This is a genomic window from Aeromonas sp. 6P (genome assembly GCF_051919525.1).
Taxonomy (GTDB): Bacteria; Pseudomonadota; Gammaproteobacteria; order Enterobacterales; family Aeromonadaceae; genus Aeromonas; species Aeromonas veronii.
In genome coordinates this window covers 1,276,176-1,333,846 of the sequence record NZ_JBQBEO010000002.1, presented here as the reverse complement: position 1 = coordinate 1,333,846, position 57,671 = coordinate 1,276,176, and the positions used below count along the sequence as shown (strand labels likewise).

Annotated in this window: 46 protein-coding genes and 5 pseudogenes (2 of these 51 cut by a window edge); 26 read left to right on the top strand and 25 right to left on the bottom strand. The window is 53.6% G+C overall.

The window, feature by feature from the left end:
• The 4 genes and pseudogenes from ACTG2J_RS06420 to ACTG2J_RS06405 all read left to right on the top strand — a co-directional run.
• Nucleotides 1-244 (top strand): annotated as a pseudogene (locus ACTG2J_RS06420) (IS5 family transposase); it begins 722 nt to the left of the window's first position.
• Nucleotides 245-648: 404 nt separating this feature from the next.
• Nucleotides 649-2,526 (top strand): methyl-accepting chemotaxis protein, encoded by a 1,878-nt coding sequence (locus tag ACTG2J_RS06415; protein ID WP_042083552.1) that lies wholly within the window; start codon nucleotides 649-651, stop codon nucleotides 2,524-2,526.
• 287 nt (nucleotides 2,527-2,813) lie between these two features.
• Entirely contained in the window at nucleotides 2,814-4,319 is a 1,506-nt protein-coding gene (locus ACTG2J_RS06410) for a histidine-type phosphatase (RefSeq protein ID WP_042083550.1), read from the top strand.
• Nucleotides 4,320-4,563: 244 nt separating this feature from the next.
• Nucleotides 4,564-5,523, top strand: a complete 960-nt coding sequence (locus tag ACTG2J_RS06405) for a sensor domain-containing diguanylate cyclase (RefSeq protein ID WP_080768679.1) — start codon at nucleotides 4,564-4,566, stop codon at nucleotides 5,521-5,523.
• 115 nt (nucleotides 5,524-5,638) lie between these two features.
• On the opposite strand, the gene ACTG2J_RS06400 is transcribed toward ACTG2J_RS06405, so the two are convergent.
• Nucleotides 5,639-6,190, bottom strand: a complete 552-nt coding sequence (locus ACTG2J_RS06400; protein WP_439997299.1) for a response regulator — start codon at nucleotides 6,188-6,190, stop codon at nucleotides 5,639-5,641.
• A 439-nt stretch (nucleotides 6,191-6,629) separates the two neighbouring features.
• Here ACTG2J_RS06400 and ACTG2J_RS06395 point away from each other — a divergent pair.
• Nucleotides 6,630-7,591: pseudogene (locus ACTG2J_RS06395) on the top strand (IS1595 family transposase).
• Between the two features lie 330 nt (nucleotides 7,592-7,921).
• Here ACTG2J_RS06395 and ACTG2J_RS06390 read toward each other — a convergent pair.
• From ACTG2J_RS06390 to ACTG2J_RS06380, 3 genes and pseudogenes are all read right to left on the bottom strand, one after another.
• Complete coding sequence (locus ACTG2J_RS06390) at nucleotides 7,922-8,911, bottom strand: substrate-binding periplasmic protein (RefSeq protein WP_439997298.1); 990 nt, start codon at nucleotides 8,909-8,911, stop codon at nucleotides 7,922-7,924.
• Nucleotides 8,912-9,194: 283 nt separating this feature from the next.
• Nucleotides 9,195-10,379: pseudogene (locus ACTG2J_RS06385) on the bottom strand (SulP family inorganic anion transporter); the annotation flags it as partial.
• A 721-nt stretch (nucleotides 10,380-11,100) separates the two neighbouring features.
• Entirely contained in the window at nucleotides 11,101-11,553 is a 453-nt protein-coding gene (locus ACTG2J_RS06380) for an antitoxin Xre/MbcA/ParS toxin-binding domain-containing protein (RefSeq protein WP_042083553.1), read from the bottom strand.
• Nucleotides 11,554-11,664: 111 nt separating this feature from the next.
• On the opposite strand from ACTG2J_RS06380, the gene ACTG2J_RS06375 reads away from it, so the two are divergent.
• Complete coding sequence (locus ACTG2J_RS06375; protein ID WP_042083548.1) at nucleotides 11,665-11,856, top strand: hypothetical protein; 192 nt, start codon at nucleotides 11,665-11,667, stop codon at nucleotides 11,854-11,856.
• A gap of 595 nt (nucleotides 11,857-12,451) precedes the next feature.
• The gene (locus ACTG2J_RS06370; protein ID WP_042024860.1) at nucleotides 12,452-12,859 is read left to right on the top strand and encodes an H-NS family histone-like protein; all 408 of its coding nucleotides are present in this window, start codon (nucleotides 12,452-12,454) and stop codon (nucleotides 12,857-12,859) included.
• Nucleotides 12,860-13,256: 397 nt separating this feature from the next.
• Here the strand turns inward: ACTG2J_RS06370 and ACTG2J_RS06365 are convergent, their stop codons facing one another.
• From ACTG2J_RS06365 to ACTG2J_RS06355, 3 genes and pseudogenes are all read right to left on the bottom strand, one after another.
• Nucleotides 13,257-13,502 carry a hypothetical protein gene (locus ACTG2J_RS06365; protein WP_439997297.1) on the bottom strand — a complete coding sequence of 82 codons (246 nt, stop codon included), beginning with the start codon at nucleotides 13,500-13,502 and terminating at the stop codon, nucleotides 13,257-13,259.
• On the bottom strand, nucleotides 13,478-14,083 hold the full coding sequence (locus tag ACTG2J_RS06360) for a Fic family protein (protein WP_439997904.1): 606 nt from the start codon (nucleotides 14,081-14,083) through the stop codon (nucleotides 13,478-13,480). The genes ACTG2J_RS06365 and ACTG2J_RS06360 overlap by 25 nt, the downstream gene beginning before the upstream one ends.
• Before the next feature lie 114 nt (nucleotides 14,084-14,197).
• Nucleotides 14,198-14,383, bottom strand: a pseudogene (locus ACTG2J_RS06355) (DUF4172 domain-containing protein); the annotation flags it as partial.
• 445 nt (nucleotides 14,384-14,828) lie between these two features.
• Between ACTG2J_RS06355 and ACTG2J_RS06350 the strand changes: the two are divergent.
• Genes ACTG2J_RS06350 through ACTG2J_RS06335 form a run of 4 tightly spaced genes read left to right on the top strand, consistent with a single transcriptional unit; the run spans nucleotide 14,829 to nucleotide 19,402 of the window.
• The gene (locus ACTG2J_RS06350) at nucleotides 14,829-15,917 is read left to right on the top strand and encodes a CBASS cGAMP-activated phospholipase (protein WP_042024858.1); all 1,089 of its coding nucleotides are present in this window, start codon (nucleotides 14,829-14,831) and stop codon (nucleotides 15,915-15,917) included.
• Nucleotides 15,914-17,212, top strand: a complete 1,299-nt coding sequence (locus tag ACTG2J_RS06345) for a CBASS cGAMP synthase (protein WP_042024857.1) — start codon at nucleotides 15,914-15,916, stop codon at nucleotides 17,210-17,212. The genes ACTG2J_RS06350 and ACTG2J_RS06345 overlap by 4 nt, the downstream gene beginning before the upstream one ends.
• A 2-nt stretch (nucleotides 17,213-17,214) precedes the next feature.
• Nucleotides 17,215-18,936 (top strand): ThiF family adenylyltransferase, encoded by a 1,722-nt coding sequence (locus tag ACTG2J_RS06340; protein WP_164537386.1) that lies wholly within the window; start codon nucleotides 17,215-17,217, stop codon nucleotides 18,934-18,936.
• The gene (locus ACTG2J_RS06335) at nucleotides 18,923-19,402 is read left to right on the top strand and encodes a Mov34/MPN/PAD-1 family protein (protein ID WP_162517109.1); all 480 of its coding nucleotides are present in this window, start codon (nucleotides 18,923-18,925) and stop codon (nucleotides 19,400-19,402) included. Before ACTG2J_RS06340 ends, ACTG2J_RS06335 begins: the two co-directional genes overlap by 14 nt.
• Nucleotides 19,403-20,016: 614 nt before the next feature.
• On the opposite strand, the gene ACTG2J_RS06330 is transcribed toward ACTG2J_RS06335, so the two are convergent.
• The gene (locus ACTG2J_RS06330; protein WP_080768683.1) at nucleotides 20,017-21,837 is read right to left on the bottom strand and encodes a recombinase family protein; all 1,821 of its coding nucleotides are present in this window, start codon (nucleotides 21,835-21,837) and stop codon (nucleotides 20,017-20,019) included.
• A 1,483-nt stretch (nucleotides 21,838-23,320) separates the two neighbouring features.
• On the opposite strand from ACTG2J_RS06330, the gene rimO reads away from it, so the two are divergent.
• On the top strand, nucleotides 23,321-24,748 hold the full coding sequence (rimO, locus tag ACTG2J_RS06325; protein ID WP_439988883.1) for a 30S ribosomal protein S12 methylthiotransferase RimO: 1,428 nt from the start codon (nucleotides 23,321-23,323) through the stop codon (nucleotides 24,746-24,748).
• An 80-nt stretch (nucleotides 24,749-24,828) separates the two neighbouring features.
• Here the strand turns inward: rimO and ACTG2J_RS06320 are convergent, their stop codons facing one another.
• Both ACTG2J_RS06320 and ACTG2J_RS06315 read right to left on the bottom strand, forming a co-directional pair.
• Entirely contained in the window at nucleotides 24,829-25,410 is a 582-nt protein-coding gene (locus ACTG2J_RS06320; RefSeq protein WP_439988884.1) for a DUF1349 domain-containing protein, read from the bottom strand.
• A 224-nt stretch (nucleotides 25,411-25,634) separates the two neighbouring features.
• Entirely contained in the window at nucleotides 25,635-26,012 is a 378-nt protein-coding gene (locus ACTG2J_RS06315) for a hypothetical protein (protein WP_439988885.1), read from the bottom strand.
• A 501-nt stretch (nucleotides 26,013-26,513) separates the two neighbouring features.
• Here ACTG2J_RS06315 and ACTG2J_RS06310 point away from each other — a divergent pair.
• Together ACTG2J_RS06310 and ACTG2J_RS06305 are read left to right on the top strand one after the other, a co-directional pair.
• A complete protein-coding gene (locus ACTG2J_RS06310; protein ID WP_335847949.1) occupies nucleotides 26,514-27,200 on the top strand; it encodes a serine protease in 687 nt (228 codons plus the stop codon).
• On the top strand, nucleotides 27,200-27,637 hold the full coding sequence (locus ACTG2J_RS06305) for a hypothetical protein (RefSeq protein WP_439988886.1): 438 nt from the start codon (nucleotides 27,200-27,202) through the stop codon (nucleotides 27,635-27,637). Before ACTG2J_RS06310 ends, ACTG2J_RS06305 begins: the two co-directional genes overlap by 1 nt.
• A gap of 141 nt (nucleotides 27,638-27,778) precedes the next feature.
• On the opposite strand, the gene thrC is transcribed toward ACTG2J_RS06305, so the two are convergent.
• The 4 genes from thrC to ACTG2J_RS06285 form a co-directional block, all read right to left on the bottom strand.
• On the bottom strand, nucleotides 27,779-29,053 hold the full coding sequence (gene thrC, locus ACTG2J_RS06300; RefSeq protein ID WP_439988887.1) for a threonine synthase: 1,275 nt from the start codon (nucleotides 29,051-29,053) through the stop codon (nucleotides 27,779-27,781).
• The gene (thrB, locus tag ACTG2J_RS06295; RefSeq protein ID WP_439988888.1) at nucleotides 29,050-30,030 is read right to left on the bottom strand and encodes a homoserine kinase; all 981 of its coding nucleotides are present in this window, start codon (nucleotides 30,028-30,030) and stop codon (nucleotides 29,050-29,052) included. The genes thrC and thrB overlap by 4 nt, the downstream gene beginning before the upstream one ends.
• Nucleotides 30,031-30,032: 2 nt before the next feature.
• Nucleotides 30,033-32,492: a bifunctional aspartate kinase/homoserine dehydrogenase I gene (gene thrA / locus ACTG2J_RS06290; RefSeq protein WP_439988889.1), complete on the bottom strand. Its 2,460-nt coding sequence runs from the start codon at nucleotides 32,490-32,492 to the stop codon at nucleotides 30,033-30,035.
• A 250-nt stretch (nucleotides 32,493-32,742) separates the two neighbouring features.
• The gene (locus tag ACTG2J_RS06285; protein ID WP_201990846.1) at nucleotides 32,743-33,450 is read right to left on the bottom strand and encodes a tRNA/rRNA methyltransferase; all 708 of its coding nucleotides are present in this window, start codon (nucleotides 33,448-33,450) and stop codon (nucleotides 32,743-32,745) included.
• A 206-nt stretch (nucleotides 33,451-33,656) separates the two neighbouring features.
• On the opposite strand from ACTG2J_RS06285, the gene aceK reads away from it, so the two are divergent.
• Entirely contained in the window at nucleotides 33,657-35,384 is a 1,728-nt protein-coding gene (aceK, locus tag ACTG2J_RS06280; RefSeq protein ID WP_439997296.1) for a bifunctional isocitrate dehydrogenase kinase/phosphatase, read from the top strand.
• Nucleotides 35,385-35,462: 78 nt separating this feature from the next.
• Here aceK and tesB read toward each other — a convergent pair whose 3' ends face one another.
• The 6 genes from tesB to rnm form a co-directional block, all read right to left on the bottom strand.
• Nucleotides 35,463-36,329 carry an acyl-CoA thioesterase II gene (gene tesB, locus ACTG2J_RS06275; RefSeq protein ID WP_005338122.1) on the bottom strand — a complete coding sequence of 289 codons (867 nt, stop codon included), beginning with the start codon at nucleotides 36,327-36,329 and terminating at the stop codon, nucleotides 35,463-35,465.
• Between the two features lie 218 nt (nucleotides 36,330-36,547).
• Nucleotides 36,548-37,471, bottom strand: coding sequence for a 23S rRNA pseudouridine(2605) synthase RluB (gene rluB / locus ACTG2J_RS06270; RefSeq protein WP_005347347.1), 924 nt, complete (start codon nucleotides 37,469-37,471; stop codon nucleotides 36,548-36,550).
• A 134-nt stretch (nucleotides 37,472-37,605) separates the two neighbouring features.
• Entirely contained in the window at nucleotides 37,606-38,178 is a 573-nt protein-coding gene (gene scpB / locus ACTG2J_RS06265) for an SMC-Scp complex subunit ScpB (protein WP_374845677.1), read from the bottom strand.
• Nucleotides 38,162-39,031: a segregation and condensation protein A gene (locus ACTG2J_RS06260; RefSeq protein ID WP_421386080.1), complete on the bottom strand. Its 870-nt coding sequence runs from the start codon at nucleotides 39,029-39,031 to the stop codon at nucleotides 38,162-38,164. Before ACTG2J_RS06260 ends, scpB begins: the two co-directional genes overlap by 17 nt.
• Nucleotides 39,024-39,644 (bottom strand): L-threonylcarbamoyladenylate synthase, encoded by a 621-nt coding sequence (locus tag ACTG2J_RS06255; protein ID WP_021231208.1) that lies wholly within the window; start codon nucleotides 39,642-39,644, stop codon nucleotides 39,024-39,026. The genes ACTG2J_RS06260 and ACTG2J_RS06255 overlap by 8 nt, the downstream gene beginning before the upstream one ends.
• Before the next feature lie 107 nt (nucleotides 39,645-39,751).
• On the bottom strand, nucleotides 39,752-40,633 hold the full coding sequence (gene rnm, locus ACTG2J_RS06250) for an RNase RNM (protein WP_335833053.1): 882 nt from the start codon (nucleotides 40,631-40,633) through the stop codon (nucleotides 39,752-39,754).
• A gap of 436 nt (nucleotides 40,634-41,069) precedes the next feature.
• Between rnm and ACTG2J_RS06245 the strand changes: the two genes are divergently transcribed.
• The 9 genes from ACTG2J_RS06245 (at nucleotide 41,070) to ACTG2J_RS06205 (ending at nucleotide 50,410) form a co-directional block, all read left to right on the top strand.
• Complete coding sequence (locus tag ACTG2J_RS06245; protein WP_439997295.1) at nucleotides 41,070-42,701, top strand: anthranilate synthase component 1; 1,632 nt, start codon at nucleotides 41,070-41,072, stop codon at nucleotides 42,699-42,701.
• Complete coding sequence (locus tag ACTG2J_RS06240; RefSeq protein WP_013723977.1) at nucleotides 42,698-43,315, top strand: aminodeoxychorismate/anthranilate synthase component II; 618 nt, start codon at nucleotides 42,698-42,700, stop codon at nucleotides 43,313-43,315. Before ACTG2J_RS06245 ends, ACTG2J_RS06240 begins: the two co-directional genes overlap by 4 nt.
• 10 nt (nucleotides 43,316-43,325) lie before the next feature.
• A complete protein-coding gene (gene trpD, locus ACTG2J_RS06235; protein ID WP_421386078.1) occupies nucleotides 43,326-44,354 on the top strand; it encodes an anthranilate phosphoribosyltransferase in 1,029 nt (342 codons plus the stop codon).
• Nucleotides 44,354-45,850 (top strand): bifunctional indole-3-glycerol-phosphate synthase TrpC/phosphoribosylanthranilate isomerase TrpF, encoded by a 1,497-nt coding sequence (gene trpCF, locus ACTG2J_RS06230; protein ID WP_421386136.1) that lies wholly within the window; start codon nucleotides 44,354-44,356, stop codon nucleotides 45,848-45,850. The genes trpD and trpCF overlap by 1 nt, the downstream gene beginning before the upstream one ends.
• 47 nt (nucleotides 45,851-45,897) lie before the next feature.
• A complete protein-coding gene (trpB, locus tag ACTG2J_RS06225; protein WP_421386077.1) occupies nucleotides 45,898-47,091 on the top strand; it encodes a tryptophan synthase subunit beta in 1,194 nt (397 codons plus the stop codon).
• Nucleotides 47,088-47,894: a tryptophan synthase subunit alpha gene (gene trpA, locus ACTG2J_RS06220; RefSeq protein ID WP_421386076.1), complete on the top strand. Its 807-nt coding sequence runs from the start codon at nucleotides 47,088-47,090 to the stop codon at nucleotides 47,892-47,894. Before trpB ends, trpA begins: the two co-directional genes overlap by 4 nt.
• 497 nt (nucleotides 47,895-48,391) lie before the next feature.
• Entirely contained in the window at nucleotides 48,392-49,174 is a 783-nt protein-coding gene (locus tag ACTG2J_RS06215) for a hypothetical protein (RefSeq protein ID WP_290034983.1), read from the top strand.
• Nucleotides 49,175-49,276: 102 nt separating this feature from the next.
• Nucleotides 49,277-49,609 (top strand): hypothetical protein, encoded by a 333-nt coding sequence (locus ACTG2J_RS06210; RefSeq protein WP_439997294.1) that lies wholly within the window; start codon nucleotides 49,277-49,279, stop codon nucleotides 49,607-49,609.
• A 225-nt stretch (nucleotides 49,610-49,834) separates the two neighbouring features.
• A complete protein-coding gene (locus tag ACTG2J_RS06205) occupies nucleotides 49,835-50,410 on the top strand; it encodes a hypothetical protein (protein WP_439997293.1) in 576 nt (191 codons plus the stop codon).
• A gap of 21 nt (nucleotides 50,411-50,431) precedes the next feature.
• Here ACTG2J_RS06205 and ACTG2J_RS06200 read toward each other — a convergent pair whose 3' ends face one another.
• Entirely contained in the window at nucleotides 50,432-51,034 is a 603-nt protein-coding gene (locus tag ACTG2J_RS06200; protein ID WP_439997292.1) for a metal-dependent hydrolase, read from the bottom strand.
• Nucleotides 51,035-51,379: 345 nt separating this feature from the next.
• Here ACTG2J_RS06200 and ACTG2J_RS06195 point away from each other — a divergent pair, with 345 nt between their 5' ends.
• Entirely contained in the window at nucleotides 51,380-52,156 is a 777-nt protein-coding gene (locus tag ACTG2J_RS06195) for a BPL-N domain-containing protein (RefSeq protein ID WP_439997291.1), read from the top strand.
• Nucleotides 52,157-52,338: 182 nt separating this feature from the next.
• Here the strand turns inward: ACTG2J_RS06195 and ACTG2J_RS06190 are convergent, their stop codons facing one another.
• Entirely contained in the window at nucleotides 52,339-52,488 is a 150-nt protein-coding gene (locus tag ACTG2J_RS06190) for a hypothetical protein (RefSeq protein ID WP_005338159.1), read from the bottom strand.
• A 443-nt stretch (nucleotides 52,489-52,931) separates the two neighbouring features.
• On the opposite strand from ACTG2J_RS06190, the gene ACTG2J_RS06185 reads away from it, so the two are divergent.
• Nucleotides 52,932-55,031 (top strand): hypothetical protein, encoded by a 2,100-nt coding sequence (locus ACTG2J_RS06185; RefSeq protein ID WP_335843915.1) that lies wholly within the window; start codon nucleotides 52,932-52,934, stop codon nucleotides 55,029-55,031.
• A 77-nt stretch (nucleotides 55,032-55,108) separates the two neighbouring features.
• Here ACTG2J_RS06185 and ACTG2J_RS06180 read toward each other — a convergent pair.
• The 3 genes and pseudogenes from ACTG2J_RS06180 to arsB all read right to left on the bottom strand — a co-directional run.
• Nucleotides 55,109-56,316, bottom strand: a pseudogene (locus tag ACTG2J_RS06180) (NupC/NupG family nucleoside CNT transporter).
• A 358-nt stretch (nucleotides 56,317-56,674) separates the two neighbouring features.
• Nucleotides 56,675-57,100, bottom strand: coding sequence for a glutaredoxin-dependent arsenate reductase (gene arsC / locus ACTG2J_RS06175; RefSeq protein ID WP_080741219.1), 426 nt, complete (start codon nucleotides 57,098-57,100; stop codon nucleotides 56,675-56,677).
• Nucleotides 57,101-57,175: 75 nt separating this feature from the next.
• Nucleotides 57,176-57,671 carry the end of an ACR3 family arsenite efflux transporter gene (gene arsB, locus ACTG2J_RS06170; protein WP_019445633.1) on the bottom strand. 569 nt of this gene lie beyond the right edge of the window, so the window shows 496 of its 1,065 coding nt (coding positions 570-1,065); its start codon lies beyond the right edge, outside the window; its stop codon occupies nucleotides 57,176-57,178.

The following is a 57,671-nucleotide window of genomic DNA, read 5'->3' as shown; positions in this document are numbered from 1 at the left end:
CAAGGTAAGAACCTTGAAACAGCATCCACGCAAGAACAAAACGGCCATCAACATCGAATACATGAAAGCCAGCATCCGGGCCAAGGTGGAGCACCCGTTTCGCATCATCAAGCGACAGTTCGGCTTCGTGAAAGCCAGATACAAGGGGTTGCTGAAAAACGATAACCAACTGGCGATGTTATTCACGCTGGCCAACCTGTTTCGGGCGGACCAAATGATACGTCAGTGGGAGAGATCTCACTAAAAACTGGGAATAACGCCTTAAATGGCGAAGAAACGGTCTAAATAGGCTGATTCAAGGCATTTACGGGAGAAAAGATCGGCTCAAACTGAAAAAATGAAATGACTGAGTCAGCCGAGAAGAATTTCTCCGCTTATTCGCACCTTCCCTAAAGTAGCGTAAACAAGACACCGGTTTGAGGCCGGTGTCAGGTGATAACTAGATCTGTACAGCTCCGCTCAGTTCACTTGTCGCCTGACAGGGGATCTCCTGTTGGGACTTGCCCATCTGACTCTCTAGGTTGGTTGAGTCAGAGGATCAGCTCCCCGGATTCGCTGAAAATTTCGGATTTAGTCAATAACCCACTAAAATTCCACAATAATTAAATTTTTTCCTACACTCAGACTAACGCTCACAGGGATGTCACTATGAACTTATCCATTAAAAACAAGCTGGTCTTGGCTATCGGGATCATCATCCTGGTGATCACCGGCCTGCAAGTCTGGTACAACACCTCACAACTGCGCACTGAAACCCAGAGACTGGTCTGGAGCATCATTGACGAAAGCTCCATGGCCAACGTCAAGGGTATCTCCAACTGGGTCGATGCCCGCATCAGCATGGTCAGTACCACCAAGGAAGCATTCACCAAAGAAGATGAACCCATCAGCCATCTGGCCCAAGCCATGAATGCCGGTGGCTTTGAGGGGGTCTATGCCGGTACTGCTGACGGCAAGATGCTCGAGAGTACCCCCTCCGGCCTGCCAGCCGATTATGACCCCCGTCAACGCACCTGGTACAAGGATGCAGTTGCCGCCGGTAAACTGGTCATCACTGCGCCCTACGCCGATGTCTCTAACGGCAGTTTGATCGTCACCATCGCCGAGCCATTCCAGCGTGGCAACACCCAGGGGGTTATCGCCGGAGATGTCTCTATCAGCGCCCTTATCTCGGACATTCTGACGGTCACTACCGAGGGGACTTACGCCATTCTGGTCGACAGCAACGGCACCATCATCGCCCACCCCGATGCCTCCCTGAGTCTGAAACCCGCCACAACGCTAGCCCCCGAGTTGACCGCGTCTTACATCAATCAGATCGCTCATGACGGTACGATCAACGAGCTGGTGATCAGCGGTAAGAAAGAGGTCTTTGACTTTAACGCGATCCCCAACACCAATTGGTATTACGGCATGATGGTGGATGACGAAACCGCTTACCAGTCGGTACGCCGCATGGTCACCTCCTCACTTATTCAGGGGCTGATCACCATATTGATCGTGGCTGGCTTCTCCTATGTCGCCATCAACAGCTCGCTAGCGCCTCTGAAAACCCTGGGCGAGGCAATTGCCGATCTCTCCCGTGGCAACGGCGATTTGACCCGCCGCCTCAAGATCGAGCGTGAAGATGAGGTGGGCGCGGTTGCCAAACACGTCAATACCTTCATTGAGCGGCTCCATGCGATGGTGCAGGACATTTCCAACTCCTCCGGCCAACTCAACCAGCAGGCCAAGTCCTCCCACAGCATGGCGGAGAAGGCCAATGAGGGGCTGGCTCGCCAGCAAAACGAGATCACTCAGATCGCCACTGCGGTCCATGAGATGTCGGCAACTGCGGTCGATGTTGCCAGCAACGCCGAGCAAACTGCCGAAGCGGCCCGCAGCTCCTCCAGCAGTTGCGAGCATGGCAAACAGGTGATCGCCCGCAACCAGCGCTCCATCACCGATCTGGCCACCCAGGTGGAACAGGCCTCCAACATCATTCAGGAACTGGAGAAAAACGCTCAGGAGATCAACACCATCCTCTCCACCATTCAGGGCATCGCCGAGCAGACCAACCTGCTGGCGCTCAACGCCGCCATCGAAGCGGCGCGGGCCGGTGAACAGGGCCGTGGCTTTGCGGTAGTGGCCGACGAGGTGCGCGTTTTGTCACAACGTACCCACAGCTCGACTGTCGAGATCCGCAGCATGATCGAAACCCTGCAACGCAATACCCAGGGAGCGGTCAGCACCATGCATGAAGGCCAGCAACTGGCCCAGAACAGCGTGGATGACGCCAACAACGCCACCCATGCGCTGGAGCAGATCACCACTTCGATCAACCAGATCTCCGATATGGCGACCCAGATCTCCAGCGCAGCCGAAGAGCAACGGGCCGTCACCGACGAGGTAAGCCGCAACATTCAGGCGGTCAAAGATGTCTCGGACGAACTGGCAGTGGATGCAGACAGTTCGCGCCATCTCTCTGAACAACTTAAAAACATTTCGGGTGAACTGAGTAATCAGGTCGGCATGTTTCGCATATGAGTATCAATAAAGAGGACCGCCAGACACCAATGCCAGTAAATTAAGTATTCGTTTGTGTGACTAGATGTTCAAAATTCAGAATATCGAAGAACATTTCTACAATTAAAGGGTTCACTAGGCTCTAGCCCTGACCGGCAAGCAATAACAAGAGGGAGGCATCATGCCTCCCTCACTCTTTAGCACTGAACAATTAAAAAATATCCGCCTCACCAAAGTGACATCTAACTGTCATTAATGGCTCCTATGATATTTCACTTATTTTTTCATAACGATAGATAAGGATTATCATGACTTTCCCGCGCTCTTCTTATGTTGCTTTGGCCGTCTCGCTGGTCTTGCTTGGCGGCTGCCAGTCAGAGAACGAATCGTCTGCCGACAGCCAAGGCAAAACAGCCTACCAATACAGCACCAAAGCGGTCTACAGCCCGCAGCAGCAGGCAGAGAGCTACGAGCCAGCACCTCAAGGGTTCAGCCCGGTCTTTACCGAGATGGTGGCGCGCCACGGCTCACGTTCACTTTCCAGCCCGAAATATGACGTGCTGACCAAGCTGGTATGGGAAGAGGCGCAGCGTCAGGGGGCGCTCACCACCCTCGGGCTGGGGTTGGGAGGCAAGGTCGATCTGGTGACGGCCGCCAACCAGAAACTGGGCTATGGCCTACTCTCGGCGCTGGGCAAGGAGGAGCACGCCAATCTCGCTACCCGACTGGCGGTGCGGCTACCGACCCTGCTCAACAGCAGCGAGCCCCACTGCATCAAGGTGGTCACCTCGGGCAAGGACAGGGCCAACGAAAGCGCCTTCTACTTTATGGAGAGCCTCAAGCGCGACGTGAACTATGTCAGCGACTCGGCGCAGTGTTACCTCACGCAGGATGACCCCTCGAAGATCGACAAAAAGCTGGTCAACAAGTTCGAGCTCTACTTCCACAAGACTACGCCCGAGGGGGATTACGCCCACTACCTGCCCGCCTATGAGAGCTACCAGCGCTTTATCGGCGACGAGGATGCCGGGATAGCCCCGGCCCCCGAGCTGGCCAAGGCGCTGGATCAGCTTAAGAACCTGAGCAAGACCAAAGAGATGGCCCGCAGCATGCTGGAGCGTATCTACAGTAAGGACTTTGTCGACTATCTGGCGGGCGGTGTCGAGTTTGTCGCCGTCAACCCGGAGGATGGCGGCATGACCTATGTGCGCGACGAAGTGGATGCCGCCCTGATGCTCTACAACCTCTTTATCATCGGCCCCGGCATGATCCGCGAAGCGCAGGCACAGGGCAGCGAACCCTGGGCGCTGGAGCAGTTCCTCACTCCGGAGGAGTCGGCCTGGTTCTCCTACCTCTCCGATGCGGAAGATTTCTACGAAAAGGGGCCGAGCTTTGCCAACCAGAGCGCCCCCTACGCCATTGCCCAGCCGCTGCTCGACGGCCTGTTTGGCGAGGTGCAACGTCAGGTGGTGGAAGGCGAGCAGAGTCGACGGGCCACCCTGCGCTTTGCCCACGCCGAAGCCATTATCCCCCTCGCCGCCCTGATGAAACTGGAAGGTAGCCGTCAGGGGGCCAGCCCGGATCAGCTGTTCAGCCAGCAGAACAACGAGTGGCGCGGCGGCTGGGTCTCCCCCTATACCGCCAATATTCAGTGGGATATCTATCAGAACAGACAGCGGCAGGTGCTGGTCAAGATGCTCTACAACGAAAAAGAGATCGCCTTTAAAACCGGCTGCCAGCCCTACCAAAGCGGCAGCCACTACTACGACTTCGAGGAGCTCAAGCGCTGCTACGGCTTTAACATAACTCAGTAAGGGGTCATCAGGGGGAGACTGAGATCTCCCCTATTCTCACTTTTTTCATTAGCTTTGGCTTGGATAAGCACCAATTTTTCACACTCGTACAGGCGCTAACTTCGTGTAACGTTCAGCATCTTTATTTAGAGGGCAGAGTAATCCACTTAAATTAGACATATGTCATACAATAATCTATTTTTTTGTACTCAAAAGACTGGCATAGTACTACTGCTTCGAACAAATATGAGAAAAGATAGCAAGGATGCACACTCTTCATCAAACCTCTAAAACTCACCTCCCTCGCTTAGATGCGTTACGCCATCTTCAAGCGCTTGATTCTCCAACAGAAGAGCGTTTCATTCGTATAACTAGAATGGCTCGCAATATTTTTGATGTGCCGATAGCCCTAATCTCATTCGAAGACAATGAACGTGAGTGGGCCAAGCCTTGTTATGGTCTAAACATCCATGAACCCCTCCCTAATTTTTCTTTTTGTAAACATGGTTTTCTCAAAGAACGCATGATTGTTATTGAAGATGCTACTAAACACCCGTGTTACTATAATAATCCAATGGTTATAGGTGAGCCATACATTAGATTTTATGCTGGGCACTCATTAGTAATAACCGATGGGTTGCATATCGGTTCATTGTGTATCATAGATAGTAAGCCCAAAGTTTTTGGAGATAAAGATAGATCTTTACTCTCAGACTTGGCATTAACTGTTGAAAGCGAGTTGCGCGCAGTCCAAATGGCAACGATAGATGAATTGACTGGGCTAACTAATAGGCGAGGTTTTATTCTTCAGGCTGAACAGTGCTTGCAACATGCATTTAGAACAAAGCGGCCCCTTTCACTTTTATTTATAGATTTGAATAAATTCAAATCTATAAATGATATATATGGTCATGATGTCGGAGACGATGCATTGTGTCAAGCAGCTCGCTTAATAAATATTATATTTAGAAATGCGGATATCTGTGCTCGATTAGGTGGTGATGAATATGTGGTTTTACTCCCAGAAACTAACATTGACAATATTAACTCTATTAATCGGAGAGTAATTAAAGCCTTCGATGAGTTCAATAAACATTGTAGCAAGGCCTATACCCTATCTTGCTCTATAGGTGTTGTTAGCTATGATGCAACTACACCACCCGACCTAAACTTGTTGCTCCGTTTGGCGGATGAGGCTATGTATCGTTGTAAGCACAATTTATGAATTATAAGCTCCCTGTTAGCACATGATTAAAGAGCGCAGTTAACTAGCGTGACAATAATATGCAATAATGGAAATAACAAGACAATTCCTATTCATGTACATTTTGAAATTATAATCACTTAATAGTTCGATTATGTGCCCATACAGTAACCGCAACTCTAGATTTTAAATTTAGTTTTCTTAGAATATTCCTCACATGTATTTTTACCGTCCCGTGAGAAATAAATAATAATTTTGAAATGACTTTGTTTGAATGACCTTCAGCAAGAAGTTTTACTACATCAATTTCTCTATGACTTAATGATTTAATAATACCAATATCACTTTCTGATAATAAACTTGACATCGTTTTATTGTTTAGCTGAGGGCTTTCAACTGATGTATCTGCACATATACTCTTAATGCAGCTGATTAAATCAAGCGGTTCTATATCTTTTGAAAGATATCCATTGGCTCCGAACCTAAACGCTTCTACAACATCAATTTCCAAATCTGATTCTGTGAAGATAACAACTTTGCTTTTTATTTTCTTTGCTCTAATTTTCTTTAGCGTGTCTAATCCATTAAGTACTGGCATTTTAAGGTCAAGCAATATTAAATCTGGTTCATATTCTACTGCTAGCTCTAATCCTTCTTTACCATTGCTAGCCTCCGCGATTACGGTCATAAAGCAATCTGTTGAGAGTGTAGTTTTGACTCCTGCTCGCAATATAGAATGGTCATATAAGCAAGACTTTTAATGCTTGCATTTCTTCGATTGAAACTATGTTATCCATAACTACATTCTCAATGCCATGTTAGCTTCATACTACACCATGAATGCACAAAAAACTATAAATCAACCTCTTAACCTGCATGCCGGATGAGGCTATATCATAGCACATAGCTATGTATTTCTAAAATTTCGCCCTCAGTCGTTTGACTAGAAATACTAGCTATAAAATATGAGTATCAACGGCATGATTAGGATTTTAAAAATGGAGTAGCCGTTTCTCATATGCATTTCAAATAAATATTTAATGAACATGGACTTTATAATGGCTCTGTCCCAATTCCGTGTTGAAAGGCTAATCTTGAAGTAGGCCATTACCTTGAGGGCTACCATCATGGATACCCCAGCCTTTCAACACCTGTTATCCCTCTTTCCCCAGTTAACCCTGCGCCAGCGCCGTGTTGCTCAACAGGAGCTCACAGCGCCCCATGTCATTACCTCGCTCAATACCCAGTTACCGGCATGCCGCGGTTGTCCTCATTGTCAGGCCGATGCCGCCCAGCTTGCCCCTTGGGGCTGGAGCCGCGGACTACGTCGCTACCGTTGCAAACAGTGTCTGCGCACCAGCTCGGTGCTCACCAAGACGCCTCTGGCCCGGTTGCGTAAAGCCCAGTGCTGGGAAGACTACGCGCAAGCCCTCATCGAAGGACTGACCGTCCGCCAGGCGGCGATGCGTTGCGGGGTCAGCAAAAACACCGCTTTCCTCTGGCGTCATCGCTTCTTGCGCGCGATGGCAACTCATCAAGCCACTCGTGAAGAAGGTATCGTTGAGGTGGATAGACCTTCTTCCTCGAGTCATTCAAGGGGCAACGGGGGTTGCCGCGTCCGCCACGACATCGTGGTGGTAAAGGGCGAACCCGGGGAACCGGACGGGATTATATTCCGGTGATGGTGGTGCAGGACCGTGCGGGCCACCATGCAGATTTTCAGTTGGAAGAGATGAATGCCGAGGCGGTCATCGCGGTGTTGAAGCCCCTTGTCTCGCCGGATGCCGTGCTGTGTAGCGATGGCGCGGGAGTGTATGCCAGCTTCAGCAAAGTACAGGGCGTGACGCATCAAGTGGTGCGCAATCGTCAGGGTGAGCGAGTGGCCGGTGCGTATCACATTCAGCACGTGAACGGGTATCACCATCGGCTGAAAGAGTGGATGGTACGCTTCCATGGTGTGGCGACGCACTACCTGAAGAACTACCTGGGTTGGCGCAGGATGCTGGAGCGTTACGGGAAGGGGGTGAATATCAAAGCGTGTTTGCATGAGGCGCTGGGGCACCCCATGCAACACGTAATTGGGACATAGCCTTTATAATGCCTATGACTAAATGAAATTTAGTTTCACATTACAATATTAGAGCATAATTAGAGCTTTTTCTACATTAATGCCAAATGACAGTACTCCAATTACTTGCCCTTTATACCATACAGGATAATTTAATCGACATAAAAATAACTTACTAGATGCATCAAACTCAATCGATGGCATTTTAAACCGATTATTGCTCTGGTCGAATCGCCCTAGTGAATTGATGTGTCTGTATTCATTGGCCATTTTTAGGGTTTCGATGATCTTTTCTTCATCTCCTTGCCAGTAATCAGATGTTAGGTTACTCGCAGCAGTTAAGACACCTCGCTAATCCGTCAACATGATTTCAGTTATATATGGAGTTTGAATTGTCAAACCCTTCAATGACCTTGAAATGGTTGAGTTTAGTATGTTCGTTATCCAGCTTGGTGCGAATGAGTTATTTTCTACCATAGAACGCCATAGCTGGTCTCGTTGTAATATAGCTTCTATTTTTATGTGTTTATTTTTCAAGTTTGCTAATTTCAGTGTATTGATTAACTCCTGGCTTTTCAAAAGTGAACGATACATTCTATTTACAGCAACTTCAATTGTTTCTTGTTCACTGGCGGATAAGAATAGATTTGATTGGTTGCACTCTGATATTTTACTATTAAACATATCTATAATTGACGGGTGTTCAAGTAAGACATGGTTGGCTATATACACGCCCATGGGTGCATACTTTTCAAATCGTTTATGAAGAAGTAAGTTTAAACTTATATCAGACTTATTTAATTCACGAACCACACTTTCATCTGCGAGAAATAAATCAATTCGTCGCCTCTGTAATAATTTTAATAAACTATCTGAATTATTAACTGATTGATATATGGGCATATTATTTCTTAACAGCCATGTTTCTTGGCTACTTCCTCTTAGCACGCCTATTTTACTTTTATTTAATGCGTCATGAGTTTTCCTAGATATTGACGAGAGACTAAACCAGTACCACTTATCCAAAACTATTGGCGCACTGAGTTTTGCGTATTTATTAATATTAGGCTGATCTATAGAACTGAAGAAACCACTGGAGCGCCCCATAACTAAATCTAATTCTGCGCGCTTGGGGGGAACTATCTTAAATTGATATTGAACGCCTATCTTATCCAAAACACATTTTACAGTATCCACTGCGTAACCTTTGAGGTTGCCATCCTCAACGGTTTGGTATGGAGGTGCTAGACTGGTTTCAAGGCGTAAATTAGCCGGAGTCGCGGCATAAACAACCTGCAATAATACTATTAAAACACACAGCATGGCTGTAGTAACTCTCATCACATAAGACCCATTGATAATTAGTTGTTTTTATCTGGTTTTTTGTGATCTAACTCAACATAGAATCAGAATCGAGATCACTCTTCTGAATATAGCGGCCGTTTTGATTATGGGCTAGGGCAACCGTGATTTCAGATAGTAAGTGCAATACCCTGGCCCGAGGACGGGGCTTCTCGCGCAAAAAGTGATGAGATTCAGCGGCACATTCGGTTAAATCAACCCCCTTGATGCTCGAGTGACAGATTAACTCATATCATCAGTCAAGAAATCCAGGGGCGATTCAGTCACTCTTGACCAGCATGAAGCGGGCAACCTTGTTGGCAAAGAACAGGGAGGCGAGCAGTACCCCGACAAATACCCCAAGCGCCAGGTTATGGGTAGCGACGACCACTGCCACTGTTGCGATCATCACGATATTAGTGGAGAGCGGGTGCTTCTTGAGATTACGAACCGACTCCCAGGAAAACGTCCCGATAGAGACCATGATCATCACGGCTACCAGGGCTGCCATGGGGATCTGGCGGATCCACTCATCCATGAAGACCACCATCAGGATGAGCAGGGTGCCAGCGACAAAGGTGGAGAGGCGGCCACGACCACCGGATTTGATGTTGATGATGGACTGACCAATCATGGCGCAGCCCGCCATGCCACCCATCAGGCCCGCACCAATATTGGCGATCCCCTGGCCCTTGCATTCGCGATTGCGGTCGCTGCTGGTATCCGTCAGGTCATCGACAATGGCCGCCGTCATCATGGATTCGAGCAGACCGACCACAGCCAGACCTGCGGAGTATGGGAAGATGATCGCCAGCGTCTCCAGATTGAGCGGCACTTCGGGCCACAGGAAGATGGGCAGAGTATCGGGCAGCTCGCCCATATCGCCTACAGTACGGATATCGATGCCCATGGTGATGGCGACTGCCGTCAGGATGACGATGCAGAGCAGCGGAGAAGGCACTAGCTTGCCAACCACCGGAATAAGCGGGAACAGATAGATGATGCCAAGACCAGCTGCTGTCATGGCATAGACCTGCCAGGTGACGTTGGTGAGCTCAGGCAACTGGGCCATAAAGATGAGGATCGCCAGCGCATTGACGAAGCCGGTGACCACGGAACGGGAGACAAACCGCATCAGGCTGCCCAGTTTCAGGTAACCCGCTGCGATCTGGAGTACCCCAGTAAGCAGGGTTGCTGCCAGCAGATATTGCAGGCCATGCTCTTTGACCAGGGTCACCATCAGGAGCGCCATTGCGCCTGTGGCTGCCGAGATCATGCCTGGACGACCGCCGACAAAAGCGATGACCACTGCGATACAGAAGGAGGCATAGAGGCCGACTTTGGGGTCTACACCAGCAATAATGGAGAAGGCGATGGCTTCTGGGATCAGCGCCAGGGCGACCACAATTCCGGCTAAAAGGTCACCACGGATGTTGGAGAACCATTCTTGTCTTGCACGTTCCAGCATGGGGGATTTTCTCGCTTGTTTAGGATCCATAGCACAACGCATCCATCTACTTGGGGGTCAGATGGAGTTCGGACAGGATCAGATTGTTGTATTGGGATCTAATGGGTGTAAAAAAGCGCTCTGGTTGTGATAACCAGAGTAAGGCGGCAGGAGCCGCAGAGGTAGGGGTTAAGGCGGCGTAACAGTCACGCCAGTATGCGATTTGTTCATGGGCTGCTGATGATAACAGAGAAGCGCCTGCACAGGCAGGGTTATCATGTCTAGCAAAAACATCTTTTTAATTTTCCGCCCTACAGGGCGAATATAGCCATACTCTTATTATTCCTTTACTCATATTTTCTGTTTTCTGTTTTCTGTTTTCTGTTTTCTGTTTTCTGTTTTCTGTTTTCTGTTTTCTGTTTTCTGTTTATATGAATCTAATTTATTACTGAGTGATGGAGCATTGATGTCTTAAGCCAAGTTAAGGAACTTTAATTTATCAGTGCTCTTTAAACTTCTTTTATTTAATAAAAATAGCTTATAGGGGTAGTAAAACTGGTTTCTCTTCGCTGCGCAGCAGCGGAATGTTGAAATGGAAAAAATTAATTTATAGCTCTCATAATTAGTAAATGGACAGTTTTCCGAATTTTTCAAGTGGGGTAAATGAAATAAATTTCAAAAAATGATGAGATTGGTTGTTTTTGAAGCATTCTGTGGGGGGGCGCCTACCACAACCCTCGATTTAGTTGCACACCCCATGCTGAATCCGCCCCACCAAATGGATAACTGCCTGAACTCCCATATCTGTAGTCAACAATGTGGCTGGAGCCACGCCACCGAGGCCCCAGGCTGGTCTGTTTAGCCATGACAACGCCTTGGCAGTATCGTTCTTGTTGAGGGATAGTGCCGCATCGAGGGCCTGCACAACGCCGTATACCCTGGCACCCTGAGAGATTGATAGGGGAGCCCCAATCCTCAGCTTGCGAGCAACAGTGTGGCGGCTAATGCTTACTAAGCGGCATATCAAACCTATGTCTGCACTCATCAATTCAGCCAGTCGATGAATGCTGCCAGGAGCTACGCCAGCCACGATCCATAGATGTGCTCCTAGTGGGTCACGAGGAATACCAAGACCTTCTAGGAGACGGTTCGGAGTAACTGCGTCACTACTAGGATGATAGGTTGCATAGGGCATCATGTAGCACTCCTCATTGTACAAACACGACCTCTCATGAGCTATCCTACCCCAAACTGTCGTTTTGAGTGGAAAATTAACAACCAAATGCCCCTACATTGAGGAGGGCTGATGACCGAGTTGGTCTGTACTGAACCAGGTTTAGGCATTGAGCTGGGGACTACTTTTCAGGTTCTATCGGAGAACGGCTCTGAATGGGAAATCCTGTTGGGGAATGAATACCGAAGGGTCAACAAACGCAGCGGGCGCGTTACAGGTTGGAAAACACCTCCAAAATTTGAGTGCAAAGGCATCCAAAAATAACATATCAAATAAGTGCTCAATGCTGGTTATGCCAGTAATAATGTTGACTAGCGGCTTCACCTTTCATAGAATCAAGGCACAGGGAGATTCGCTACCCTAAGTGCGAAGTTGAAACAAGGGAGAGTCGCTACCCTGAGTGCGAAGTTGAAAAAATGCTGAAACCCTGCCTCGTTGCGGGTTTTTTTGCTTTCTGGAGACATGGATGTGTAGTGGCCTAGTCATCCAAGACTTCCTCTTAAGTTAAGAGGGGCGAAGTGTCTGGATCCTCAAGGGGCAAATCTAAAATTTCTTATCATCGACTCATTCTGTGAGCCAATGATATTGTCCTATCGGCTCATTTCGTGAGCCGAACAAGATCCTTCATCGGCTAATCTGGTGAGGTGGTCTCAACGCTCACTACCACTTGGATTTAATTTTTAGCTACATATTTTCATAGCAGATTGGAGCTAGGCCAATAAGTAGATCCAAACGCAATTTAGCTCAGGATTTTTAAATGATGCTTTTTCGAATCATCTTGGTGCCAAAAACAGTGGAGCTGATGCTGGGATTGAGAGATAATTTTCCTGATATAAAAATGTGATACATGAGGATAAAAATGAACGATTTTTTGAAAATACTGATGAATATTCGTAGTCTGCGAGCTGCATTGCGCGAGCTCTCTTTCGAGCAGCTGGTCGAAATCAGAGAAAAATTCGAAGAGATTTTTGCTGAGCGTGAGCAGCAAGAGAGCAAATTGAGAGAAGAGTCCGCTGAACGCCTGCAAAAACTGGCTGAGTTTACCGAGCTGCTGAAACAAGCGGGCATAGATCCGAGTGAGCTTGTTGGTACTGCAACCACTGCAAAAGCAGAGGGTACAGTAAAGAGCAAGCGCGCTCCTCGTCCTGCAAAATACAAATACACCGAAGACGGTCAGGAGAAAACCTGGACTGGCCAAGGTCGCATGCCCAAGACCATCGCAGAAGCAGTGGCTAATGGTCGTGCATTGGAAGAGTTTTTGATCTAGTGCTGAGAGCCCATGCCAGCTCGGCGTGGGCCTTTAATTCTATCTGTAGTAGGAGCACCGTATGGGGAGGACATTGGAGGATATGATTTCATCCGAATCACCCGAGGTTGTCCAGAGAGCCAAGGCTCTGGCCGAAGAGCAACTGGTACGTCTCAGTGTGACCAAACTGCTTTCAAATCTCGGGCCTGGTGATGTTCCTGCAATAGATCCCGATATTCTCGATAGTTTGTTATCACTCAAAAGATTAGTTGAGAGCCATGACTGTCGGTTAAGTCTATTCGTTCATATGCCTGACGGCACACATCATGGCGTCAACATTTAACTAAATAGCGTCATTTGTACACCAATCGCAGCTTTCATCTACCAGATGAAATTAACGCCCCATGGCGATGCTTTTTCAAACTCCCTCGGTGTGCAAGCGGATCTGATAGCGTGTATTGCGTCCGCCACCAGGTAATTTCTCAATGCACCCCCTACCCACCAATTCGGCCAGATGGCGTGTAGCCGTCGCCTTGCTGACTCCGGTGACTTTTTGATATTGGCTGGCGTTGATGCCATTTTCAAAACCTTGTTGGCCGCCATCCAATAAACGGTTAATAACCTTGGTTTGCTCTGGACTCAGACCATCATGACAGTGCTGCAACCAGAAATGTTTTTTGGCAAGAGAACGATCAATAACTGTAGTGCCAACTCTATGGAGTAATCCAGTGTGTCGAGGAACCAACAGATCCAGGAGGTAATATCTAGCGAGCCCCTCTGCGCTGACTCAAGCGCTCGATAGTAGTCACCCCGCAGCTCTAGAATGGCAACTGACATGGCATACAGCCGGATGCTGTGGCTGTCAGCCTGTGACAGCGCGAGATCGGTCAGTGCCCGCGTGAGCCGCCCATTGCCATCATCAACGGGATGCAGGGTCACGAACCAGAAATGGATGATTGCGGCACGAAGAAGCGGATCCATCGTGGGGTCATGCCGAGTCTGGTTAAACCAGGGGATGAACTCGGCCAGTTGATCGTCCAGAGTTGCTCTGGGCGGTGCCTCAAAATGCACGGTGGGGCGATCAACACGCCCAGAGACAACCTGCATCGGCTGATCTCCTCGCAACTGCCCTACGTTCACTGGCTGCACCGACCATTCGTTGGCGGGGAACAGCCAACGATGCCATTGGTAAAGTCGTTCAATTGTCAGTGGTTGTTCATGGTTGTCGATGGCATCCAGCATCATGGCCGCGAGCCCCTCTGAGCGCTCTGATACTGGATAGGACTGAGTTTGTGGGCTCCCTAACCGCCTAGCCAGGGATGAACGCACGGATTGTGCATTGAGGCGTTCGCCTTCGATAGCGGACGAGGCGATGATGTTAGCCAATAACGTGTCCAACGTTTGGTCGGGGTTCCCCAACCTGGAATGACTACCGATTAGAATTCCCTGCCTGCGTTGCACCTGCCGTAATCTGGGCAATATCTCGCTATCCCGCCAACGAAAATGGGGCCAGTCGGCTTGTTGCCAAATCCAAAATGGTTCCATTATTTCCTCATCCAACGTGCTAGGGTCTCAATAATGAGCCGACCTATCCCATCATTCGGCTCAACATTTGAGCTGAATATAACACATGCAGCACACTATCAGAGCAAGTAATGAGGATGCAGCTCTAGCCCGCAGAGCTTCAACATAACTACATATCTGGAATGACGTGCAATACGCATTTCATAAGCTTTTCTAGCCTCATTCATCGCCGATATATGTTGGCCTGTGCCCGCTCATACTGCACAGTGAGTGGTTCTACCAAGGCAGGTGACCCGTGGAGAAAAGACCAAAGAGTAACAGTAACTTGGAGCAGGGTTAGCTGTTATCAGAACAGTTCATTTTGGCAACAGCGCCGTAGAGTAGCCGTTACAGTGTTCTTTTTACTCTCCCCATTGAAGTGAGCACAGAATCCCCGCATATTGTGTACGGTTCTAATGGAGGCTCCATGAACGACTCTAACAAGCAATTCAAAATCCTGTCTTTGAACGGTGGAGGGGTGCGTGGTCTCTTCTCAATTACCATTTTAGCGGAACTAGAACGGGTTCTGGCTGAGCGCAACAACAATCCTGATTTGGCCATCGGTAATTACTTCGACATGATCACCGGGGCTTCCATCGGCGGAATAATTGCCATTGCTTTGGCTGATGGTCAGAAAGCTAGAGACTTGCAGGGCAAGTTTCACAAAGCAGCTCCAGATATTTTCCCTCGCCAGAGTTGGGTGCCCAATTGTGTTCGAAACATATACCAGCTAGGTAAGCTGTTGCTGAGCCCTCTCTATAAGGCTAACAACCTGGAAAAAGCAGTGACTGAGATCGTGGGAACCGGCAAGACGGTCAGATCGCTAAAACGACGCCTGCTCATCCCAACGGTCAACCTGAGCACAGGTCGCCCTTTGTTCATCAAAACCTGTCATAACTCCCTGTTCACCCGAGATGATCAATTCACCTTGGTTGATGTAGCCATGGCTACATCTGCTGCCCCCACCTACTTCCTACCTCACTATATCGAGTGGCAGAGTGCGTATTTTGCCGATGGAGGCTTACTAGCAAACAATCCATCATTCGTCGCCTATCATGAAGCGCTGAATTATCTGGATGATGAGGAGTTTAAGGGTATAACAGCAAACGATATCAAAATTCTTAATATTGGAACCCTCTCCAACGATTTTTGTATCAATCCCAATAACATCTCTAGGTGGTTCCCTGGGTACTTTGGCCTTTGGGGCGGTGGAAAGGCACTCATTGAGACAGTCATGTCCTCCTCGCAGAAAATGCACGGGTTCATGGCCGGTAAGGCACTAAATCGAGAAGGCATGCCCCCTTGCTATTTCTCGCTTGATGAAACCGTGCCTGATCAACAGGCTCGAGTCATCTCGTTAGACAATGCGAGCGAAGAGTCACTGAAAGCACTTGTCGCGTGGGGAAAATCTGTAGCAACCACAGCTACTGGCAAAAAAGCACTTATCGAGACTTTCTTTAGCACGGAGGCTCCAGCCTTCATTCACCCCACCGACCGTAAGGAAGCGTCAGAATGAAATGGTCAGCACATCTATATCTTACCAATACCAATGACGGTCTCATGAAAAGACTGGAGCCTACCAGCACCGACAAGGCTTCTCTCGAGAAACTTAAGGACACGATCAGAATTCGGACAAAGGGTGTATTCACAGAAGCAAAAGATGTCGTCAAAATGCTGGCCAGCCGTTCTCGGAGCTCAACGAATATCCAACTCGTAGAAAGTGCAATTAGGAAAACCAACCTGCGCTATCTTGACAATGCAGATGTCCAGCGAGTTGTGAAACTGCTCTTGGATATGAGTGATGACGCACGCGGAGCCTTCTTGAATACAGAGCCAAGATTTTGGGTTCAAGGAAGTTACAAGTACAAAACACTGAACAAGCCATATCATAAACCGCCACAACAGATGGACATTGATGATGGTACATACATGCCTATGGATATGTTCAAAGAGCAACCGTTAGTCGGCCATGAGCTTCTTCTCCTACTTGTAGATGCATCGCTAGCATCTTTGGCAGAAGAAAACTACAACTGGAAAGCATTAAAGAAGCCTACTTGTGGACGTATTGTCATCGAAGATAGAAATGTGCATGTAGATGTGCCCATGTATGCAATCCCAAGAGATCAGTTTGAAACTCGAGAAGTGGCATTGAACTCTGTCGCAGGGATGGATTCACTGAATGAAAGTGTTCTCAGTAAGTCAGCCACTCGAAAGCTTGATGAAAATTGTGTTTACTTGGCTGTCAGAGGAAAGGATAAGTGGATTAAGTCAGATCCAGAAATCGTTGCGCGTTGGTTCAGGAGCGCAGTAGCGCGACATGGTGACCCTATGCGGCAGGTCTGTCGATACCTGAAGGCTTGGCGAGATGTGCAGTGGAAATCTCCTGAATTATCCTCCATAGCTCTTATGAAATGCGTCGTTGACACCTTTGATAATACACCTATGCCTGACACAAAAGATCATGGTGAACTTTTGTTAAAAGTAACAGAACAGTTGGCCACCAAGTTAAGGGATGGAGTGGAAAGTCCAGATGCCTCAGATGAAGGTCGCTTGTTGTTTCCCAAGGAAAAGATGGATGATAATACGGTTCAGAGCATTATCTCGAAAGCAGAGACTCTGCACGAAGAACTTAATCGAGCACTGAATAGGCTCTCAACAAAGAACGAAGTACTGAAAACTCTAAATGGACTTTTTGGTGACAGTGTTGTAAACGAAGAGCTTATCAAGCCTTGGGTTGCCATACCTGCATACCAACAACAACGACAACCTCAACGACAAAGCCAAATGACCGATTCAATGACGAGTGGTTGATAGTGACTATCCATAACTTGTTATTACATAGCGGCTTTCGATATGTCGAGAGTCGCAACATCACCGGCCTACCAATTTCTCTACCGAGAGAGTGTCCAGCCTATATAAAAGCCTACCAAACACAGGCAGGCGAATTCATTATTGCTGTAGTTAGGCCAAGAGAAGATCTTAGTCGCTTGCCGGAAACTTACGTTATCAGTCGCCCTGCCAACTTAATCGGTATGGCCTTACCTCACATAAGCAGTTTCCAAAGATTATGTTTGGTGAACCAGGACACTGCCGATTGGGATCCCCAACACCCACCTGCTGTAATTACCATGTTAAACAGCCTGATCCAGCAAGCATTGGACAATGCCGTAACAGCTGGCCATCAACGGCAAGAGGAATTTCAAACCGAGTTTGTGAACTACTGGAATGGGGTCGTGGATGCTTACATTTATGGTGATGCAGGCAAGCTTTCAGGTACAAAATTCTCATACAAGTCGCTGAAAGTGGCAACCTCAGCAGATGGACAAACAGACAAAGAATATGTTGTCTTCCGCAACGCTGGGCAAAGGGATGACTGGTTTAGGTTACGAGGAGAAAAACCGGCTGTGGGCATTGATGGCGACGTGACCGTTGTCAGAGTTAACAACACTGCGATAGCACCAAGTAAATGGCCGCCTCAATCACTCAGGGAAGTCTTTGATTGGTTAAAATCTGCTGACCTCCCTGCTCATGACTCACTGGCCAATGGAATACTCACCAGGCTCACCAAGGGCAGGCAAATGGTGTTGTTCGATATTTCGAACGAAGGCATCATTGGCTTTGAAGTCTGCTTCAGTAAAGCCACCCAGACGATCCTGAAACACCGTACAACGGAACGAGCTAAATCTAGGGGAGGTAAACACAAACTAAAGCTCGGCTCTACCCTTCCTATGCTCAGATCAAAATCCGCAACGACCGCATTCTCTCGCTTAAATGTGAGCTCGATAAGCGACCAAGAGCTTCAACGGCGCAACAGACCTGTTTTCCTTGATCTTGAGAACAAGCAAATCTTGATAATTGGCTGCGGCACCATTGGTGGCTTTGCTGCTCAGCTGCTTGCCAAGGTAGGAGCAGGGCGTGGCAATACCGGTCGGCTAGTTCTCTGTGACAGTGACATTCTGTCTCCAGGCAATCTGAGTCGGCATGCTCTCCCAGCCACTTATATCGGTTGGAATAAAGCTGAGGCCCTAAGTAAGCTAATAAAGCGTGACTCTTTGGGCAATCCAAGAATAGATGTCAAACCTTATCGTTTTGAAATGAATGAAGATAATATTCGTGGCTATGATATTGTGATCGATGCTACTGGTCACGCCCCAACAAGTAAAATGCTCAGTTACTTGGCTCGAGCTTCTACCCAACGTCCTCCCTTCATCATCCACGGCTACAATGATGCTTATGGTCAAGCGTCTGTTGTTATGATCGACGATGGAAAAGCCTGTTATGAATGTGCCAAGCGTCTCGAGATCCTCAAGGAGGTCGATAGACCTGTAGCTCCTCATCGAGTTTCCTGCGGCAGCATTTTTACACCCTATGATGCTAGCGTCAGCACAATTACTGCCGCACTAATTCAAGAGGCCGTGCTGAATACTCTTCAGGATAAGCTTCCCTGGACCTATGCTCAACACTCGACAGGTAATGTAATTCATCATAAGCGTAGAAAGCTGAAAAAATTTGGAGAATGTAGTGTTTGTTCCTGACGTCAAGGCTGAGCTGACCTTGAGTAATAGAGCTGGTGGACTAATAATCGTTGAGACTGCGGTACTTCATATTTTAAATCGATATCGGCAGTTACATCACAGTCAACCTGAGCAAGGAGGTGTATTTATTGGAGAAATTCGGCCACCTCATATAATAATAACTCACGTTACAGAACCTAGTCCCTACGACCAAGCATCGCGTTTTGGTTTTGTACGTAAAAAACAACACCATCAAGTTATGGTTGATCAACTTTGGCACACATCAGGAGGCTATCTTACTTACATAGGTGAGTGGCATACCCATCCTGAATCGAATCCTTTGCCCTCTGCCACTGACGTATCTAGTTGGCGTAAAGGCTTACCTAAAAACAGCACATCCATAGTAGCGATCATTGGTCAAAAGACTGACTGGTGGGGCTACTGTGAGAATGGTCGCTGTGAAGCATTGAAAAATATACTAATTTGAAAGATACAGTGGTATCTGAAATTTTAATTTCCTAACTATTAAGATGCACTAGGGTAAGGTAATTTTAACCATTTCCCATATTTACCTTGCCATGCACAGCTCAAAAAATGTTGGAAGCAGCTATAGGGTAAATTCATATGGTAGTCATCGAGCAAGCTACAAGACACTCATAGTCTAAGATGCTATTTTTAAAGAAAAAAAACAACGTTTTCTAGAGAGAATTGACACGCCTAGAGTTCGTTCCCGCAAGTATGCCTACTGGAAAGGAACTGCGAGGTTAAAATAACAGACCGGAGCTAATGAAAAACTGGATTTATTGCTGCTGGGTGGCGCTACAGCAAGCATTAGAAAATACTAGGTTGGGTATCAAAAAATATGTAGAGAAATTGGTGGTTTAGTTGAATCTCATTTCCATTTTGGTGGATTCTTTCAGTCTTGCAGCTTGCGCTGCATGGGGCCACCACAAAATTTCATTTTTTTGCTCATTCATATGCATGACGCTACACATCATGCCGTGAATATACAGCATTATTTATCTTAGCAGAATAATTTAGTGATTTTACATATCAACCATTAGCAATGGCAAAAATCCTTATCACTAACCGGCATATTAATTACTGGATTTTAGGAACCCAAGTTTCAAATTTTTCAATAGCAGTACGCATTTCCTCAGTCATAGGCTTCTCCTTTAAAACCTTTACCCTTTGATTGAGATATAGTTCATCAGAAATTATAAAATCAGTGCCATTCACCAAGTCTAACATTCTAATTAACTTTCCATCTTTATCGATACACTCGAAGTTATTGACAAATTTATTGTAAGCCAGGAATGCTTCCTCGTTCTCCTGCTGATGGTGCATATCAAAACCGAAGTCGGAGATATACTTATTGTCAATAACAATACCATCGGTACTCATTCCACCAAACAACTCAACCTGAATATAGAAACAGCCAGTAACAGAATGCACCTTTATTGATTTTACTGTCTTATATATTATATCCCTTACCTCGTTCCTTATATCAGCCTGATTGTAGTCAATGTAGTTTGGTGGTATCAGCATATATATATCTGGGTTAATAGAAGCCTCCGCATGACTAATCTCAATGGTCAATTCTTCATTTAACTGTTTACGTTCCCTAGATAATTTATCTAGTCGTTCAGTCAACAGAATATGTATATCTCCCTCTGTGGTTGCTCCCACAGATTGAATCATGATTTCTATTTTTGAACTTATCGATTCTATTTTATTTTTAATCGAAGCAACTTTATTCTCATTTGTATTTTTTTTAGGCTGAAGTATCACGCTGCCAATCAGCAACATTAGTGCATACTCAAAATATCTATTATCAAATGTTGCAGCTGTGCAGCTTTTCACCGAAGTGTCTGACCTTCCGCTGCATTTATAACGGAGCTTTTCATCTTTTTTTCCGGCTTTACTACGGTAGACCTGTAGTGAACTGCCACAGTCCCCACAAGTGGCTATACGCATTCCAGTAACAATGCCCGCAGCGTTTTTCATCTTACTAGTAAACTGTTTTTTTTCACTACGCACTCGCTTAGCTTGTGCAAATTCAGCCTCAGTGCAAACAGCGGGATAATAATTTACCAACAGATGCTCGCGACCATCAATATGAATTATTTTTTCGCCTAAAACTGCACGATCACTTATAATCTTTTTAATAAGATTTATTCCCCACCCCTCTTTATTAGAATTTTGAGCTATTGTAGGGGGGGTATAACTTTCATCTAAATGCTTTTTAATTGCTATATGCCCCCTCCCTTCTCGAATCATCATAATCATTTCTTTAACTATAGAGAAATAATATGGATGAGGGCGTACAAACCCAGTTGTCGTATCAACCCAAAATTTATTTTTACCGAAGCCATTAATTGCAGCTGGATAACCATCTGCATCGCACTCACCATTTTGATGACGCTTTAATGCAACACGAGCTGCACCAGTAACCCGAGCAGAAAGTTTATTTGTATAATCATTGCTGCTTTCAAGTTTAACTAGTGACAAAATCGCGGATGCAAGATTATCTTTTTGATATACTGCCCCATCAATCCATGTATAAACAACAATATTGGCTGCGAGAATACAGGTTAAGAACTCACTGGCTCTTGTTAACGCTAAGCGAGAGAAACGATCGATGTTTTCCATGGCCAATACAGAGCCGGGTGCAATATGACCTGAACGACTTAGTTCAATAAACCTCCCCAGACATCCATGTTCAATGTTTTCCCCCTTACTGGCTGACATTCCGTTATCTGACATATAGATAACAGGCATGTTACTATATTTTAACTTTGTTGCATCAACCAAAGCCCCCTCAGTCTGACGTTGTACGCCAGTTTTATTACCGGCGGCCTGCTTATCCGTACTTACACGACTATACAGATATAGTGTTGGTGCAGACGACCTTAAATCCATAACATCTCCAAAAATTGATTCTATGACGAGGCTATATATGCTAGATACACAACTATACTTGTACGCTACCGGTACAGTTGAATTAAATTAAAGCAGACATGCCTAGACCAGATGCCCAGCTACGACACAATCACTTAGCGCCGTTCATTTTCTGAACACAAACACTATTGCCGACACACGGTATATAACCACTAGCAAACATTTAAATGGAAGGTTATATCCAAAAACACTAGATATCAACCCCCATCAAAAAATAATCACCTCATCAGAAATAAACTATCCATACTCTCTATTATTAATTTCCACTTATATATTTCAGGCTAGGAAGTAGCAAGGAGAAACGAGGGTTCGCAGTCATACTGCCGTAATAATACCACCACCATGGCGATGTCTTGTTCTTTCTCAAGATACGCTTGCTCAAGCGCGAAATGAAGGTTGCGCATATTCGGTGTAGATGACGATAGACTCCAATGATAAAAAGATACTTGACCAAAGTCCGTGATGGTGTGGCACCGAGAACATGATGGTCAGCCGATGAGTTTGGTCAAAATAAGCAGGAAGAACGTGACCACGTAAACATATTAATTATATTGAATGTCACTTCTTTGACCAACTGGCAAGTAAGGAAGATCGGCACATTTCTGCTTTCTGCTTTCTGCTTTCTGCTTTCTGCTTTCTGCTTTCTGCTTTCTGCTTTCTGCTTTCTGCTTTCTGCTTTCTGCTTTCTGCTTTCTGCTTATCAGTGATAAGCGTACTTATTGCATGCCCCATGCATAATAAAATTTAATATACAAGAGAGACTTTCATATTTTCTCTTCAATAAAAAGCCTGCGAGGGGTAGTAAAACTGGTTTCTCTTCGCTGCGTAGCAGCGGAATGTTGAAACGCTAAAATTTTATTACCTCTCTTATTATTAGTAAATGGACAATTTTTAGAATTTTTCAAGTGGGGGGATGTGAAAAGAAGTTAAAAATCACCTCCCTTGACTAAATTACAACCAACAATGCTGGTTTTTACCTATCCCCCCCGTCGACTTATTACTTATTGACAAACCCCATGCTCAATACAGACTATCAGATCGACAATTACCTGTGCCCGTATCGGTGTAGTCAAGAGTTACTCTGCTTACGAGCAACTCCTGGTACTGGCAGCGAAGTTCGCGGCAACCAGCAGGATGATCAGCACCAGACTGCGATCCATGACGCAGGTTGCAAGCAAATCGGCACTGCCTAACTGTTTAGTGTAGATCTCCCCCTCATGCTGTAGGCTGTAGACACTGGCATGAGGAATTCGAGTCAGAACTCGTGACCGAGGACACTGTTGTTGATGATCGCATCGTCATCACCTCTCAAGAAAAGACACAAAATATCGCGCATTGAAATCTAATATCACAGGTTAAAAAATGCACACATCACTTCTTCCTCTTTCCCGCTCATCAGGTATAATCCGCAATCTTTTTTTGCATTAGTGACCAGCGATCCTCTATGACCGTCAACCGTTTTGACCCTAGCTCAGACAGCCTGACACCTGCAACTACGCGGGTTCAGCCATCGGACGACCAACCTGTCCAACAAGCGACTTCCAGCATTATTAGGTCTCACCATCCAAGGATTGGTTTTGTGAGCTTGGGTTGCCCCAAAAACCTGGTCGATTCAGAACGCATCCTGACCCAGCTGCGTACCGAAGGGTACGATGTGGTGCCCAGCTATGACGATGCCGAGCTGGTCGTCGTCAACACCTGCGGCTTTATCGACAGCGCGGTGCAAGAGTCGCTGGAAGCGATCGGCGAAGCGCTGGCCGAGAACGGCAAGGTGATCGTCACCGGCTGCCTTGGCGCCAAAGAGAATCAGATCCGCGAGATCCACCCCAAGGTGCTCGAGATCACCGGCCCCCACGCCTATGAAGAGGTGCTGGGACACGTCCACAAATATGTGGAGAAGCCGCAGCACAACCCCTTCACCAGTCTGGTTCCGGCCCACGGCGTCAAGCTGACCCCGCGCCACTACGCCTATCTGAAGATTTCCGAAGGGTGCAACCACCGCTGCACCTTCTGCATCATCCCCTCCATGCGCGGGGATCTGGTGAGCCGCCCCATCGGCGACGTGCTGGCCGAAGCCAAGCGCCTGAAAGAGGCGGGCGTGAAAGAGCTGCTGGTGATCTCCCAGGACACCTCCGCCTACGGCGTCGATGTGAAGCACCGCACCGGTTTCTACGACGGTATGCCGGTCAAGACCAGCATGGTCGCCCTGTGCGAAGAGCTGGCCAAGCTCGCTATCTGGGTGCGACTGCACTACGTCTACCCCTACCCGCACGTGGATGACGTCATCCCGCTGATGCGCGATGGCAAGATCCTGCCCTACCTCGACATCCCGCTGCAGCACGCCAGCCCGCGCATCCTCAAACTGATGAAGCGCCCGGGTTCGGTCGAACGTACCCTGGAGCGGATCCAGAAGTGGCGCGAGATCTGCCCGCAGATCACCCTGCGTTCCACCTTTATCGTCGGCTTCCCGGGCGAGACCGAGGAAGACTTCCAGATGCTGCTGGACTTTATCGACAAGGCGGAGCTGGATCGCGTCGGCTGCTTCAAATACAGCCCGGTCGAAGGGGCGCTGGCCAACGAGCTGCCGGATCCGGTACCGGAAGCCGTACAGGAAGAGCGCTTCCAGCGCTTTATGGAGCTGCAACAGCAGGTCTCCATCCGCAAGCTGGCCCGCAAAGTGGGTCAGGAGCTGACCGTCATCATCGACGAGGTGGACGAAGAGGGCGCCACTGGCCGCTCTTTTGCCGATGCACCGGAGATCGACGGTCTGGTCTACCTCAACGGCGAAACCGGCCTCAAGCCGGGGGACATGGTCAAGGTACGGATCGACGAATCCGACGAATATGACCTGTGGGCCAGCCTGATCAGCTAATTGAGGCTCTAACAGCCAAATGAAAAAAGCGCCTGCGGGCGCTTTTTTATTGGCTCAATATCGCAGGCAAAACCGCTGACCTAGCTCAAATCATGGAGCGCCTTGCCAAGGGGCGGCGTGAGGCGCAGGTCAGAGAAGCGCACCGCCAGCCCCTGCCGCTCCGGCGTGCAGCACATCACCCCGATAAAGCAGCGTTCGCTTGGCGGGAACGGGGCGAGGCGCAGCAGCGGCCACACCTTGCCATCGATGGAGTATTGCAAACGCAGGCAATCGGCCAGCCGGGTCAGCCGCAGCCAGAAGCGGCGCGGATTGCCGGGGAAAATACCGGTGGCCCAGTCAGAGCGCGGATTGGTCAGCACGCTGCCGATCATCGGCTGGGCATCGTTGTACTCGATCCCCGCTTTCAGCCAGTGCGCCTCGTCTTGCAGCAGCATCAGCCCCGCCTGATCGTAGAGGGTAGTGAACTCCCCCTCGACGCAGACCTGAAAGGTAAACTCCCCCGCCACCTCGCAGCCATAGAGATGTCCGCTATGGCGCTCGAAGCCATACCAGGTGCTGCGCCAAAAATCGGTCTGCTGGTCTGTGACAACCTGCAAGCCGTCGTCTGTCTGGTGCCACTCGGCGGGCTCATTGAGCCAGCTCCATTGTTGTCCTTCCATCATCCTGCTTTGATCCCTTATCCCGCGTAATCCCGCAAAAATGGGGCTCACCAACGCCTCGTCCGGTCACGACAGGTCATGGCTGCGCCTCTGCGGAACCCAAAAAGGAGTCAATAGTGTCGCTATTACCGCCCCGATACAAGGCTTGTGCGTTGCGCCATCAGTGCGCCCCAAAAAGCGCGGGGGGCCTGATGGCCCCCCGCAAACACACCGGATGAGAAAATGCCTTACTTGGCAGCGCTATCCTTCACGCACTTCTGGACAAAGCTGTTCTTGGCCGCGCCAGCCAGCTTCTTGTCAGCTGCCGCCTTCTCGCACTTGGCCGCCGGATCCACCGCCGCGCCCGTCTTCACGCACTTCTGGATAAAGCTGTTCTTGGCCGCACCGGCCAGCTTCTTGTCGGAGGCCGCCTTCTCGCACTCGCCGGTCGCGGCGCCAGCGGCATCTTTCACGCACTTTCCGACAAAGCTGGTCTTGGCGGCGCCGTTAAGCTTTTTGGCCGCGGCCTGCGCCTCGCACTGCAACTGGGCTGTGTCGTTGGCAAAGACCGGATTGGCCAGCAGCACGCTGCCGCAGAGCAGGCCGAACAGGATGGTACGCTTCATGGGTAATATCCTCTCTATCTGGTGATGTGTTTGCATGGTCATATTTGCATGACGATGTGTTGCAAATGGCTGTGATGGCAACAGCTGATTGTTGCTGCAGATCCCCCGCCTCGCCAGCTTGGGAGACGGAGCAGAGGGCAACCATCGCCCGCACTATAGCGCCGATTGGCAGGGCGGGATTGTCCCCGTAAAGCCTTCTCCAACAGCAAGCCTGCCCCCTACCTTCCCGCCAACCCCAATAGAATCAAGGGTCATGGGAATCCTGCCTCCGCCCACACCCTTTTATTGAGCCAGCGCAAAAAATCAGTCATTACTGACACTTACGTCATTTTTTGACTGGTGTGGCCAGATTCGATTGGCTTAACATAGCCATCCGGTGCCTATTCATCAGTGATGGGTTGCTACCCTCGCTGGTTAATGGAGCATATTGGAAGCTGTAATCCACGGGCGGTAGCGTGGTTTTTTAAAAACGATTGATACAATTCGTAACTAGGAGTGCTGATGTATAAAAATGTTTGGAAAACCCATGCCGGTGGGTCATTAATGATTGTCAGAATAAACCGAATAGATAATCCGAATGGCACATTTGAAGTGATTGGTTCTGGTTTTCTTTGCCACAATAAAGGCTATGTTTTGACATGTGCCCATTTAATCAATCTAACAGATGAACTTGCAGTTATACCTACTACCAATGTCAATTCATTTAACAAAATGACAATTGAAAAAGCTAACTGCGTGACAGTTTCAATTGCTCAGTTTGATTCAACGAATGATATTGCGCTATTGAAACTGCCTAATGATATCTCTGTTCATTTACCTTTTGATATTTTCCATAGAGGGGTAACTCCTGATGTTGGTAGTTCTGTAGCATGTTTAGGTTATCCTTTTGGTAATTTTGGCAACCATGTATTGAAAATTACAAGTGGCATCATCAGTTCAAAAGTCCAGAACGAAAACGGTACAAATCAATATCAAATTGATGCAATGATACATGAAAGCAACAGTGGTGGACCTTTAGTTGATTTAGCTTCCAACAAAGTGATTGGGATAGTAAGTGGACGTTTTAGTCCTGCTGGCGGACAAGGTGGCTTAATGTTAGGGAATTATCAGATTGGAAGTGAGAGTTCAATAGGATTAGCGGTTACAGCTCAATATGCACTTGAACTATTAAAAGCTGAGGGACTATAGTGAACTATTCTGAAATAGACATTAAAGAGTTTATAAATGAGACAGTGCCTGCATATAATAAAGCATCGGTTGTTGAAGCATTAAAAAAAAGTCCCGATGAATTAGAGCAGCTAGGAATGCAGTTAACCGGAGAGACTGGGAACCGTAGCTTTATCGTCAAAACAGGGGCAAACACAACCAGTAACAACAGTCTGTGGCAATGTATCAAAAGCGAAGTATATGACTACTTCTGTACAAAATCGGCTAAGTACAGGGCCGAAAGAAACAAAGCTGAAATCAACATTAAAAACATATTAACTATCATTGCGACAGCTATAGCATCTCAGTTTAACTTGGCTATTGGAGTGGTCGCTGGAGCTGTAACTGTCGCAATCATAAGTGTTTTTAAAATCGGGAAGAATGCTTGGTGTGAATTAAGTAAAGCAAGTAACACGTAAAAGGTTGTGCGGTAGCACAATATCCAATCATGAATCCAAATACATTGCTTTATTAATTTCATCCAAAGGTATATTTCCCTAATTGAGAATCCCCCGTTACCGGGGGATTTTTATTTCTATCGGTTATCTCAGCTAAGCGGCTTAGCCCACCAAAAACGCCCTTAACCGGGCAAACTCCGCAGGCAAATTCACGGAGAGCAGCGGCAGCTCGGCGTGTTTGGCCAGCGGGCCGGGCAGCGGCACATCGAGATTGAGGATCTCGTCCACCGACTCCTTGAACTTGGCGGGATGAGCGGTGCAGAGGAACACACCCACTTCGTCCTCAGCCAGCTGTTCCCCCAGCAGATCCCAGGCAATGGCGCCGTGGGGTTCGCACAGATAATCCAGCTGATGCAGCCGTTTAAGGGCAGCGCGGGTCTGGGCGTCGTCACGCATGCCAGAACCCAGGGTCTCCAGCGCCCAGCCTTTGCGGCGGCACAGCTCTTCCACTCGTGGCCAGTTGTTGGGGCGGCTCACATCCATGGCATTCGACAGGGTTGCCACTGTCTGGTGCGGCTCCCACTGGCCGCTTTTCAGGTAGCGCGGCACGGTATCGTTGGCGTTGGTGGCAGCGATAAAGCGCTTCACCGGCAGCCCCAGCGCCTTGGCGATAAGGCCTGCGGTCAGGTTGCCAAAGTTGCCAGACGGCACGCTGATCACCGCCTTGGCGCGATCGGCCTTGGGCAGCTGGGCCACAGCTTCGAAGTAGTAGCAAACCTGCGCCAGCAGACGGCTGATATTGATGGAGTTGGCAGAGTTGAGGCCAATGGCCTTTTTCAGCGCCTCGTCGTCAAAGGCCTGTTTTACCAGCGCCTGACAGGCATCGAAGTCGCCATCAATGGCGATGGTGCGGATATTGCCGCCGAGGGTGCAGAAGAGCTTCTCCTGCAAGGGGCTGATCTTGCCCTTGGGATAGAGGATCACCACCTCGATCCCCTCCAGCCCGTAGAAGGCGTGGGCCACGGCGGCGCCGGTGTCGCCGGAGGTGGCGGTGAGGATGGTGATCTTGTCGTTGGTTCTAAAGGCCGCGAGGCACTGGGCCATAAAGCGGCCGCCGAAGTCCTTGAATGCCAGGGTCGGGCCGTGGAACAGCTCAAGGGCATAGGTGCCGTCTTTCAATTTGACCAGCGGCGCCGGGAAGGTGAAGGCGGCATTGATCAGCTCGCTCACCTTAGGCTTGGGCACTTCGTCCCCCAGCAGGTGGCTCAGGATGCGGGCAGAGCGTTCGGCCAGCGGCAGATCGAGCAAGGCATCCACATCGGCGAGCGGTTCGAGTTGTTCGGGGAAGAAGAGCCCCTGTTCGCGACCCAAGCCCTGACGCACCGCCTGCGCGAAGCTCACCTGTTCGCTGTTGTCCTTGATGTTGTAGAGATTCATAGCTCGCTTCCTGTTACCCGTGCCCCGGCCATGTCCAGTTTGCAGACCCGGGCAAATCCATCTTCGTTCTGCACGAAATGTGCTTCCATCCAATCTTTCATCCGCTCGGCCTGCGCCAGATCCTTCATCACCACAAATACGGTGGGACCGGAGCCGGAGATGCCGGTGGCCAGCGCTCCGTTCTGGGCCGCCTGCGCCCGCACCTCGGCAAAGCCTTCGATCAGCGCCGCGCGGTAGGGCTCGGCAATCACGTCTTTCAATACGCTCGCCGCCAGCCCCTCCTGCCCGGTGTAGCTGGCGTGGACAAAGGCAGCCAGGCGGCGGCCATAGGTGAGGCAATCCTGACGGCGATATTGGGCCGGCAGAATGGCGCGGGCCGCGGCTGTGGAGACCACTGTGCCCGGGTAGCAGACCACCCAGTACCACTCGTCAAACACCGGAATGCCCTGGCTGATAACGCCATGCTCTTCCAGCACCAGCTGCATGCCGCCCAGATAACAGGGGGCGACGTTGTCGTAGTGAACGGAGCCGGAGATCTTGCCTTCCATCTCCCCCATCAGCAGCAGCATGTCGTGCTCATTGAGCGGCTTGCCGTGGAAGGCGTTGAGCCCCTCAAGGGCCGCCACCACGCTGCAGGCGCTGGAACCCAGACCCGAGCCCACCGGCAGGTTCTTCTCCAGCACCATTTCGAGCGGCTTGAGTTTAAGGCCCCGCTTCTCCAGCGCCTCGCCATAGGCGACCCAGCAGTCATGGAGGATATTCTTTTTCGGATCGTCCGGCAGCTTGTGGGCGTAACGGCCCACAGAGGAGAGCGCAAACGGCACATCAGCCGCTTTTACCTGCACCCGATCGCCCAAGAGGGAGCCATCCACGGGGGCGAGCGCCGCCCCCAGTACATCGAATCCCACGCTCAGGTTAGCGCTGGAGGCGGGCGCATAGGCGACCACACTACTGCTCTGGTACATGTCTGAACTCATGCTTATAGCTCCTGCTTCCAGTTCTGGGTGCGCAGCACGTCGGCAAAGACGCCAGCGGCAGTCACTTCGGTACCGGCGCCATAGCCACGCAGCACCAGCGGGATCGGCTGGTAGTAGGTGGAGAAGAAGGCGAGTGCGTTCTCCCCGTCTTTGACCTTGAACAGCGGCTCGTCGGCGCCGACCGCCTTGATGGCGACCTTGCACTTGCCACCTTCGATGGAGCCCACATAGCGCAGCACCTTGCCCTGAGCTTGCGCGGCTGCGAACTGGTCGCGGAACCAGCCGTCAGCCTCCGGCAGGCGAGCCATAAAGGCTTCTACATCGCCGCTGGCGTCAAAGCCCGGCGGCAGCGCCTGCTCGACTTCGACATCGGAGAGCTCCAGCGCCATGCCCGCCTCGCGGGCCAGAATGAGCAGCTTGCGCGCCACATCCATGCCGTTGAGATCGTCGCGGGGATCCGGCTCGGTAAAGCCGTTGCTGCGGGCGATTTGGGTCGCCTCGGAGAAAGCCATCCCCTCATCCAGCTTGCCAAAGATAAAGGAGAGCGAACCGGAGAGGATGCCGTCGAAGGCGCGCAGCTTGTCACCGGCCTTGATAAGGTTCTGCAGGTTCTCGATAACCGGCAGGCCCGCGCCCACGTTGGTTTCATACAGGAACTTGCGGCGAGTCTGGCGGGCGGTGCGGCGCAGCGCCTTGTAGTAATCGAGCGAGCCGGTGTTGGCCTTCTTGTTCGGAGTCACCACATGGAAACCGGCGGCCAGGAAGTCGGCATACTGGACGGCCACCGCCTCGGAGGAGGTGCAGTCGACGATCACCGGGTTGATGATGTGGCTATCCTCCACCAGCTTTTTCACCCCTTCCAGCGAGAAGCTGTCACGGGCTTCCACCAGCTGTTCACGCCAGTTGGTGAGGTTCAGGCCATCCTTGTTGACCGCCATCTGGCGGCTGTTGGCGATGCCGACCACCCGCAGGCCAGTGCCCTGTTCGGCCAGAACCGGTTGCTGGCGGGCGATCTGATCCACCAGCGCGGCACCGACGCCACCGACCCCAACAACAAACAGATCGATAAACTGCTGGCTGCCAAAGAAGTTCTGGTGGCACGCCTTGATGGCTTCCGCCACCTTGCGATCCCGCACCACCGCCGAGATGGAGCGCTCGCTCGACCCCTGCGCAATGGCGACGATATTGATGGAGGCTTGCGCCAGCGAGGTGAAGAAGCGGGCCGCCATCCCCTTGCTGGTGCGCATGCCGTCACCGATCAGGGAGATGATCGCCAGATCGCTGATGATATCCAGCGGCTCCAGCAGCTGGTTTTTGAATTCGAGCTCGAACTCGCGCTCCAGCACCTTGCGGGTCTTCTCGCTGTCGTAGCTGTGGATACAGAAGCTGACGCTGTACTCGGAAGATGACTGGGTGATCAGCACGATACTGACCCCGGCGCGGGAGACGGCGGAGAAGATGCGACCGGCCATGCCGACCATCCCCTTCATGCCGGGACCGGAGACGTTGAACATGCACATGCCGGAGAGATCCGAGATGGCCTTCACTTTCAGGTCATCGTCGCCGCTCTCGGGGCCGATCAGGGTGCCCGGCCCCTGCGGGTTGAAGCTGTTCTTGATGAGGCAGGGAATATGGAACTGGGCCACCGGCGCGATGGTTTTCGGGTGCAGCACCTTGGCACCGAAGTAGGAGAGCTCCATCGCCTCCTTGTAGGAGAGGGTTTTCAGCAGATAGGCATCCGGTACCAGACGGGGGTCGCAGCTGTAGCAGCCCTCGACGTCAGTCCAGATCTCGCAGCACTCGGCATCGACGCAGGCGGCCAGGACGGCTGCGGAGTAATCCGACCCGTTACGACCCAGCAGCACTGTCTCGCCCTTGTCGCTGCCACCGGTAAAGCCCGGCATCAGGTAAAGACAGTCGCTACGCAGCCCCTTGGCGGCAAAGCGCAGGCGGGAGGCTTCGATATCGACATGGGCTTCCAGATAGCCGCCGTCGGTCACCAGCAGCTCTTCCGGCACGATCAGCTCCAGATCCAGACCGCGCACCCGCAGCAGCTCGTGCATAAAGGCGATGGAGAGGTTCTCGCCACGGCTCAGAATGCGCGCCTGCACGTTGTCCGGGCAGAGGCCCAGCAGACGGATGCCCTGCATCAGCCGCTCCACCTGATCCAGCTCGGCGGTGAGACGGGCCAGCAGCGCCTTGTCATCGAGCGCCGGATAGGCTGCCTTCAACCCGGCCAGCAGGCGGGAGAAGATACCGTTGACTTCAAACAGGGTGGAACTGGCATCCATGCCGCGACTGGTCTGTTCCACCAGCGCCACCAGATGATTGGTCACCTTGGCAGGTGCAGAGAGCACCAGGGCTACCTGAGATTGGCCGTGGGTGTTGACCGCGATATCGGCCACCCGTAAAAAACGCTCTGCATCGGCCAGTGAAGACCCGCCAAATTTCAACACTCTCATCGCTTTCTCTCCCTGTAAATCTATGAAATTCAATCTAAAAACCAGTCCAACAAAAAGGCCCGTACTGGGTGGGTACGGGCCTTTTCTGATTTCTGTGCTTGTTCGTCAGCGCATCAACCGGCCCCAGTGCCACCTGTGGTGGTACCGGTAATAATGGTGGTGGTGATGACGTTGGTGAATAACTGCATGACGAACACTCGTTGACGAAGCTGGCTTTTAGCAATACCGCGGCGGGCGATGGGCTGTCAACTTAAACCTCTTTGCCAAGTTTGCGCGCAAGGTCTTTGCAGAGCAGGTGGAGCATGTTCAAATCCCGCTGCGGCAGCATGGGCACCCGGTCCATCACCCATTGATGCAGTTTTTCATCCCGCGAAACTCCGAGTTCACCCAGCAATTCTGCTGTTTTGCTTTTCAGCACACGAACCTGCCCGGTGTTATCAAAATTTTCTGCTACCGCAGTGGCGCCGTCGGCGTTCAGCTCATCCATCAGCTGACTCATCTCGTAGGCGTAGAGCATGATCGCCTGCCCCAGATTAAGGGAGGGGTAGCTCACCTTGAGGGGCAGATAGCTGATGAGGTCGACCTCGGCCAGCTGCTCGTTGGAAAGTCCCGACTCCTCGCAGCCAAAGACGATGGCCACCTTGTTGAGGGAAGGCTTGGCGCGGATCTGCTCGCGGATCTCCCCCGGCGTGAGGTAGTGCTGGTAGCGACCGCGCTCACGGGCAGTGGTGGCGATCACCAGATCCATGTCGGCCAGCGCCTCGGGCAGGGTATCGAACGCCTCAGCCTGAGTCAGGATCTCCTGCGCGCCGTGAGCTACCCAGCTCGCCTCCTCCTCTTCGTGTACCCGGCTCGCCACCAGTCGCATGGCATCGAATCCCATGGTTTTCATGGCGCGGGCAGCCGCCCCCACGTTCGCAGGTCGGGCAGGTGCCACCAGGACAAAATAGAGCTTCATCGGGTTTCCTCACAGGCCGGACGGCCTCTCAAACAGACAGCAAACAGTCGCTAAACCATCACCAAAACAGGGGCGCAATCTACCGTTTATCCCCGAAAATTGCCACTTGAACAGACGTTTGAATGTTGCGATAGTGGCCTGACGTGTGAACAAATTACACCCAATCCTTCGCGCTATCGGCCCGACAGATCACAAGGAAGAGAGAGATGCAGCAGCCATTGGAACAGGCCGTCGCCGAGACTATCTTGCAACGCTTCGAGTCGTTTTACAGCCGGTTTCTCGAGATAACCCAGGGCAGCAAGAGCCGCTTCGAGAACAGTGACTGGCTGGGGGTGCAGCTCGCCGGACGCGAGCGAATTCGCCTCTATGACCACCATGTGGGGGCCACCGCCAGCTCCATCCGCCAGATGATGGGGGAGCACCACGCCACTCAGGAGCTGCTCAAGCGGGTCAAGAGCGCCTTCAGCGACCTGCTACCCCGTTGTGACAACTTCGAGGTGGCGGAGTCCTTCTTCAACTCCGTCTATCGCCGGATCTTTCGCCATCGCAATATCCGCGACGAAAACCTCTATATCCACCCCTTTGTCAGCCGTGGCGAAAAACCGGACCTGAGCGCCCTGCTGCGGATCTATCGCACCGATCTCGCCCACTTGCCCCAGACCTTGAGCCAGCTTTTGGGGGATTACAGCTTCACCCTACCCTACGAGGACAAGCAGCGGGATATTGTCGACATCCACCGCCATCTTGCGGAGAACGGCCCGCAAATCATCCATGATAAGCCCTTTGCCATCGAGCTGCTCAAAGAGGTGTTCTACCGCAACAAGGGGGCCTATCTGGTGGGGCTGATCCGGGCCCGGGATCAGGTCTTCCCCTTTATCCTGCCCCTGCTCAGCACCGGCCACAGCATCTATGTGGATACCGTCATCTTCGAGCCGGATCTCGCCTCCATAGTCTTTGGCTTCGCCCGTGCCTACTTTATGGTTTATGCCCGCGAACCGGCACTGTTTGTCGCCTTCCTGCGCCAGATCATGCCCCACAAGCCCGATTACGAGATCTACAACGCCATCGGCTGCCAAAAACATGGCAAGACCGAGCTCTATCGCCACTACCGCCACCATCTGGCACAGAGTCGGGATCAGTTCATCATCGCCCCCGGCATCAAGGGGATGGTGATGAGCGTGTTCACCCTCCCCTCCTACGATGTGGTGTTCAAGGTGATAAAAGACGAGTTCACGCCGCCCAAGGATGTGAGTCACGAGCAGGTGAAGGCGAAATACCGGCTGGTAAAACAGCACGACCGGGTTGGCCGCATGGCCGATACCCAGGAGTTCACCAACTTCGAGTTTCCGCTGGATCGCATCTCGCCCGAACTCCTTGCCGAGCTCAAGGTGGTAGCGCCGTCGGCGCTCACCATCAGCGACGACAAGCTGGTGATCAAGCACCTCTACACCGAGCGCAAGATGATCCCCCTCAACCTCTATCTGGACAAGGCGGACGAGCAGCAGACCCGGCTCGCACTGGAGGAGTACGGCAACGCCATCAAGCAGCTGGCGGCGGCCAACATCTTCCCGGGGGACATGCTGTTCAAGAATTTTGGCGTCACCCGTCACGGCCGGGTGGTTTTCTACGACTACGACGAGATCTGCTACATGACGGAGTGCAACTTCCGCCAGATCCCGCCGCCGCGCTACCCCGAGGATGAGTGGAGTGCCGAGCCCTGGTACTCGGTGGCCCCCAACGACATCTTCCCCGAGGAGTTCGCCACCTTCCTGCTGCAAAAGCCGCAGGTGCGGGAGATCATGCTGCAGCTGCACAAGGAGATGTTCGACGCCAACTACTGGAAGATGCTGCAGAGCAACATCAAGGTGGGGGTGTTCGAGGATGTCTATCCCTACCGGCGCAAGAAGCGCTTCAAGTACCAGCGCGGCGGCTGATCCCGCAGCGCCCACGCACATCGCAGCAACGAAAACGGGGTGGCCCAAGCCACCCCGTTTTGCTATCCGCTTTGCGCCTTAACTGCCGCGACGGCGGATCACCCCCTCCTGCATGGTGCTCGCCACCAGCACTCCATCGCGGGTAAAGAACTGACCGCGCACCAGACCGCGGCCGCTGCTGGCGCTCGGGCTGTCTACCACGTAGAGCAGCCAGTCGTCGAAGCGGAAATCCCGGTGGAACCACATGGAGTGGTCGATGGTGGCCACCTGCATGTCCGGCTCCCAGTAGGACACCCCGTGGGGCTGCAGCGAGGTGAGCAGGAAGTTGAAGTCGGAGGCGTAGGCCAGCAGGTATTTGTGCACCCGCAGATCGTCCGGCATCTGACCGTTGGCCTTGAACCAGACGTGGCGCACCGGATCCTGCACCGTCGGCCGAATAGGGTCGACCAGGGTCACAGGGCGCATCTCGATGGGCTGCTCACAGAGGATCTTGTCCCGCAGGGAGGCCGGGATCAGGTTCTCGTAGGGGCGCACCAGCTCCAGCTCGCTCTTGAGCTCCTCCGGCGGGGTGATGCCGGTGGGCATCTGCGCCTGATGCTCGAAGCCATCGGCCGGCACCTGAAACGAGGCGTTGAGATAGAAGATGGGCTTGCCGCCCTGAATCGCCTTGACCCGGCGGGTGGAGACGGTCTGGCCGTCACGGATATTCTCCACGTCATAGACGATGGGACGGGTCACATCCCCCGGACGCAGGAAGTAGGAGTGAAAACTGTGAACCTGACGGCCGGTCTCGACCGTCTGCTTGGCAGCTGACAAGGCCTGCCCCATTACCTGTCCGCCAAACACGGCCCGCAGACCGAGATCCTGGCTCTGGCCCCGAAACAGGCCCTCCTCGATTTTTTCCAGCGCCAGCAACGCCAGCAGCTCATCAAGTACCTTGCTCATTGTTCACTCCTCTATCAGAGCCGCACAGGCTAACAAGCTCACCGGAGCAGAGCAACCGCAGCGGCGCGTCTGCGGGCAAGCAGAAGACAGAAATGCCCCTCAACCCCCCTTTTACCAGCCAGGGGGGTTGATACAAAAAGGCCCGCACCAGTTGGTGCGGGCCTTTGCTTGGCCGACTGCGCACTTGAACGGCGCGCAGTTCGCAACGGGTTGTCGGCTTACTTGCTGCCGGTACCGGAGTTGCGGGTAGAGGCTTGCGGCTTGCGACGGGCGGTGGTGGCGCGGGCACGGGGCTCTTTGCCCTGCATCTCTTTGTGACGCTGTACGGCGCGACGGATCTGGGCGGCCTGCTTGTGACGGCTGGTTTTGCCATCCTGCTGCAGATCGACCTTGGATTCGGTCTCCGGCGGCAGGTTGACCAGACCGCGCAGGTAGTTCACTTCCGGCAGTTTCAGCTCTTGCCAGCCGCCGCGCGGGATGCCGCGGTCCAGCTTGACGTCTCCGTAGCGGATCCGCATCAGGCGGCTCACCTGCACTTCCTGGGATTCCCACAGGCGGCGCACTTCACGGTTGCGTCCTTCGGTCAGGGTGACGTTGAACCACTGGTTCAGACCCTCACCGCCAGCCGGTTTGATCTTGTTGAACTTGGCTGTGCCATCTTCCAGCTGCACGCCCTTGCGCAGACGCTGCAGCATGGCTTCGGTGATTTCGCCAAAGACACGGACCGCGTATTCCCGCTCTACTTCGTGGCTCGGGTGCATCAGGCGGTTGGCCAGCTCACCATCGGTGGTGAACAGCAGCAGACCGGAGGTGTTGACGTCGAGGCGGCCGACCGCGATCCAGCGGGCACCTTCCATCTTGGGCAGACGATCAAACACGGTGGGACGACCTTCCGGATCGTGACGGGTACACATCTCCCCTTCCGGCTTGTGGTAAGCCAGTACGCGGCAGATCACTTCCTCTGCGGCACGGGTCTTGACCTGGTGACCATCCACCCGGATCACGGCGTTCACTTCGACGCGATCCCCCAGTGTGGCGACCTTGCCATCCACACTGACCCGACCTGCGGTGATCAGGGCCTCCATCTCACGACGGGAGCCGTGACCCGCGCGGGCCAACACTTTTTGCAGTTTTTCACTCATCGGGGTTACCTGATTGTTGATCGCTGCCCACAGGTAATAGGGGCAACGGGGTTAACTGTAACAAACGCCGGTTGGAGCACTCGCCACAGTTGAAAAATGTATATCTCGGTGACATAGGCACGCTTGGGCACCATTCACCGGGCATAGCTCTCCCCGTCCACCGCAGAGGGCAACAGGGGTTGCAGCTCCGGATCAAGCTCGGGGAGCTGCTCCAGACTCTGCAGATTAAAGTAATCCAGAAACTCTCTGGTGGTGGCGAGCAGCTCGGGGCGACCGGCCACCTCTTTGTGGCCGATGCTGCGCACCCAGCCACGCTCTTTCAGGGTATTCACTATCTGGCTCGACACCGCCACCCCACGGATCGCTTCTATCTCGGCCCGGGTGATGGGTTGGCGATAGGCAATCAGGGTCAGCGTCTCCATCACGGCGCGCGAATAACGCGGCGCCCGCTCGCTCCAGAGCCGCGAGAGCTCTTCGGCATACTCCTGACGCGCCTGAAAGCGCCAGCCGGAGGCGACCTCCTTGAGCTCGACGCCTCGCGAGCTGTAATCTTGCCTGATCTCGGCCAACAGCAGCTGAACATAGCGACTGGTCACCGGATAATCCGCCAGCACGCTGCTTTTCAGCTCGCTGACATTAAGCGGACGACCGGCCACAAACAGCGCCGCTTCGATCAGGGTCTTGAGTCGTTCAGTGGGCAGCGCCACGGTTGCCCTCCTCGCTCTGCTCGGCCAATGCGAAATGAATTGGTCCCAGCGGTTCTGCCTGCAGGATCCAGATCAGTTGCTCCTTGCACAGCTCCAGCAGGGCCAGAAACGTCACCAGTACCCCCATGCGTCCCTCTTCGGCACGCAGCACCTGCTCAAGGCGCAGGGTCTGGCCCAGCGTGAGCATGGCGAGGATCTCCGCCATGCGCACCCGGGTCGGGATCTGTTCGCGGCGGATCTGGTGATGTTCGAAATGAGTCGCGCGTTTTACCACACTTTGCATGTAAAGGGCGAGCTCAACCAGCGAAACATCGGGCGCCAGTGGCTTGAGGGCGCCAAAATCGGGGGGAAAGGCGGTGGCGATATAAATCTCCCGCTCCACCCGTGGCAGCTCATTGACCCTCTCTGCACCTACCTTGTAACGCTCGTACTCCTGCAGGCGGCGAATAAGGGTCACCCGCGGGTCTTCCCCCTCCTCTTCATCCTCCAGCTCCGGCGCCTTGGGCAGCAGCAGGCGGGATTTTATCTCCGCGAGCCAGGCCGCCATCAGCAGATATTCAGCCGCCAGCTCAAGGTTGAGCCCCTGCATCAGCTCCACGTACTCCATGTACTGGGCGGTGATCTGCAGGATCGGCAGATTGAGGATATCGAGCTGCTGGCGCCGGATGAGATAGAGCAGCAGATCGAGCGGCCCCTCGAAGGTATCGAGGAACACCTCCAGCGCATCGGGCGGGATGAACAGATCCTGGGGCAGCTCGTGATAGGGCTGCCCCAGGACTTTCGCGATGGGTAGCGCGGCGCCAGTCCCCGTCTCGGCGGAGGGGACTGTCACCGGTTCAGCGACATCACTCAAACGGGGTTGGATCTCCGGCGCCGCGACGACGCAATACCGGCTCGTCGTCAGAGAAATCGACCACTGTGGTGGGCTGCTCGCCCAGATAACCACCGTTGACCACCAGATCAATCTGCTTGCCCAGCTTGTCGAAGATCTCTTCCGGGTCAAACTCGGCCATCTCGGACTCCGGCAGGATCAATGTGGTGGAGAGCAGCGGCTCGCCGAGGGCTTCCAAGAGCGCCTGGGCAATCTTGTTGTCCGGCACCCGGATGCCGATGCTCTTCTTCTTCTCGTTCATCAGGCGGCGCGGCACCTCTTTGGTCGCCTTGAAGATGAAGGTGTAGGCGCCCGGGGTGTTGTTCTTGATCAGGCGAAACGCGCTGTTGTCGACCTTGGCGTAGGTGGAGATCTCGGAGAGATCGCGGCACACCAGGGTGAAGTCGTGGTTGGCATCGAGGCGACGGATGCGGCAGATGCGCTCCAGCGCGCCCTTGTCACCCATCTGGCAGCCCAGCGCATAGCCGGAGTCGGTCGGATAGACGATGACGCCGCCGTTCTGGATGATCTGTACCGCCTGACCGATCAGACGGGCCTGGGGGTTTTCAGGATGTACGTAAAAATGCTGACTCATAGCTTGTTCTCGCAATGGGGGCAGCAATACCTGCCCGCTCGTATGGTCACGGGCCAAAGACCCATGACACTACCTTAAACCTGTTTGTGGCTGCTTCGCTGGCGCCGTTAGCGACTCGCCAGCAGCTCGGCATGTTGTTCGGTGGTGAGCCCAAAGTGACCGGGATAGGCCAGCCAGACGGGCATTCCCTCTTTGGGCAGCCAGAGGTGGCGGCCCAGCTCGGTCCAGTTGGAGGGGAAGTGAAAATCCGATCCCACCGAGATATAGAGGTCGTGCTCCTTGGCCCACTGGCCCAGATTGGCCCGCTCCTGTGGGCTCTGCTGGGGCAGCGAAACCTCCATGGCATCCCCACCTGCCGCCTTGAAGGCCACCAGCAGCCGCTTGATCCACTTGGCGGTGAGATCGTAACGGCTGGGGTGGGCCAGCACCGCCAGCCCACCGGCGGCATGAATGGCCGCGATAGCTTCGCTCATCTCGGGCCACTCGGCCGGGGCATACCCTTTATTGCCACGGCTCAGGTACTTTTTGAATACCTTCTGCATATTGTCGGCCACCCCGCGTGCCACCAGCACTCGGGCAAAGTGGGCGCGGGTCACGGCGGCGTCACCGGCGAGCGCCTTGGCTTCTTCATAGGTGCCGGGGATGAGGCACTTCTCCAGACGACGCCCGATTTCCAGCGCGCGCGCCTCGCGACGGGCCAGCTGACCGGCCAGAAAGTCGGTCAGTTGCGGATTTTTTTCATCCACCCCCAGCGCCACGATATGAATTTCGTGATGCTCCCAGCCGGTGGAGATCTCGACCCCGCTCACCAGTCGCAGCGGCAGTTGCTCGGCGTCGATGGTGCGGCGCACCTCATCAAGTCCGGCAAGGGTATCGTGGTCAGTAACCGCTAACACCTCGACCTGTTTTTCGGCGGCGCGACGCACCAGTTCGGCTGGGCTCAGCACCCCGTCGGAGGCAGTGGTATGGCAGTGAAGATCGAATCTCATCAGGTTATTCCGCTCTCGTGGTCAGGTCACCATTCATGGCAAATCGGTGAAAGAAGGCTAAAAAGCGACTTGACTTGGCCGCGGCTTTATCGTTTTCTGTAGGCACTTCATTGCAAACATCTTTTTACAGGACTTTATCATGCAAACGACTTCCATCCTGACCATCTGGTGGTGGCACACTCCCTGACATGCGGGCGTGTGGTCGTTGCTGTACCTGTAATCTGACAGCAAATTAAGAACCCAAAGAAAAAGCCCGCTGACCCCAGCGGGCTTTTTTATTATCCGGCAAATGGACCTGTGATGAAACCGAGAATTCAGACAAGCAAGCTGAGCTGGCGATGGCGCCCCTGAACCAGCCACCCCGGACCAATTAAATTTCTAAGGAATTCAACGTCATGAACATCGGTAAACAGCATCACACGCAAGGGAACGCACTATGACAGCCACACATCGCCTTCCTCTGGGTGAATTCGATACCCTGAAGCTCAACGCCTCCTATGTGGCCGATCCGCTGGCGCTCTATACCCGCCTCTGTCAGGGTCGCCCCAACAACCTGCTGCTGGAATCGGTGGAGATCGACTCCAAGGCAGGTAAACAGAGCCTGCTGCTGGTCGATGCCTGCCTGCGCATCGAGTGCCGTGGCCACACCGTGCGGGTGCGCAGCCTGAACGACAACGGAGCCCAGTTGCAGAGTCTGCTGGCTGAGCGGCTGCCTGCGGTGGTTGCCCGCTCGCTGGTAGATGGCGAGCTGCAGCTCGACTTCCCGGCCTCCGATCGGGAGCAGGACGAAGATTCCCGCCTCAAGGGGAGCAGCGTGCTGGACGTGTTGCGCACCCTGCAGCGGGAGCTTGATTGCCAGCTCGGCAAAGAAGCGCTCTTTATGGCGGGCAGCTTTGCCTATGACCTCATCGCCTCATTTGAAGATCTGCCCGACGTGCCGGAGGGGAGCAACAGCTGCCCCGACTACTGCTTCTATGTGGCCGAGACCCTCATCACCATCGACCATATCGAACGCACCACTCAACTGCTCGCCTGCATCTTTGGCGGCGACAGCGACGAAAGCCAGGTGGAAGACAGATACACCCGCCTGACCGAACGACTCATCGACTTCAAACAGATTTGCCAGCAACCCCTCTGCGCCGAACTGACCACCCAGCCCCTGACCGGTGGCATGAGCGTGGACAAGAGCGACAAACAGTTCTGCGCCGAGGTGGAGAAGCTCAAGGGCTTTATCCGCCGTGGCGATATCTTCCAGGTGGTGCCGTCCCGCTGCTTCTCCCTGCCCTGCCCGAGCCCCCTGGCCGCCTATCGCCGCCTCAAGCAGACCAATCCCAGCCCCTACATGTTCTACGTGCAGGATGAGGGCTTCACCCTGTTTGGCGCCTCCCCCGAGAGCGCGGTGAAATTCTGCGCCGCCAGCCGCGATGTGGAGATGTACCCCATCGCCGGTACCCGCCGCCGCGGCTTCAACCCTGATGGCAGCATCAACCGCGATCTCGACGGCCGCATCGAGCTGGAACTGCGTCAGGACGAAAAAGAGGTGGCCGAGCACCTGATGCTGGTGGATCTGGGCCGCAACGACATCGCCCGCATCTCGGAGCCCGGCACCCGCTACGTCAAGGAGCTGCTGAAAGTGGATCGCTACAGCCACGTGATGCATCTGGTCTCCAAGGTAGTCGGCACCCTGCGCTCTGACCTTGACGCCCTGCACGCCTATCAGGCCTGCATGAACATGGGCACCCTCACCGGCGCCCCCAAGATCCGCGCCAGCGAGCTTATTCGCATGGTGGAAGGCAAGCGCCGCGGCAGCTACGGCGGCGCGGTCGGCTACATCAACGGTGCCGGCGAGATGGATACCTGCATCGTCATCCGCTCGGCGTTTGTCAAAGATGGCGTGGCCCATGTGCAGGCCGGTGCCGGGGTGGTCTATGACTCCAAGCCGCAAGCCGAAGCGGACGAAACCCGCGCCAAGGCGGCCGCCGTGCTGGCCGCCATCGCCGCCAGCCATGGCACCTCCCTGCAAGCCCTGAGCGCCCAGCAGGAGCAACATAAGGACGTGAGCCAATGAGTACCGGATCAACAGCCACCAATATCTTCCTGCTCGATAACTTCGACTCCTTTACCTACAACCTCGTCGACCAGTTCCGCTCCCTCGGCTATCCGGTGCGGATCTACCGCAACAGCCTGCCGGCCAGCCGCATCATGAGCGAAATTGCCGCCTGTGAAGGGGACGCCGTACTGGTGCTCTCGCCGGGGCCGGGCGCCCCCCACGAGGCGGGCTGCCTGATAGACCTCATCAAGCTGGCTCGTGGTCAGGTGCCCATCCTCGGTATCTGCCTCGGTCATCAGGCCCTGTGCGAAGCCTACGGTGGCACCGTCGGCGCGGCGGGCGAGATCGTCCACGGCAAGCGTTCGCTGATTGAGCACAACGGCCACGGCGCCTTCGCCGGTCTGCCGAGCCCGCTGCCGGTGGCCCGTTACCACTCGCTGGTCGCCACCTATGTACCGGAAGAGCTGACGGTGATTGCCCACTATCAGGGGATGCCCATGGCCATCGAGCAGCAGGATGAGCGGGTACTGGGCTTCCAGTTCCACCCGGAATCCATCATGACCTCGGAAGGGGCTCGTCTGCTGACTCAGGCGCTCGCCCATATCACCCGTCCAGAAAGCAGTGTGCGGTAAGGAGACCAACATGCATCAACATCTCAACACCCTCTATCAGGGTCAGTCTCTGAGCCGTGAAAGTACCCGCGACGCCTTCGGTCAGGTGGTACGTGGCGAAGTGGACCCCATCGTGCTCGCAAGCCTGCTGACTGCCCTCAAGATCAAGGGGGAGACCCCGGAGGAGATCGCTGGCGCCGCCGAGGCCCTCTTGGCCGAAGCACGTGACTTCCCGCGTCCGGACTATGAATTTTGCGACATCGTCGGCACCGGTGGCGATGGCCTCAACACCATCAACGTCTCCACCACTTCGGCACTGGTCGCCGCCGCCTGCGGCCTGAAAGTGGCCAAGCACGGCAACCGCTCGGTCTCGAGCAAGTCGGGTTCGAGCGATCTGCTCGACAAAATGGGCATCAAGCTCGACATGAGCCCGGCGCAGGCGCGCCGCTGCCTCGATGAGCTCGGCATCTGCTTCCTGTTCGCCCCCCAGTACCACGCCGGGGTGCGCCATGCCATGCCGGTGCGCCAAGCCCTCAAGACCCGCACCCTGTTCAACGTGCTGGGGCCGCTTATCAACCCCGCTCGTCCCACCTATCAGTTGATGGGGGTCTATGCCCCCGAGCTGGTGCGCCCCATCGCAGAAACCCTGCTGGCACTGGGGCTGAAAACCGGTATGGTGGTGCACGGCGCCGGGCTGGATGAGATTGCCATCCACGGCCCGACCCAGGTGGCCCAAATCCGTGACGGCGAGATCCGCGAGTTTCTGCTCACCCCGGCTGACTTTGGCCTGGAGACCTACCCGGTCAGCGCCATTCAGGGTGGTGAGCCTGAAGAGAACCGCGCCATCACTGCCGCCATTCTGGAAGGGCGTGGCACTCCGGCTCACAACGCCGCCATTGCCGCCAATGTGGCGCCGCTGCTGCTGATGGCGGGCAAGGCGACAGACCTCAAGAGCGCAGCGGCCGAGGTGCTGGCAGTGCTGGCGAGCGGCAAGGCTTCGGATCTGGCCGCTCAGCTCGCCACCCTGAGTCATCAGGAAGCGGGCCATCAGGAGGCATGATGTCAGCCACCATGTCGCACAGCAGTCATTCAGAACGCCCACAGGGCAAGAGCCAGTTTCGCAAGGATAACGAGATGTCAGACCTTATTGCCCCCCATGCTTTTCTGAACATTGCCTCCATCAGCCAGACCATTCTCGGCAAGATCGTGGCGGCCAAACAGGAGTGGGTTGCCGCCCGCAAGCTGGCCCAGCCGCTGGAGAGCTTCCAGAGCACGCTGACCCCCAGCGATCGGGATTTCGTCGGGGCGCTCAAGGCGGGCTCCACCCGCTTTATTCTGGAGTGCAAGAAGGCCTCCCCCTCCAAGGGCTTGATCCGCGACGATTTCAGCCCGGAGGCGATCGCCGACATCTATGGCAAATACGCCACCGCCATCTCGGTGCTGACCGACGAGAAGTTCTTTCAGGGGGATTTTGCCTTTTTGCCGCGGGTGCGCAGCCGCGTCAGTCAGCCGGTGCTCTGCAAGGATTTCATGATTGACCCCTATCAGGTCTATCTGGCCCGCCACTATCAGGCGGATGCCATCCTGCTGATGCTCTCGGTGCTCACCGACGAGGGCTATCGCGCCCTGTTCGCGGTCGCCAAGGAGCTGGGCCTTGGCGTACTCACCGAGGTGAGCAACGAGGAGGAGCTGACCCGCGCCATCGCGCTGGGCGCGCCGGTGATTGGCATCAACAACCGGGATCTGCGCGATTTGAGCGTCGATCTCGCCCGCACCAAACAGCTGGCCAAAGACATTCCGAGCGATCGGGTGGTGATCAGCGAGTCCGGCATCAATCACCGCGCTCAGGTGGCGGATCTGCGCCACCACGCCAAGGGCTTTCTGGTGGGCTCGTCATTGATGGCCGAGCCGGATCTGGAAGCCGCAGTGCGCAAGCTGGTACTGGGCCAGAACAAGGTGTGCGGCCTGACCCGCGCCGAGGATGCCGCCGCAGCCCATCAGGCGGGTGCGGTGTTTGGCGGTCTGATTTTTGTGGCGAAAAGCCCGCGCTATGTAGACATCCCCGCCGCCCGCGCCGTGATGGCGGGCGCACCGCTCTCCTACGTCGGGGTATTTCGCAACGCCCAGCCCGCCACCATCGCCAAGACGGTGGATGCGCTGGGACTCGCCGCCGTGCAACTGCACGGGGATGAAGATGCCGCCTATATCGAAGAACTGCGTCCGCTGCTGCCCGCTGGCTGCCAGATCTGGAAAGCAATTGGCATCACAAGTGGCGAGCCGCTGCCCGCCCTCGACTACCCGGCGGATCGCCTGCTGCTGGATACCAAAGTAGGCAGCCAGAGCGGCGGTACCGGTCAGGCGTTCGACTGGGCCCTGCTGGCCCATCTCGATAAAGCCAAGCTGATGCTGGCGGGGGGCCTTAATCCCGACAACGCCCTGCAGGCGGCGCAAGTGGGCTGCCTCGGACTTGATTTCAACTCCGGGGTGGAGAGTGCCCCGGGCCAGAAGGATGCGCACAAGATTGCAGCCGCCTTCGGCGCACTGCGCAACCTGTAACGCAACCCTTTTTGATGTTTCGATTTAGCTAATACAAGGAAGAAGCCATGACCCTGCTCAACCCGTTTTTCGGTGAATTTGGCGGTATGTATGTACCCCAAATCCTTATCCCGGCCCTGCTCCAGCTGGAGAAAGCCTTCGTCGATGCCAAGGATGATCCGGCCTTTATCGCCGAGTTTCAGTCCCTGCTGACCGAGTATGCCGGTCGCCCGACGCCACTCACCCTGACCCGCAATCTGACCAAGGGCACCAAGACCCGACTCTATCTGAAGCGTGAAGATCTGCTGCACGGCGGCGCCCACAAGACCAACCAGGTGCTGGGTCAGGCGCTGCTGGCCAAACGGATGGGCAAGAGCGAGATCATCGCCGAGACCGGTGCTGGTCAGCATGGAGTGGCCACTGCGCTGGCCTGCGCCCTGCTCGGCCTCAAGTGCCGGGTCTATATGGGCGCCAAGGATTGCGAGCGCCAGAAGCCCAACGTCTTTCGCATGAAGCTGATGGGCGCCACCGTGATCCCGGTGCACTCCGGCTCCAGCACCCTGAAAGATGCCTGCAACGAGGCGCTGCGCGACTGGGCTGCCAACTACGAGTCGGCCCACTACCTGCTCGGGACCGCCGCCGGCCCGCACCCCTTCCCCACCATCGTGCGGGAGTTCCAGAAGATGATCGGCGAAGAGGCCAAGGCCCAGTGCTTCGAGAAGGAGGAGCGACTGCCCGACGCAGTGATCGCCTGCGTCGGCGGCGGTTCCAACGCCATCGGCATGTTTGCCGATTTTATCGATGAGCCGTCGGTGCGCCTGATCGGCGTCGAGCCGGGCGGCCACGGTATCGAAAGTGGCGAGCACGGTGCGCCGCTCGGTCACGGCAGCAAGGGGGTCTTCTTTGGCATGCACTCCTATCTGATGCAGGACAATCAGGGGCAAATTCAGGAGTCCTACTCCGTCTCGGCGGGGCTCGACTTCCCCTCCGTCGGCCCGCAGCACGCCCATCTGGCCACCATCGGCCGCGCCGAGTACCCCTCGGTGACCGACAAGGAGGCGCTGGATGCCTTCCAGGAGCTGGCCAAATCCGAAGGCATCATACCCGCGCTGGAGTCCTCCCACGCACTGGCCCACGCCCTCAAGATGGCCCGCAGTGAACCGGAAAAAGAGCAGGTGCTCATCGTCAACCTCTCCGGCCGTGGCGACAAAGATATCTTCACCGTCGCAGACATTTTTGAGAAAGAAGGAACCTTGTCATGAACCGTTACGCACAACTCTTCTCCCGTCTGGACGAGGCTAATCAGGGCGCCTTTGTGCCGTTCGTGATGCTGGGTGACCCCACCCCCGAATTGTCGCTAGCCATCGTCGATGCGCTGGTAGAAGGGGGCGCCGATGCCCTCGAACTCGGCATTCCCTTCTCCGATCCGGTCGCGGACGGCCCCACCATTCAGGGCGCCGCCCTGCGCGCCTTTGCCAGCCACACCACCCCGGACGACTGCTTCGAGCTGCTTGGCCGCATCCGCGCCAAGTACCCGCAGCTGCCCATTGGCCTGCTGGTCTACGCGAATCTCGTCTATGTGCGCAAAATCGACGGCTTCTACGAGAAGTGCCAGCAGGCGGGCGTGGATTCGGTGCTGGTTGCCGACGTGCCGGTGCAGATGTGCGCCCCCTACAAGGCGGCCGCCGACAAGTTCGGTATCGACAGCATCTTTATCGCCCCGCCCAATGGCGACGCCGAGACCCTGAAACAGGTGGCGGAGCTCGGCAATGGTTACACCTATCTGGTGAGCCGCGCCGGCGTCACCGGTGCCGAGACCAAGGCCGGCATGCCGGTGGAGGGGCTGATCAATACCCTGCGCGAGTTCAACGCCCCCCCCGCCCTGCTCGGCTTTGGCATCAGCGAACCTGCTCAGGTGCGTGAAGCGATCAAGGCTGGCGCCGCCGGTGCCATCTCCGGCTCCGCCGTGGTGAAGATCATCGAGACCCACCACCAGAACCCGGAACATATGCTCACCCGTCTGAAGGAGTTTGTGGAAGGGATGAAGGCCGCGACCAACCGCTAAGGTCGGATAATGGGGTCAGCTGCCTGTGGCCCTGATGGCCCAGCTTGCGTATCAACACCACGTATAGCGATATAGCTGCAATCACTGCATCAAAGGGAGCCTGACCGGCTCCCTTTCTTTTTATCTCGCTTGCACCCGCTTGCAATTATGGGCGTCTTGCCCCCTCGCCCTTCGGGAGAGGGCTGGGGTGAGGGCTGCTTTGCATTCCCTGCCAAATGAGTGGTTCACTCAGCGCACGCCTTAATGACTAATTTATTGATCCAACACAGATTCCGGCCAAAACACGCTTCTCAACTCGCCCCCCTTCCCTTTAAGATACCCGAATGACAATCAACCTCTCGGAAGAACGCCATGAAAGCGATTGTTGCTATCTCGCAGGTTAAAAGCAGCGGGCTGGGGGCTGTCACTCAGGGGCGGTAGCGTGGTTTTTGTAGGTTGTCACCGCGTGTAGCAAAACCCAACATACGAGAGGGACATTAGCTTTATGTGGAGATTACATGCCTAATTTAAAAATGACACTTTTAGAAAACTCCACAAGCTTCTTCTTAGAGTCTGTGAGTAAGGCTATTCAGGCTGAATCAGATGAAAATAAATGGAAGTTTGCGATACTGCTTTTAGTTCAGGCAATCGAAACCAGTCTAAAAGAACGCCTGAGAAGAACTAATGAGATTTTTATCTACTCGAATATAGATAAGCCCAAAAACACCGTAGATCTGAGTTTAGCGATTGAGAGGCTGGAGAATATTTCGAAAGTTAAATTGAAGCAACCTGATGTTAAGTGCATTAGAACTGCATCTGAGCTTCGAAACCAAATAGTTCATTTTGAGTTTGATCTTTCGATCGAGCAAATTAAGTCCAACTTTGTAAGTCTTGTAGGTTTTTATTCATCATTTTGCCGAGACCATTTGGCTTCAGATATTTTCTCTCAGCTCCCACCCAAGTTGCACTCAGAGGTACTAAAGCTCGATAGCTATGTTGAAGAGCTAGAAAATAGAGCCTCGGAACGAATGGCTGCTGAAGAAATTCCAGATAATGAAGTATGGGAGTGTCCAGCATGTAAAAAAGATACATTTGTCATCTACGATGGTATAGATACTTGTTACTTATGCGGTCATTCAGAGCCAATTGTTGAATGTGAGCAATGCCAGACTCTTGAATTCGAGGGTGAACTTGAACAAGTAGACTTTGGCAATATGAAAGGTTGGGAGAACTATAAGGCTCTATGTAAGGATTGCGTTTATAAACTAGAAAATGAAAATCCTTACGAAGACTATTATTGAGTAAAAATCAGAACACCCACTTTTCTTAAAAAAACGTTACACAGCAAGAATAACAAGATAAATTTCCAAGCTTTATTTATTAAAAAATAGTAGATAGTCATCATGAAAATGTTTTTACATAGTCCAGACCAAGATACAGACATCCGGAAGATTTATCAAAAAGCTTTTAATGAAGCAATTGAACTATATATTGTAACTGCATATTTAACTCATTGGGACATGTCTTTACAACTTAATAATTCATGTGAGAATTTCAGAGTTATCATTGGCAAAGATTTTGGTATTACAAAGAAATCAGCATGCCATAAAATAATGCAGTGGCTACCTTCGGAAAGGAAAAGCCAATTTTTGGTCGCAGACAAGATTGATGGTTTTCACCCCAAGGCTATTTTTTGGAAAGATACTGAAGACAAGTGTCATGTACTTATTGGCTAATCAAATCTCACTAAAGCTGCTTTCGAAAGTAATTATGAGGCTAATATCTACTCAGAAATTAATTCTGAATCATACAGTCAAGCAAAAAACTGGATAGGGAAAATCACAGAGAAATCTGTCGTTGTATCAGAGGATTGGCTCGCACAATACATCGAAGGTACTCCTTCAAGCAAAAATAAACCTCTTAATAATTCAGACAAACAAAATTCAATAGCAAGTTTACTCTTGCCTCTGCCTGATGGTGCCAAAGATAAAGTTGACGAACGTAGACAGCAGATTTTAAAACATCAGGCGGTGAAATCATCTTTACATGAACTGTTCGTCAATTGTGCATCAAAAAGTATACTTTCATCGGAATTTTATGCCCAACTACCAAACTTTTGGAGCTGGGAAATTGGTAACAGACTTCAAGGCAGAGGATGGGAACGTCGAGGGAGAGCAAGTAATTTTCATGAGCTATCAATTAGTTATCTAAAAATAATTAAGTCATCAGATTTCGAACGTGATGACGTTGTTGTCAGAGAAATTGACAGGCTTAAAAAGTTGAAGGTATCGGCTAGGACTGCATTCTTTTCTGAGATGTTATGTTTAACTTATCCAGAACGCTATCCGGTTTTGAACAAACCAGTATGGTCTTACTTAGAAGATATTAATTTCAGAGCCCCTAAAGGTGCAAGCGAAGGTGTTGCTTACATTGATTTAGCGAAAAAACTGCGTCTGTCTCTAAAGGAAAACCCGTCGCACCCAGCTCAGAACTTGGCGGAATTAGATACAGTAATATGGTTGCAGTATCACGAATAAATATTGGTTTTAAAAAATACCTCAAGATTGACTGTCAACGTGTACAGATTGTACAGATCTAGTTTCAACGCGTGGCGACCCTCGTCCCACGCCTCCCTCCCCTCTCAATACCCGCCATCCCATCAACACCAGCATCAATACAACCCCCGGCAGCCAGACCCAGTAGAGCTCGGAGAGGATCACCGCCTCACCTCGGGCCGTGAGATAGGCCTCCAACTTGAAGGGGGCGACCCGGATCACCTGCCAGGGGGCGAAGAAACGCCCGTCACGCCATGGCCAGAGCCAGCCAACCCCCTTGCCGCCGGTGGTGAGGGAATCGAGCAGGCTGTGGGAGAGCAGAGAGACCAGCAGAAACGACCAGATGGTGGCGGCGCTGGCCCAAAATTGGCGGTGAAACAGCATGGCCAGAGTGGGCAGGGCAAAGGCAAACAGCAGGGAGTGGGTAAAGCCGCGGTGGCCAAAGACATGGCCGTAGGCGACCCCCAGTTTGAAGGCCAGCACATCAGCATCGGGCAGCATGGCGATGGCAACCCCTGCCAGCAGCAGGCGGGGCGGGATAATCCGGCTGCCCAGCCCGAGCCCAAGGCAGAGGGGTACGGCGGCGTGGGTGACAATGGTGGGCATAGAGTAAAGCTCCAACTGAAAACGTGAGCCTACCCTACCCCCGCTCGGTGAAGTGAAGGTGAAGTGCACCCTCTTATGTTGCTTGATTCCTCCCTCGAATCCTTATCCATCAGCCAGAAGAGGCGTCACACAGGAAGAAGTGAGACGGCTGTTGTACGCGCTCCGAAGCAGGGGCCGAAATCCTGTGGTTTGTCCCTCTGTATTGGCTCGTTCGTTGTGTGTCGAACGCAGGCCCAATCAGCGTTGGCACGTTAACTTGAAATGTTCATTTAACAGCGGCTGACATGCAGAACAGGATCGTGATAAGTAGTCTCTTCGGTTCACATCACAGGGACAGTGGCAGCGATGAATGTATCAAAAAGCGTCGTGCGGATTGCGAGCGTTATCAGCCTTTGGTTAATGACAGGATGCATGGCAGAGGCCGCCTCTGCGCAGCCGCAGCAAGAGCCGTACGCGCTGATCTATAACGGGCCGGTTTCTGATGGGGATAGCACCAAGACGATTGCGGATGTGGTCAAGCAGCTGGGCTTGCCAGTCAGGTATCTCTCCAATATCGAGGCGCTGCCTGCAGAGCTCGATAATGCCAGGGTGTTTATCGTTGGCGGCACTGAGGACGATGTTGAGCCGCTCCTCAATGCCTTCACCGCGGACGCTCGTTCGGCGTTAAAAACCTATTTGCAGAATGGTGGCCGCTACCTCGGGATCTGTGGGGGGGCATTTGTGGCATCCACCGGCTGGTCTGAAGATGAGGGCTTTGTGCCGGCGCTGGGCCTTGTCCCTGCGACATCCGATGATTATGACGGCGACTTTAGCGCCCGGATCTTCCCGATCACCTGGCTTGGTGAAGAGCGCCAGATGTATTACCAGGCCGGCCCGCAATTTAGGCCGGTGCCAAGCCCAGAGCAGGTCAAGGTCATCGCCCATTTTCACAACCATCAGATTGCCGCGCTGATCAGCTCATACGGCAAAGGCAAGGTGGCGGTTTCCGGGCCACATCCCGAAGCCCCTGAATCGTGGAAAAAGAACGCGGTGAACGGCGACAAGATGGAGTCGAATATTCATCTGGCTGCAGGACTCGTTAACGAGTTGCTCTCCGAAGAGCCCGTCACCGATGCGAAGTAGTCGCATCCCTACGCCCCCGGATTTGGCACCATTGCTCGGCCCGGAAGTCAGGGCACCTATCAGCCGCTATCCATAAAAAAAACCACCGACCTGCAAAAAGTCGGTGGTTTTTTTATCGGTGGTAGATAACGGGTAGCCGATACGAAACGTTCGCTACCTCAACTTTCGCCCGGGAGCGAGCACTACTCTTCCTGCTCCTCCGGTTGCCTCTCCTCACCCCGTATCTGTAGCAGCTCCTCGACCCTGGCTTGCCACTTGTCGTGGGCCTGTTTGCGCTCCTGCTGCATAAATGCTTCTCGCATGGTGTCGATTTTCTGGTCAAGTGTTTCCATCAGAGTGTCTCCTTGTGTGACCGCGTAAAGACTGGCTGACGGCGCGTTGGCCAACCTGCTCCCCTAATCTGACACCGCTAATGCCGTTACTGCCCAATCAAATAATCGATTGGAAGTGCTAAAACCAATCTAAAAATTCTTTTTCATGTGTGCGCTACCACGCCAGTGCAAGGGAAACAGGCCGCTCAGAACGGGATAATCCGGCACGCGGCCAACATGTGACTGAGTGCAGTCGTCCCCCTTTTCAGGGGAATGGGACGCCGTTGCCCCATCCGTCCAGTGCGGGGTGCCGGCAGATTTCCGGCGTGTTGCTGTGCCCATGATCACACAGTCACAACTCTCCCCCTCCTCTCACCGCGCCCCCGCTTTTTATCATCTAGAGTTACCGGGCAGTCCAAAGCTGCTGATTTATATACATTCGCCGCCAAGAGGGATCTTTTTTCATGACCGAGCATATCGATCTGCTACCTATCAACACGGATGATGAGCAGGACGCAGGCAACCGTTACCTCTACTACACCGAAGGGGATCTGGCCCGCATTCTTGCCAATCTGGAACAGCTGCGCCACGCGGTGTTTCCGGCCGCCATCGGAGAGAGCGAAACGGGCGCCGCCGTGCCCCACAACTTTCCGTCCGTCTGTCTGGTGGGGCTGGGACGCTGTGGCTCCAACATCGCGCAGGATGTGGCCTCGCTGGTCTACAACGCCCGCAGCTTTTATCTCAATGAGTTCAACAGTGAAGAGCAACGAAAGCGGGAGAAGGAGTTTGGTCCGGTGAGCTGGATCCGACGCAATCTGCGGCTGCCAAACAACGGGGCTCGACCGGTCTTTCTGATCGAGCCCATGGTGATGCTGGGGGATCTGGACAAGGACATAGATGGCCGCATCCGCCACTCCAATCGCAGCGGCGAAGGTGGCTCCTTGCGTGATTACGCCAAGATGCGGGTGATGGACTTGTCGGAGATCCATGCGGGGGGCGCGGGTAACGCCCCCATCCTTGGCCAGTATCTGGCCAAGATCATCCTCAACAAGAGCCCCCACTACTTCGCCAACTCCGAGTGGCAGGCTATTCATACCTATCTGGTGGACTCCTGCGGCATCAAGGCCAACCAGTCCCGCCTCTATTTCTACATCTTCAGCGCCGGGGGCGGCACCGGCTCCGGCATGGCCTCCGAGTTCGGGCTGGCCCAGCAGTACTCCTACATGAGCAAGACTTTTTCGCCCCCGTCAGAAGAGGAGGAGCACCTCTCCCTCGGGGAGCACTTCATGTTCGATCCCATCTTCACCAGCGGCATCTGCATCCTGCCCAATATCTGTGATCGGGGTATCGAGATCTCGGAAGCGCTGCACATCAACGCCGGGCGCCTGCTGTGCAAGTATCTGGCCGAGGAGTGGGACTTCTCCTATCACTTCGACAATGAGCAGGCGTGCGATGCCAGCATGCTCAAGCGGATCAGGCCCTGGAATGCCATGATGCTGATCTCCAACGACATCATGCGCTACGCCGAAGAGAGCGACGATGGCGAGATCCAGCATGTTGATGTCAACACCATGGAGAAGTACGCCAACCAATACATCTCCCAGCAGATCTTCAACATTCTTACCGCCCAGGCCGTCACCACCGACTACGACGAGAACTACTTTCGCCGGGCGGGCATCGATATTAGCGAGACCATTCGGCTCGATGCCAACGACCTCTTTATGAGTCTGGCGGGGCCGGTGGCGGTGGCGTATGCCGAGTCCATCTCGCCCCCCGGCGGCCTGTTTGACAAGGAGGATGGGCTCAATGTGGACGATCTCTTCACCCGTTCCATCGAGCTGCCCCACTTCAACAAGATGACCCAGGCCATCGAGGGGATCAGTCTGCTGCCCATCGAGGCGGGCAACTATCGGGAGTATCTGGACGACTATGTGAAAAGTGGCCATGACCCGGCCCACCTCAACGAGCTGCACTTCTTCAAGAACTGCTCCTCTGTGGTGTCGATCATCTCCCTGCCCAAGGAGTACAAGCTCTCCTATATGGATCTCAACCGGCTCAAATCTCATCTCAACGGGCTCTTCCCCAACACCACTCTCAAGCGCTATGCGCTGGTCATCGGGGCGTCGGCCAACATCTCCCTCACCACCCTGATCGTCAAGAGCCCCTGCCTGAGCGATGACTTCCTGACCCTGATCGTGGCCTTTATCAAGCGCTGCTTTGCCAAGGATCACTATCGCTTCGATGAGCATCTGGACAAGGCGGTGATCGAGATGATCTGCAATGAGGAGTGGAACGATGCGCTGCTCGACAGCATGCTCAACGAGTTCGAGAACCCGGCCAAGATCCTCGATACCAACTGGTACGCCATCAAGCCCATGTATGAGAAGAAATATCGGGAGCTTATCCGCGAGAAGGAGAAGTTCGTCTCCATCAACGATATTCGCCTCAGCCGTGAATCGGTGAAAAAGGCGCTGCTCTATCTGCGAGAGATCTATCGCCACCGGGTCAGCAAGACCCGTATCCTCTCCCTCAACCCACGGCTGGGGGAAGCGAACACTCGCTAGCACCCTGCCCATAAAGCAAAGCGCCCGCCCCACATGGGGCGGGCGCTTTTTTACTGGCGCAGCCTCGTTTTATCTCATCAGAGGGAGACAAAGATCCCGGCCAGGGTGGCGCTCATCAGGTTGGCCAGGGTCGCCGCCAACACCGCCTTGAAGCCCATATTGGCCACATCGTGACGGCGCTCCGGCGCCATGGTGCCGATGGAGCCAAGCTGCACCGCAATGGAGCCCAGATTGGCAAAACCGCACAGCGCAAAGGTGATGATGATCTGGGTATGGGCGCTCAGATCCGCCTTGATATTGGCAAAGTCCAGATAGGCGACGAACTCGTTCATGATCACCTTCTGACCAATCAGGGAGCCTGCCGCCATCATCTCGCTGGCGGGCACGCCAATCAGCCAGGCCACCGGGGCAAACAGATAGCCAAGCAGCTGCTGCAGGGAGAGATCGGCCCAGCCGAACCACTCGCCGACGGTGGTGAGACCGGCGTTGATCATGGTGATGACGCTGACAAAGGCGAGCAGGATGGTGCCGATGGCCACCGCGATCTTCATGCCGCCCATGGCGCCGCCCGCCAGTGCGTCGATGGCGTTGCTGTAGTCGCTCTTGTCGAGGGTGATCTCGGTCTGATCGCTTACCTGCTGCTGCTCCGGCACCAGCAGTTTAGCCATCAGCAGGCCACCCGGCGCCGCCATAAAGGAGGCGGCAATCAGGTATTTCAAATCCACACCAAGACCGGCGTAACCGCCCAGCACCGAGCCCGCCACCGAGGCCATGCCGCAGGTCATCACCGCGAAGAGCTCGGAGCGAGTCATCCCAGCGAGGAAGGGACGGATCAGCAGCGGCGACTCCCCTTGCGACAGGAAGATATTGCCGGTGGCCACCAGAGATTCGGCGCGGCTGGTGCCAAGCAGACGATGAATGGCACCGCCCAATACCCGGATCACCCACTGCATAATGCCGAAGTGGTAGAGCACTGCAATCAGCGCGCTGATAAAGATCACCAGCGGCAGCACCCGCACGGCGAAGATAAAGCCGTTGCTGGCGAGATCGCCAAACACGAAACGGATGCCGCTGTCGGCAAAGCCGAGCAGGGCGGAGACGCCATTGCTCATGGCACCGAGCATGATTTGTCCGGGGGGAAATATAGCACCAGCGCAGCAAAACCGGTTTGCAGGGCGAGCGCACCCAGCACGGTTCGCCAGCGGATGGCTCGGCGGTTTTCACTCGCCAACCAGGCGATAAACATCAGGGCCAGCATACCGACCAGACTCAATAACAGTGTCATCTTGCACCTATGAAGAGAGGAGTTTCATATGGCAAGTCTGCAGACAGGCGTCGCGGGCGATCCGGCGGGAGAGGTGCCGACCCACGCGACACGCAGACCACAAACCTACAGGTTAGTGGCGGGTCCCATCCTGGGGTCATTCACGTTCCGGGTGACAGCATGTATCGGGTGACGCCAGCGCCGTCGCAGGGGGAGATGCGGCCGGGTGGCAGGTCGGGCGGCGATGGTACAGTGATCATCGTCACAGAAAAAGCGGTAAAACGATTGGCCGGAATAACTTTTTCAACTTGTTCACACAACGAAACAGGACCAGCGTGAAGCTGGCCCTGTTTCAATCCGTACTTGAGCACTCAGATGATTACTTGAGGCGCTTGCCGCTCGCGTCCACCACCTGCTCGCCATCTTCCTTGGCGAAGGCCCCTTTTTGCTGATCGGGCAGAATATCGAGCACCACTTCCGACGGACGGCACAGTTTGGTACCGAGGGGGGTGACCACGATAGGCCGGTTGATGAGGATAGGGTGGGCCAGCATGGCATCGATCAGTTCATCATCGCTGAAACGATCTTCCGCCAGACCGAGCGCCTCGTAGGGGGGCACGTTCTTGCGCAGCAGATCGCGCACCGGCATGTCCATGGCGGCGATCAGCGCCACCAGCTGGTCACGGGAGGGGGGCGTCTCCAGATAGTGGATGACTGTGGGTTCCACGCCGCTGTTGCGGATCAGCTCCAGGGTGTTGCGGGAGGTACCACATTCCGGGTTGTGATAGATGGTGATTGCACTCATTTGCGTGTCTCTCATTAATCAAGTGAATAGAAAATGGATAGCATCAGTTCGCGGCCATCTGTTAGCGGCCATCAGTTAACGGCCCAGCCCAGCTTCGTACCAGGGTTTGCTGGCGTTAACCACCCGCACCACCAGCAGCATGACCGGCACCTCGATCAGCACCCCGACCACGGTGGCGAGCGCCGCGCCGGAGTGAAAGCCGAACAGACTGATGGCGGCGGCCACCGCCAACTCAAAGAAGTTGGAGGCGCCGATCAGGGCTGAAGGACAGGCGACCGAGTGCTTCTCCCCCACCTTGCGGTTAAGCCAGTAAGCCAGCCCGGAGTTGAACAGCACCTGGATCAGAATGGGCACCGCCAACAGGGCGATAACCAGCGGTTGCTCAATGATGGCGTTGCCCTGAAAGGCGAACAGCAGCACCAGAGTGAGCAGCAGGGCCGCCACCGACCAGGGCTGGATGCGGGTCATGACGCCGTCAAAATGGGCCTCACCCTTTTTCAGCAAAGCCTTGCGCAGCAGCTGGGCGATGATCACCGGGATGACGATATAGAGCACCACAGAAGTGAGCAGG

Bases quoted from the DNA above. Each gene is read 5' to 3' on its own strand.
- ACTG2J_RS06240 (WP_013723977.1), top strand. From the start codon at position 42,698: ATGAGTACCGGATCAACAGCCACCAATATCTTCCTGCTCGATAACTTC.
- ACTG2J_RS06320 (WP_439988884.1), bottom strand. From the start codon at position 25,410: ATGATGGAAGGACAACAATGGAGCTGGCTCAATGAGCCCGCCGAGTGG.
- ACTG2J_RS06375 (WP_042083548.1), top strand. From the start codon at position 11,665: ATGACCGAGTTGGTCTGTACTGAACCAGGTTTAGGCATTGAGCTGGGG.
- ACTG2J_RS06410 (WP_042083550.1), top strand. From the start codon at position 2,814: ATGACTTTCCCGCGCTCTTCTTATGTTGCTTTGGCCGTCTCGCTGGTC.
- arsC (WP_080741219.1), bottom strand. From the start codon at position 57,100: ATGAGTGCAATCACCATCTATCACAACCCGGAATGTGGTACCTCCCGC.
- thrC (WP_439988887.1), bottom strand. From the start codon at position 29,053: ATGAATCTCTACAACATCAAGGACAACAGCGAACAGGTGAGCTTCGCG.
- ACTG2J_RS06330 (WP_080768683.1), bottom strand. From the start codon at position 21,837: ATGGATTTAAGGTCGTCTGCACCAACACTATATCTGTATAGTCGTGTA.
- ACTG2J_RS06185 (WP_335843915.1), top strand. From the start codon at position 52,932: ATGACCGAGCATATCGATCTGCTACCTATCAACACGGATGATGAGCAG.
- ACTG2J_RS06255 (WP_021231208.1), bottom strand. From the start codon at position 39,644: ATGAGTCAGCATTTTTACGTACATCCTGAAAACCCCCAGGCCCGTCTG.
- ACTG2J_RS06245 (WP_439997295.1), top strand. From the start codon at position 41,070: ATGACAGCCACACATCGCCTTCCTCTGGGTGAATTCGATACCCTGAAG.
- ACTG2J_RS06350 (WP_042024858.1), top strand. From the start codon at position 14,829: ATGAACGACTCTAACAAGCAATTCAAAATCCTGTCTTTGAACGGTGGA.
- ACTG2J_RS06200 (WP_439997292.1), bottom strand. From the start codon at position 51,034: ATGCCCACCATTGTCACCCACGCCGCCGTACCCCTCTGCCTTGGGCTC.
- ACTG2J_RS06390 (WP_439997298.1), bottom strand. From the start codon at position 8,911: ATGAGAGTTACTACAGCCATGCTGTGTGTTTTAATAGTATTATTGCAG.
- ACTG2J_RS06315 (WP_439988885.1), bottom strand. From the start codon at position 26,012: ATGAAGCGTACCATCCTGTTCGGCCTGCTCTGCGGCAGCGTGCTGCTG.
- ACTG2J_RS06405 (WP_080768679.1), top strand. From the start codon at position 4,564: ATGCACACTCTTCATCAAACCTCTAAAACTCACCTCCCTCGCTTAGAT.
- rimO (WP_439988883.1), top strand. From the start codon at position 23,321: ATGACCGTCAACCGTTTTGACCCTAGCTCAGACAGCCTGACACCTGCA.
- ACTG2J_RS06310 (WP_335847949.1), top strand. From the start codon at position 26,514: ATGTATAAAAATGTTTGGAAAACCCATGCCGGTGGGTCATTAATGATT.
- tesB (WP_005338122.1), bottom strand. From the start codon at position 36,329: ATGAGCAAGGTACTTGATGAGCTGCTGGCGTTGCTGGCGCTGGAAAAA.
- ACTG2J_RS06370 (WP_042024860.1), top strand. From the start codon at position 12,452: ATGAACGATTTTTTGAAAATACTGATGAATATTCGTAGTCTGCGAGCT.
- ACTG2J_RS06215 (WP_290034983.1), top strand. From the start codon at position 48,392: ATGCCTAATTTAAAAATGACACTTTTAGAAAACTCCACAAGCTTCTTC.
- ACTG2J_RS06415 (WP_042083552.1), top strand. From the start codon at position 649: ATGAACTTATCCATTAAAAACAAGCTGGTCTTGGCTATCGGGATCATC.
- trpA (WP_421386076.1), top strand. From the start codon at position 47,088: ATGAACCGTTACGCACAACTCTTCTCCCGTCTGGACGAGGCTAATCAG.
- ACTG2J_RS06210 (WP_439997294.1), top strand. From the start codon at position 49,277: ATGAAAATGTTTTTACATAGTCCAGACCAAGATACAGACATCCGGAAG.
- thrA (WP_439988889.1), bottom strand. From the start codon at position 32,492: ATGAGAGTGTTGAAATTTGGCGGGTCTTCACTGGCCGATGCAGAGCGT.
- trpCF (WP_421386136.1), top strand. From the start codon at position 44,354: ATGTCAGCCACCATGTCGCACAGCAGTCATTCAGAACGCCCACAGGGC.
- ACTG2J_RS06285 (WP_201990846.1), bottom strand. From the start codon at position 33,450: ATGAAGCTCTATTTTGTCCTGGTGGCACCTGCCCGACCTGCGAACGTG.
- ACTG2J_RS06400 (WP_439997299.1), bottom strand. From the start codon at position 6,190: ATGACCGTAATCGCGGAGGCTAGCAATGGTAAAGAAGGATTAGAGCTA.
- ACTG2J_RS06345 (WP_042024857.1), top strand. From the start codon at position 15,914: ATGAAATGGTCAGCACATCTATATCTTACCAATACCAATGACGGTCTC.
- ACTG2J_RS06190 (WP_005338159.1), bottom strand. From the start codon at position 52,488: ATGGAAACACTTGACCAGAAAATCGACACCATGCGAGAAGCATTTATG.
- rnm (WP_335833053.1), bottom strand. From the start codon at position 40,633: ATGAGATTCGATCTTCACTGCCATACCACTGCCTCCGACGGGGTGCTG.
- aceK (WP_439997296.1), top strand. From the start codon at position 33,657: ATGCAGCAGCCATTGGAACAGGCCGTCGCCGAGACTATCTTGCAACGC.
- ACTG2J_RS06380 (WP_042083553.1), bottom strand. From the start codon at position 11,553: ATGCCCTATGCAACCTATCATCCTAGTAGTGACGCAGTTACTCCGAAC.
- trpB (WP_421386077.1), top strand. From the start codon at position 45,898: ATGACCCTGCTCAACCCGTTTTTCGGTGAATTTGGCGGTATGTATGTA.
- ACTG2J_RS06360 (WP_439997904.1), bottom strand. From the start codon at position 14,083: ATGATGCTGGATGCCATCGACAACCATGAACAACCACTGACAATTGAA.
- ACTG2J_RS06195 (WP_439997291.1), top strand. From the start codon at position 51,380: ATGAATGTATCAAAAAGCGTCGTGCGGATTGCGAGCGTTATCAGCCTT.
- rluB (WP_005347347.1), bottom strand. From the start codon at position 37,471: ATGAGTGAAAAACTGCAAAAAGTGTTGGCCCGCGCGGGTCACGGCTCC.
- thrB (WP_439988888.1), bottom strand. From the start codon at position 30,030: ATGAGTTCAGACATGTACCAGAGCAGTAGTGTGGTCGCCTATGCGCCC.
- trpD (WP_421386078.1), top strand. From the start codon at position 43,326: ATGCATCAACATCTCAACACCCTCTATCAGGGTCAGTCTCTGAGCCGT.